The organism is Candidatus Ulvibacter alkanivorans, assembly GCF_003333325.1.
Classification (GTDB): Bacteria; Bacteroidota; Bacteroidia; order Flavobacteriales; family Flavobacteriaceae; genus Ulvibacter_A; species Ulvibacter_A alkanivorans.
In genome coordinates this window covers 1-41,133 of the sequence record NZ_QOLC01000087.1, presented here as the reverse complement: position 1 = coordinate 41,133, position 41,133 = coordinate 1, and the positions used below count along the sequence as shown (strand labels likewise).

Annotated in this window: 33 protein-coding genes; 10 read left to right on the top strand and 23 right to left on the bottom strand. The window is 41.1% G+C overall.

All coding sequences use genetic code 11. From position 1 onward, the window contains the following. Positions 1 to 81 precede the first annotated feature (81 nt). The 10 genes from DWA30_RS08760 to DWA30_RS08715 all read right to left on the bottom strand — a co-directional run bounded on the left by DWA30_RS08760 (position 82) and on the right by DWA30_RS08715 (position 17,674). Positions 82 to 951, bottom strand: a complete 870-nt coding sequence (locus DWA30_RS08760; protein WP_136073180.1) for a TolB family protein — start codon at positions 949 to 951, stop codon at positions 82 to 84. 129 nt (positions 952 to 1,080) lie between these two features. Further along, complete coding sequence (locus DWA30_RS08755) at positions 1,081 to 2,892, bottom strand: acyl-CoA dehydrogenase FadE (protein ID WP_114492163.1); 1,812 nt, start codon at positions 2,890 to 2,892, stop codon at positions 1,081 to 1,083. Between the two features lie 73 nt (positions 2,893 to 2,965). Then, the gene (locus tag DWA30_RS08750) at positions 2,966 to 4,156 is read right to left on the bottom strand and encodes an acetyl-CoA C-acyltransferase (protein WP_114492162.1); all 1,191 of its coding nucleotides are present in this window, start codon (positions 4,154 to 4,156) and stop codon (positions 2,966 to 2,968) included. A 39-nt stretch (positions 4,157 to 4,195) separates the two neighbouring features. Then, positions 4,196 to 6,604, bottom strand: a complete 2,409-nt coding sequence (locus tag DWA30_RS08745) for a 3-hydroxyacyl-CoA dehydrogenase/enoyl-CoA hydratase family protein (RefSeq protein ID WP_114492161.1) — start codon at positions 6,602 to 6,604, stop codon at positions 4,196 to 4,198. A gap of 1 nt (position 6,605) precedes the next feature. Continuing rightward, positions 6,606 to 7,058, bottom strand: coding sequence for a MarR family winged helix-turn-helix transcriptional regulator (locus DWA30_RS08740; protein ID WP_114492160.1), 453 nt, complete (start codon positions 7,056 to 7,058; stop codon positions 6,606 to 6,608). 188 nt (positions 7,059 to 7,246) lie between these two features. Next, the gene (locus DWA30_RS08735) at positions 7,247 to 9,028 is read right to left on the bottom strand and encodes an AMP-dependent synthetase/ligase (protein WP_114492159.1); all 1,782 of its coding nucleotides are present in this window, start codon (positions 9,026 to 9,028) and stop codon (positions 7,247 to 7,249) included. A 117-nt stretch (positions 9,029 to 9,145) separates the two neighbouring features. Further along, complete coding sequence (locus tag DWA30_RS08730) at positions 9,146 to 11,542, bottom strand: M14 family metallopeptidase (protein WP_114492158.1); 2,397 nt, start codon at positions 11,540 to 11,542, stop codon at positions 9,146 to 9,148. A gap of 67 nt (positions 11,543 to 11,609) precedes the next feature. Further along, entirely contained in the window at positions 11,610 to 15,302 is a 3,693-nt protein-coding gene (gene purL / locus DWA30_RS08725) for a phosphoribosylformylglycinamidine synthase (protein WP_114492157.1), read from the bottom strand. 108 nt (positions 15,303 to 15,410) lie between these two features. Next, entirely contained in the window at positions 15,411 to 16,457 is a 1,047-nt protein-coding gene (locus tag DWA30_RS08720; RefSeq protein WP_114492156.1) for an endonuclease, read from the bottom strand. A gap of 2 nt (positions 16,458 to 16,459) precedes the next feature. Next, positions 16,460 to 17,674: an RsmB/NOP family class I SAM-dependent RNA methyltransferase gene (locus DWA30_RS08715; protein WP_114492155.1), complete on the bottom strand. Its 1,215-nt coding sequence runs from the start codon at positions 17,672 to 17,674 to the stop codon at positions 16,460 to 16,462. A 105-nt stretch (positions 17,675 to 17,779) separates the two neighbouring features. Between DWA30_RS08715 and DWA30_RS08710 the strand changes: the two genes are divergently transcribed. Further along, the gene (locus DWA30_RS08710) at positions 17,780 to 18,823 is read left to right on the top strand and encodes a WD40/YVTN/BNR-like repeat-containing protein (RefSeq protein WP_114492154.1); all 1,044 of its coding nucleotides are present in this window, start codon (positions 17,780 to 17,782) and stop codon (positions 18,821 to 18,823) included. Positions 18,824 to 18,895: 72 nt separating this feature from the next. On the opposite strand, the gene DWA30_RS08705 is transcribed toward DWA30_RS08710, so the two are convergent. The 7 genes from DWA30_RS08705 to DWA30_RS08675 form a co-directional block, all read right to left on the bottom strand. Then, positions 18,896 to 19,339 (bottom strand): sensor of ECF-type sigma factor, encoded by a 444-nt coding sequence (locus DWA30_RS08705; RefSeq protein ID WP_114492153.1) that lies wholly within the window; start codon positions 19,337 to 19,339, stop codon positions 18,896 to 18,898. A 1-nt stretch (position 19,340) separates the two neighbouring features. Next, positions 19,341 to 19,841: a hypothetical protein gene (locus tag DWA30_RS08700; protein ID WP_114492152.1), complete on the bottom strand. Its 501-nt coding sequence runs from the start codon at positions 19,839 to 19,841 to the stop codon at positions 19,341 to 19,343. Positions 19,842 to 19,864: 23 nt separating this feature from the next. After that, positions 19,865 to 20,416, bottom strand: coding sequence for an RNA polymerase sigma factor (locus DWA30_RS08695; protein ID WP_114492151.1), 552 nt, complete (start codon positions 20,414 to 20,416; stop codon positions 19,865 to 19,867). Between the two features lie 478 nt (positions 20,417 to 20,894). Continuing rightward, entirely contained in the window at positions 20,895 to 22,721 is a 1,827-nt protein-coding gene (locus DWA30_RS08690; RefSeq protein WP_114492150.1) for an ABC transporter ATP-binding protein, read from the bottom strand. Next, complete coding sequence (locus DWA30_RS08685) at positions 22,721 to 24,433, bottom strand: phospho-sugar mutase (RefSeq protein ID WP_210725398.1); 1,713 nt, start codon at positions 24,431 to 24,433, stop codon at positions 22,721 to 22,723. Before DWA30_RS08685 ends, DWA30_RS08690 begins: the two co-directional genes overlap by 1 nt. A gap of 59 nt (positions 24,434 to 24,492) precedes the next feature. Beyond that, positions 24,493 to 25,446, bottom strand: a complete 954-nt coding sequence (locus DWA30_RS08680) for a glycosyltransferase family 2 protein (RefSeq protein ID WP_114492149.1) — start codon at positions 25,444 to 25,446, stop codon at positions 24,493 to 24,495. Between the two features lie 6 nt (positions 25,447 to 25,452). Next, on the bottom strand, positions 25,453 to 25,986 hold the full coding sequence (locus DWA30_RS08675; RefSeq protein ID WP_114492148.1) for a DUF4199 domain-containing protein: 534 nt from the start codon (positions 25,984 to 25,986) through the stop codon (positions 25,453 to 25,455). 179 nt (positions 25,987 to 26,165) lie between these two features. Between DWA30_RS08675 and DWA30_RS08670 the strand changes: the two genes are divergently transcribed. The 3 genes from DWA30_RS08670 (at position 26,166) to DWA30_RS08660 (ending at position 29,039) form a co-directional block, all read left to right on the top strand. Further along, complete coding sequence (locus DWA30_RS08670; protein WP_114492147.1) at positions 26,166 to 26,444, top strand: type B 50S ribosomal protein L31; 279 nt, start codon at positions 26,166 to 26,168, stop codon at positions 26,442 to 26,444. A 112-nt stretch (positions 26,445 to 26,556) separates the two neighbouring features. Further along, a complete protein-coding gene (locus DWA30_RS08665) occupies positions 26,557 to 27,732 on the top strand; it encodes a GlmU family protein (protein WP_114492146.1) in 1,176 nt (391 codons plus the stop codon). A gap of 353 nt (positions 27,733 to 28,085) precedes the next feature. Next, positions 28,086 to 29,039, top strand: a complete 954-nt coding sequence (locus DWA30_RS08660; protein ID WP_114492145.1) for a hypothetical protein — start codon at positions 28,086 to 28,088, stop codon at positions 29,037 to 29,039. Positions 29,040 to 29,042: 3 nt separating this feature from the next. Here DWA30_RS08660 and DWA30_RS08655 read toward each other — a convergent pair whose 3' ends face one another. Further along, positions 29,043 to 30,689: an ABC transporter substrate-binding protein gene (locus tag DWA30_RS08655; RefSeq protein WP_438829899.1), complete on the bottom strand. Its 1,647-nt coding sequence runs from the start codon at positions 30,687 to 30,689 to the stop codon at positions 29,043 to 29,045. A 152-nt stretch (positions 30,690 to 30,841) separates the two neighbouring features. Here DWA30_RS08655 and mtaB point away from each other — a divergent pair, with 152 nt between their 5' ends. After that, a complete protein-coding gene (mtaB, locus tag DWA30_RS08650; RefSeq protein WP_114492144.1) occupies positions 30,842 to 32,191 on the top strand; it encodes a tRNA (N(6)-L-threonylcarbamoyladenosine(37)-C(2))-methylthiotransferase MtaB in 1,350 nt (449 codons plus the stop codon). A gap of 111 nt (positions 32,192 to 32,302) precedes the next feature. Here mtaB and DWA30_RS08645 read toward each other — a convergent pair whose 3' ends face one another. Next, a complete protein-coding gene (locus DWA30_RS08645) occupies positions 32,303 to 32,602 on the bottom strand; it encodes a GNAT family N-acetyltransferase (protein ID WP_114492143.1) in 300 nt (99 codons plus the stop codon). Positions 32,603 to 32,608: 6 nt separating this feature from the next. Next, a complete protein-coding gene (locus DWA30_RS08640; RefSeq protein ID WP_114492142.1) occupies positions 32,609 to 33,331 on the bottom strand; it encodes a pirin family protein in 723 nt (240 codons plus the stop codon). 96 nt (positions 33,332 to 33,427) lie between these two features. Here DWA30_RS08640 and DWA30_RS08635 point away from each other — a divergent pair, with 96 nt between their 5' ends. From DWA30_RS08635 to DWA30_RS08625, 3 genes are read left to right on the top strand one after another with little or no spacing between them, the layout of a single operon-like run. Continuing rightward, entirely contained in the window at positions 33,428 to 34,096 is a 669-nt protein-coding gene (locus DWA30_RS08635) for an alpha/beta fold hydrolase (RefSeq protein WP_114492141.1), read from the top strand. 60 nt (positions 34,097 to 34,156) lie between these two features. Then, on the top strand, positions 34,157 to 35,092 hold the full coding sequence (locus DWA30_RS08630) for a lytic transglycosylase domain-containing protein (protein ID WP_114492140.1): 936 nt from the start codon (positions 34,157 to 34,159) through the stop codon (positions 35,090 to 35,092). A gap of 7 nt (positions 35,093 to 35,099) precedes the next feature. Then, positions 35,100 to 35,471 carry a sulfite exporter TauE/SafE family protein gene (locus DWA30_RS08625; RefSeq protein WP_114492139.1) on the top strand — a complete coding sequence of 124 codons (372 nt, stop codon included), beginning with the start codon at positions 35,100 to 35,102 and terminating at the stop codon, positions 35,469 to 35,471. Positions 35,472 to 35,475: 4 nt separating this feature from the next. On the opposite strand, the gene DWA30_RS08620 is transcribed toward DWA30_RS08625, so the two are convergent. From DWA30_RS08620 to DWA30_RS08610, 3 genes are all read right to left on the bottom strand, one after another. After that, complete coding sequence (locus tag DWA30_RS08620) at positions 35,476 to 36,183, bottom strand: TlpA family protein disulfide reductase (protein WP_114492138.1); 708 nt, start codon at positions 36,181 to 36,183, stop codon at positions 35,476 to 35,478. A gap of 148 nt (positions 36,184 to 36,331) precedes the next feature. After that, complete coding sequence (locus DWA30_RS08615) at positions 36,332 to 36,898, bottom strand: DUF2892 domain-containing protein (protein ID WP_114492137.1); 567 nt, start codon at positions 36,896 to 36,898, stop codon at positions 36,332 to 36,334. 3 nt (positions 36,899 to 36,901) lie between these two features. Beyond that, positions 36,902 to 37,789, bottom strand: coding sequence for a DUF6263 family protein (locus tag DWA30_RS08610; protein WP_114492136.1), 888 nt, complete (start codon positions 37,787 to 37,789; stop codon positions 36,902 to 36,904). A gap of 205 nt (positions 37,790 to 37,994) precedes the next feature. Between DWA30_RS08610 and rpmH the strand changes: the two genes are divergently transcribed. Both rpmH and carB read left to right on the top strand, forming a co-directional pair. Further along, positions 37,995 to 38,153: a 50S ribosomal protein L34 gene (gene rpmH / locus DWA30_RS08605; protein ID WP_114492135.1), complete on the top strand. Its 159-nt coding sequence runs from the start codon at positions 37,995 to 37,997 to the stop codon at positions 38,151 to 38,153. 101 nt (positions 38,154 to 38,254) lie between these two features. Next, on the top strand, positions 38,255 to 41,107 hold the full coding sequence (carB, locus tag DWA30_RS08600; protein WP_114492134.1) for a carbamoyl-phosphate synthase large subunit: 2,853 nt from the start codon (positions 38,255 to 38,257) through the stop codon (positions 41,105 to 41,107). The last annotated feature ends 26 nt before the right edge of the window (positions 41,108 to 41,133 follow it).

Here is a 41,133-nt window from a genome sequence, read left to right as displayed (position 1 = left end):
AATGTATTCTTGCGTTGTTCTAATGCTATAATTACATACGGATTTTAATTTAGTTAAAGATACTAAATCCAATTTCAACAATCACTCTTTGGCTTCGGCAACCAAAGCGATCTGTTTTCCGTTGGGGCTCACGGTAATTCTCGTAATATTTTCGATCATATATTCTGAAAGATCTGCAACCTTTTCCCACGATTGCTTTCCGAAGGAATCATAAACAAATAAAGAAGCATTACTTCCAATGAGCAAGCGTGACTCGTCGATCCAGGCATAATCCTGAATACCAACCGGCAGTTCGCAAATAAAATAACTTTCCATATCCTTGAGATCGAGCTGAAAAACATCGAATTTATCTTCCTCGTTCTTAACTGTGTAACTCATGGCATTCGTGTTTGGGATCTTGTGGATAGATCGTCCTGCATTTATAAGCAGCGTATCAGTTTGTTGCTGCTTAACATCTATCATGGTTAGGTCAAGACGATCGTCTGAAAGTACTGTTGCTAATAGTTTGTTTTTGTCAACGAAGGCAAAATATGCCACTTGGATATCTGTAATAATTTCTGAAACAGCCCCATTTTCTTCATAGGCGTACAGGCGTTGAAGTCCGCTTGGGTCCAAGCGAACAGCAGCCACTTTTTTTGTGTTTGGTATCGACTGAGGGGAGTATTCTCCGCCTGGTGTGGCGGCGTATTTCCACTGTGATCTTAGGGTCTCTGTGTCTTGCACTACTATATCGGTCGCTCCCTTATTGGTCCTAGCGTACAGAATGGTTGAATTGTCGATAAAATACGGCTGATTGTCATAACCCGGATTTTGAGAAGCGTTACGGAAATTAGAAATAGGAAAGATCGAGTCGGTCGTCGAGACATTCATAATATAGATCTCAGATTCTCCTCCTTGCGCCATGCTAAGTAGGGAACTACAAAGCATAAGTAGTAATAAACTATTTTTCATAGGTGTTTTTCTTCGATTTAAAGGTAACAAACTTCGGTCCAGAATCCATAAAAAAAATCCGTACACACAAGGTGCACGGATTTCAACTAACTAACCAATATTTCAATTATGAAACTAACTGAAATTTTTTTAGAAGGGATAGGTGTTTTCAGCCGTTACCTTCTCTGCGATCGTATTTCGCAATTGTACGATGTTCGGGTAGTTCTGATATTTGGTAAATCGTTTCAGTCCCATTAGCATCATACGCTGTTCGTCTCCTTCGGCAAAAGAAATAATCCCTTCTTTTGCTTTCTGATTTATTTTGTCTACGGCATTGTATAAGTTCAATTTTGCCATAGCGACCTGTTCTTTTTGCGCTTCTTCACCAAAACGTTTGGCGTTCTTCTCAGCACGTAGAATAGCACTTTCTGCCATATAGATCTCGATAAGGATATCTGCTGAAGCCAATAAAAGCTGTTGGTGTTCTTCCAGATCTGGTCCAAATTTTTGAACCGCACCACCGGCTACCATGAGAAATACTTTTTTCAATTTAGCGATCATTTCTTTTTCTTCGGAAAGCAATTCAGAATAATCTGGTGTGTCGAACGATGGGATTCCGGTTAATTCGGAAGCCACATCTTGCGCTGGACCTAATAGGTCTACATGACCTTTCATCGCTTTCTTAACCAGCATTCCAACTGCCAGCATACGGTTAATTTCGTTGGTTCCTTCATAGATCCTAGAAATTCGCGCATCTCGCCATGCTGCTTCCATTGGAGTGTCGGCACTAAAGCCCATTCCTCCAAAGATCTGTATGCCTTCATCGGAGCAGTTTTGTATGTCTTCAGAAACAGAAACTTTCAGAATAGAACATTCAATAGCGTATTCTTCTACACCTTTTAATTCGGCTTCACTATGCGAACTGCCTTCTTTCATTCTAATAGCGATACGGTCTTCGATATTTTTCGCGGCGCGATAGCTGGCACTTTCACCTACATAAGCAGCCGTTGCCATTTCGGCCAGTTTAGATTTTATCGCCCCAAATTTTGCAATTGGAGTCTTGAACTGTACACGATCGTTGGCATATTTGACGGCTCCGTTTATGACACGACGTTGTGCATCTAAACAAGCTGCGGCCAATTTAATTCGACCTACATTTAATGCATTCATCGCGATCTTGAATCCGTTGCCACGCTCCGAAAGCATATTCTCAACAGGTACCTTGGTTTCATTGAAGAACACTTGACGAGTAGAGGAAGCGTGAATACCTAACTTTTGTTCCTCTTCGCCCATAGTGATCCCGTTGTCCGGATCATTTTCTACTATAAAACCGGTAATGTTCTTATCGTCTTCAATACGGGCAAAAACGATCATAAGGTCGCAAAAGCCGGCGTTGGAGATCCACATTTTCTGTCCGCTGATCTTATAATGTGTTCCGTCTTCCGATAGGACGGCTTTGGTCTTCCCGCTATTGGCATCACTTCCAGCTCCGGGTTCGGTTAAACAATAGGCACCAAACCACTCGCCGGTAGCTAATTTAGGGACATACTTCTTTTTCTGTTCCTCGTTACCATATAAGGTGATAGGCATGGTTCCGATCCCTGTATGAGCTCCAAATGCAGTTGCGATAGAGCCTGTCGCTCCAGATATATAGTCACACACTAACATGGTGGTTACGAACCCCATTCCTAGACCGCCGTATTCTTCAGGTACTGCCACACCCAAGAGTCCCATTTCTCCGGCCTTCCTCATGATTTCCTCGGTTAAGGCATAGTCTTTTTTCTCGAATCGTTCTTTCTTTGGCCAGATCTCGCGATCGACAAAATCTTTAACTGATTCTTTCATCATTTTTTGTTCTTCGGAAAAGTCTTCCGGAGTAAAAATATCTTCACAAGCGGATTCTTTTACTAAGAATTGTCCGCCACGAAGTAGTTCTTTATTGGTATCTTTTAGTGTGTCCATTGATTTTATATTATTTAGTCCTAGTCCTGAGGCAATTCAGCAAGCCTCTTGTACTTATTTTATTGAGTCTTACTTATTTTAGAAATTCGTATATGCCCGCAGCACCTTGTCCGGTTCCCACGCACATAGTAACCATCCCGTATTTGCCTTGCATGTTGCGCTTTCGCATCTCATCGAATAGTTGCACCGATAACTTGGCACCTGTACATCCTAATGGATGACCCAAAGCGATGGCCCCTCCATTAACATTTACGATATCTTTGTTTAAATCTAATTCACGGATCACTGCTAACGATTGGGAGGCAAACGCTTCATTCAATTCGATAAGGTCTATGTCTTCTTGTTTCATCCCAGCCTGTTTCAAGGCTTTCGGTATGGCTTTGATGGGGCCGATACCCATGATCTTTGGTGGTACTCCGGCAACACCAAAATTGACCATACGAGCTATGGGTTCTAAGTTTAATTCCTTGACCATTTCTTCGCTCATTACCATGACAAATGCCGCTCCATCACTCATTTGAGAGGAATTACCTGCGGTTACGCTACCGCCTTCAGCAAAGACAGGTCTAAGTTTGGCAAGTGCTTCTAAATTAGTTCCTTTTCTAGGCCCTTCATCTTTGGTTACTGTATAGGTTTTAGATTCTTTTTTACCATCCTCATTTACAAAAGTGTGCTCCACTTCAATAGGTACGATCTGATCTTGAAAGCGATCCTCTTCCTGTGCTTTTAACGCTTTCATATGCGAATTATACGCAAACTCATCTTGGTCTTCGCGTGAAACCTTGTATTGGTTTGCAACTGCCTCTGCGGTTAGTCCCATCCCCCAATAATAATCCTCATGACCATTTTGAGCCAATTCGTAATCGGGAGTAGGCTTATAACCACCCATAGGGATATAGCTCATGCTTTCGGAGCCACCTGCTATAATACAGTCGGCCATTCCACTTTGAATCTTAGCGGTTGCCATCGCAATGGTTTCAACCCCGGAGGCACAATATCTATTTACAGTGACTCCCGGAACATCTTCGATCTTTAGTCCCATAAGAGAAATCAATCGTGCCATATTTAACCCTTGTTCTGCTTCTGGCATGGCATTACCCACGATCACATCGTCGATTCGTTTTTTATCTAAGTTAGGTAACTCATTCATCATGTGCTGAATGGTTTCCGCAGCCAATTCGTCGGGTCTTTTAAAACGAAAAACCCCTCTAGGTGCTTTACCTACGGCTGTTCGATATGCTTTAACTATATATGCTGTTTTCATGTTTTGTGCTTTATTTTAATAGTAATGTGTTGGTACTATTTAATTTCTTAAAGGTTTTCCTTTTTGGATCATGTGTTGTAGGCGCTCCAAGGTCTTACGTTCACCTGTTAGGCTTAAGAATGCTTCACGTTCCAGATCTAATAAGTACTGTTCACTTACAAGGCTTGCTTCCGATAAATCGCCGCCCGCCATTACGTAAGCGAGCTTATTCGCAATTTTCTTGTCGTGCTCACTAATGTAGTTTCCGGCTTCCATTTGATCGGTCCCTACCAAGAACATACCTAATGCTTGTTTACCGAGCACTTTCACATCCTGTCTTGGAATTGGTTTGGTATACCCTTGATCGGCCATCATTCTGGCTACTTCCTTAGCTGCTGCGAGTTGTCTTTTTTCGTTGACAATTACAATATCCTTTCCTTTTTGAAGTATTCCGGTATCATAGGCTTCATAGGCCGAAGTGGAAACTTTTGCCATTCCAATGGCTAAGAAATATTCTCGCAATCTGTTTAGCTCTACATCATTTTCTCTAAAAGTGTCGCTTGCTCGCAAGGCCATTTCTTTCGAACCGCCTCCGCCGGGAATGACTCCTACACCAAATTCAACCAAACCTATGTAACTTTCGGCTGCTGCAACAACCCGATCTGCATGCAACGTTAATTCGCAACCACCGCCTAAGGTCATTGCGTGTGGTGCAACCACCGTGGGAATAGAAGAGTAGCGTAAACGCATACAAGTGTCTTGAAAATACTTTACTGCTGCGTTTAGTTCGTCGTATTCTTGTTCTACGGCCATCATAAAGATCATGCCCACATTAGCTCCTACACTAAAGTTCTTACCTTGATTGGCAATTACCAATCCGTCGTATTGGGCTTCTGCAATATCGATAGCTTTGTTAATTCCGGCTAAAACGTCGCCTCCAATGCTATTCATTTTACTTCTAAACTCAACATTTAGAATTCCATCTCCAAGATCTTCTACAACGACACCACTGTTTTTAAATACTTCGGAAGACTCACGAATATTGTCTAGGATAATAAATGCATCTTGACCGGGCACCTTGACATGTGTTTTTTCAGGGATACCGTAATAATAGGTATTTCCTTCTCGTACATCGTAAAAAGAATCGACTCCTGTTTCGAGCATCTCATTAACCCATTTAGCAGGTTTTTTGTCTACTGCTTTAATAAGCTCTATTCCTTTTTGAACACCAATGGCATCCCATATTTCGAAAGGACCGTGTTCCCAGCCAAATCCGGCTTTCATCGCCTCGTCTATCTTATAGAGTTCATCGGTAATCTCAGGAATGCGTTTAGACACATAAGCGAACATGGCTCCGAAATTCTTTCGATAGAATTCACCCGCTTTATCCTTACCGTTTATTAATACCTCAAAACGATCGGCTACGTTGGCTACCGATTTCGTTTGCTCCAGTGTTGCGAACGATGCCTTCTTCTTTTCTCGGTATTCCATAGAATCCAAGTCGAGTGAAAGAATGTTGCTATTGCCTTTTTCGTCTTTAACTTTTTTATAAAATCCTTGACCTGTTTTACTTCCAAGCCATTTGTTTTCCATCATGGTATCGATAAACTGTGGAAGTTTAAAGATGTCGTGCTCCTCGTCTTCAGGAACATTCTCGTAAATACCATTAGCTACGTGGACCAATGTGTCTAGACCTACAACGTCTACTGTACGAAAGGTTGCCGATTTTGGTCTACCGATGACCGGACCTGTTAGCTTATCGACCTCTTCTACCGTTAGTCCCATGTCTTTGACTAAATGGAACAGACTTTGAATTCCGAAGATACCAATACGATTTCCAATAAAAGCCGGAGTGTCCTTCGCCACTACAGCGCTTTTTCCTAAGAACTTTTCACCATACATGGTGAGAAAATCCAAGACATCTTGATCGGTGTCCGGGCCAGGAATGATCTCGAACAATTTTAAATAGCGTGGTGGATTAAAGAAGTGTGTTCCACAAAAATGCTTACGGAAATCTTCACTTCTGCCTTCATTCATAAATTTGATCGGAATCCCGGAAGTGTTGGAAGTTATTAAAGTACCGGGTTTTCTGTGTTTTTCCAGATTTTCAAATACCTGTTTTTTTATGTCTAAACGCTCAACGACCACCTCAATGATCCAGTCTGCATCTTTTACTTTAGCAATGTCGTCCTCGAGATTACCTGTGGTAATTCGATTGGCGAAATCCTTGTGATACAAAGGAGCCGGCTTTGATTTTATAGCAGATTGCAACGCTTCATTTACCAAGCGGTTACGTACTTGCTTATCTTCTAGCGTAAGTCCTTTCGATTTCTCTTTGTCGGTTAATTCTCGCGGAATAATATCGAGGAGTAATACTTCTACACCAATATTAGCGAAATGACAAGCGATACCACTTCCCATGATACCCGAGCCAATTACCGCGACCTTATTTATTCTTCTTTTTGACATATTATGCTGTGTTTTTTTCGGTGGTATATATTTTCTTTGAATTAATGAGTTCCAAAATCGTGTTGGCCACTCTTTTAAATGTCTGTAATTCTTCTTCGGAAACTGCTTCTTGTACAGCTTCATCAAATCGTAATACAACGCCTTTAGAAAACTCACGCATCTCTTTTCCGAAGGGGGTAAGGTGAATCAAGACACCACGTCCATCTAACGGATTCGGTTTGCGTTCTATCAAGCCTTTTTCTTCCATAGATTTTAATGTTCTAGAAAGACTGGTCGCTTCCATACCCATTTTAGGTCCTAACGCAGTAGAAGGCGTTCCCTCTTCCGGATCTATGCTAATAAGGGCAAATCCGGTGGCCATGGTGCTGCCTTTTTTTCCTGCCTCTTCATTGTACATTTTCATTACGCCCATCCAAGTAGAGCGCAGTATATAATCGATGGTTTTTTCTTTCAAAAGGTGTGCTTTTCAAATTTGGAATACCAAAGATAGAAAAATTTATTATGCACGCATAGTAAATAGTTGAATTTTTTCGACCATCCTATCAACTTATTGCATAATGCATATCGAAGCGGCTAGGGAACTTGTCAAATGTTAGCCTCATAAAACAACAAAGAGCCTTGAAAGGCTCTTTGTAACATTAACTATTGTCGGTCGTAGATCTTTTCGTAGAGGTCTTTATACATTTCCTTTATTACCTTCCGTTTTGCTTTCATTGTTGGAGTTAATTGACCACCTTCAATGCTCCACACATCTGGAGTTAGTTCGAAGCGTTTTACTTTCTCCCACTTTCCGAAGCGCTCATTATATTTATTTACTTCTTTCTGTATGCGTTCAACTAGCACCTCGCTTTTTACAGCTTCTTTAGGATCTTTAGGAATATCGATCCCTTTTTTCTTAGACCATGCTTCTATGAACTCCCATGAAGGTTGAATAAGGGCACCCGGCATTTTTTCTCCTTCACCAACCACTAGTATTTGTTCAATAAAACCAGACTGCTTCATGGCGTTCTCTATAAGTTGTGGAGCTACATATTTTCCACCACTTGTTTTAAACATCGATTTTTTACGATCGGTGATCTTTAAGAATCCTTCGTCGTCTATCTCTCCAATATCGCCTGTATGGAAATAGCCGCCTTTTAATACTTCATCGGTTTGTTCTGAATCTTTATAATAGCCTATCATTACTTGAGGACCTTTGATCAATATCTCACCATCGTCGGCTATTTTGACCTCTGTTTCCGGAAGCGGTTTACCAACGGTTCCAATTTTAAATCCGTGGTTTCTCATATCATTCACGGAGACCACCGGCGATGTTTCGGTGAGGCCATATCCTTCCATTACAGGACATCCCGCTGCATTAAAAACGCGTGCCAATCGAGGCTGTAAGGCAGCACTTCCTGAAGCGATCGCTTTTAAATTTCCGCCCAATGCTTCTTGCCATTTGCTAAAAATAAGCTTACGAGCCACTTTTAACTTGGTTTCGTACCACCATCCATTTTGACCATATGGCTCCCATTCCAGCCCTAACTCAACAGCCCAAAAGAAAAGCTTCTTCTTGGCGCCCGTTAGATCGTTTCCTTTCGCTATGATCTTATCGTATACTTTTTCGAGCAAACGAGGCACGGCTGTCATTACTTCGGGCTGCACTTCTTTTAGATTTTCACTTATGGTTTCGAGGCTTTCAGCAAAGTGAATGCTAACACCGCAATATTGGTACATATACAGTAGCATACGTTCATAGATATGACAAACAGGTAAAAAGCTCAAGGCTTTCGATTTTCCCATTTCGATTGGTAATCGCCCTTCACTGTGTTTTGCATTACTGGCAATGTTCTTATGGGTTAACATAACGCCTTTAGGTCTTCCGGTTGTTCCGGAAGTATAGATCAAAGTTGCTAGATCATCCTCTTTTACAGCTTCCATTCGTTTGTCTAATTCCGACTGCAAATCGTCATGCTTCATTCCCAGTTCAAGGACTTCACTATAATTTGGACAGCCGTCAATAGTATCGAAGCAATAGACCTCTTTTAAGGAAGGAACATTCTTTCTAATCTTATTGATCTTTTCTAATACCTCTTTACATGACACAAAGCAGTAGATAGATTCACTGTGATTTAATACATATTCGTAGTCGTCTTCGGAAACAGTTGGGTAAATAGGCACATCTTGTGCTCCCGTTTGTAAGATCCCAATATCACAAATATTCCATTCGGTACGATTGGTCATAGAAATTATCGCAATCTTATCGTTTGGCTGAACACCCATTTTAATAAGTCCGCGACTTAAAGCACTTGCTTTGTCTATATATTCTTGTGTTGAAATTCCTACCCATTTACCATCGTATTTGGTAACCAAGGAATGTTCTTGGGGATATTTATGAAGTTGATAATATGGAAAATCGAAGAGTCTTTTAGGATCGGTCATAATCTAATTGTTGAGAGGATGCAAAATAGTAAAATTTTTCAGAAGTATACTGAAATAAAAAAAGGAGTATCGTTGCTGCGATACTCCTCTTAAGATACTAATTTTTAGCCGAGCTCCTTATTGTTTTAGAATTTTAAACGTTTTTGAGGCTGTTTCCGAAGTAAGCTTCAGTAAATACATTCCCGCAGCGTACGCACTATAGTCGATCTCTTGTGAACCACTATTGTCTTTTGCGCTGTAAATTAACCGTCCTTGCAAGTTGTAAATATCCAGATCGTAGCTTTCTAAATTGGTAGTAACTTGTAAGATATCACGTACAGGGTTGGGATAAAGTATAACGCTGTTTTCTGAAATATCGTTGGTCGTTAGTACGGTATCTTCTACCACGTTTATTTTAAGGTCGTCAAAGTAAAAGCCATCGCCACGAACTCCACCATCTGAGCTCAAGCGAAAACGTACCAAAATATTCGATCCCAAATAATCACTAAGGTCTATCTCTTCCAATACCCAGTCGTTCTGTGTTCCGTCGTACAACGGCTCACCGGTTGGTTGTGCGTTGTTGGAACTTCCGGCATTTGTAAATTTTCCACACTGTGGAATCCAACTGCTTCCTCCATTGGTAGAAACTTCGAACTGAACGTAGTCAAAATTATTCTCGATCTCCCATTTTGCATAGAAGGAGGCTGTGGCACCGGTGGCTCCCGATAGATCGATCGCATTGCTCAAGGTAATTGTTTCGCTGCTGTTATTCGGGTAATTGCCTGAAGGCGAATCGGTAATTGATGAAGAAGGAGATACGAAAGTGCTTGAAGTGACGCCCCAACCATTATTGTTAAAGTTGGTGGTTACACTATTCCCCGGATCGGTAAATACGGCCGAAAGGCTTCCAAATTTTTTAGTAATTCGAGTGGCACTGTCATAACTTCCGTTGTTTACTACGATGTCGTAAATAATGTCATCACCCGCAGTCGTGCCACCAGCTAACGAATATGAAATAGACTCGCTAGTTGATTGCAACACCGAAAGATTAGTGATCTCTACAGGAGTTCCAACCGATGTGATGTTAGAAGAAACGGCTTCGATGCGTACGGTAAAATCGCCACTGCCCGAAACGCCCAATCGACGAACATCGAAGGTCGAGTTCACAGTTCCCTGATCTCCTACGTAAGTGGCAGAGGTTTCAGTTACGGAAGCATAATTATTAACCATCTTGGCGGCTGTAATGTTTAGATACATCATACTTTTACAAATTCCCTCGATCTGGTTCGACGGGGGCCAAAACGAAGGTCCTATTTCTGGGGTAAAGGCATAGATCTTATCATGGGTGTTTATGGTACCGTACATAAAATCATCGCTATCTCCAGCCGCCGGATACAGATCGGACGAAATGATATTATCGAAACCATTTCGTGAGACCAATTCGGCCGAAACTCCTTGAAAAAGATCATCTTCGGGTGTTGGTGCGTTGTCGGTGTAGCCGTAGGGGTAAAGCAACAGATCACCGGAGGTATGATTGTTGAATGCCATCACAAAATCGTGATTTTCAACAAACCATTTTATGGCTTGGGTCTCTACTTCGGAAAAAGGCGCGGGTCCATGATATACCTCGCTACCGGTATTGCTTGAGGTGCCTTCGCCACCCCATACATTGTTGTTTGGGTCCCCATTGATGTAGTAGTCATAGTTTCTATTGAGATCGGTCCCATAACCGTTCTTCCTGTTCTTTCGCCAAAATCCGCCACCATTAGGATCGGTCTTTTCATTGTAGAGATACCCATCCGGGTTAATTACGGGAACGAAATAAAGTTCTGTGTTGTCAACGATGCTTCGTATTTCAGGATCACTGTCGTAATTCTCTAATAGATACCACATGTAAAAGATGAGCTGTGACAAGCTCGCCGGCTCTCTCGCATGATGAATGGCAGTATATAGAATTTGAGGCTCTCCTTCGGAAGACGTATCGGGATTATCACTAATCTTAACCCACTTTATACCGTTTCCGCCAATAGATGGCGTAGTTGAATTATCGGGTTGTCCTTCCGTGAGAAAAGTTCCAATATTCGATTTAGCGGTGATAAGATCAGGATATAGCGCTTTCATCTGATCTAATTCGTCCAGCATTTCTTGGTAGGTAAGGTAACCGCCCATAGCGCCAAGTTCAAAATTTGCCGGAGTCTGGTAATTCGTGGTTTGTGAATCACAGGTCGGATTTTTATAAGGTGCCGTGTTAGCTCTGTTTTGCTGAAGAAAATATGCTTTAGAGTCATCGATCAGTATTTCAACCGAATATCCCGCATTGCGAGCCGTTTGTATTTCTGAAACCGAAAAATCTGAAATGATAAAATGTCCTTTCTTATGTGTGCCGTGTGTTACGGGAATACCCATATTTGCCAAACGAGCGAGGTCGTTAGAAGCGCTGAGCATTATTTTCGCACGCTGGTGTTTTTCTTGATATTCCTGTGAAAAGCCTGTAATCGTTACGCACAGTAATAAATAAAGGACAATCTTTTTCATAATACAGTTTTCTATTGAATGATTTCTATTAGCAGTCGGTAAATAACGCAACAACTAACAGCTAAATTTAGTTGTTTTCCAGCCATTTACGGGCGTTTACGAATGCCTCTAACCAAGGTGACACTTCGTCCTTACGATCACTAGGGTAGTGGCCCCAGTTCCATGGGAAAGTAGAGCGTTCTAGGTGTGGCATCATCACCAAGTGTCTTCCGGTTGGATCGGTCATCATTGCGGTATTGAAATCACTACCATTGGGGTTGGCCGGTAGTGTTTCATAGCCGTATTTCCCTACGATCTCGTATTGGTCTTCCGACTTCGGAAAACTGAATTTTCCTTCACCGTGTGCTGCCCAAATTCCCAAGGTACTTCCCTCAAAAGATGATAACATCACAGATTTGTTCTTCTGAATGGTCACCGAAGTAAAATTACATTCAAATTTACCTGTATCGTTATGTAGCATTTTCGGTTTTTCGTCGTGGTGGGGGGTAAGCAGCCCCAATTCTACAAACAATTGGCATCCGTTACATACGCCTAACGACAAGGTATCTTCTTTTGCAAAAAAGTTCTTTAAAGCTTTATTGGCTTTTTCGTTATATAATACGGCGCCGGCCCAGCCTTTTGCACTTCCTAATACATCACTATTCGAAAAACCACCAACAGCTGCAATAAACCGAATGTCTTCCAATGTTTCTCGACCTTCGATGAGGTCGGTCATATGAACGTCTTTCACATCAAATCCAGCCAAATGCATGGCATTGGCCATTTCACGCTCACTATTACTTCCTTTTTCCCGTATCACTGCTGCTTTTATACGGTTATTCCCAGGAGTAGCAGTTATGGGTAATTTTCCTGTAAATTGCTTCGGAAAGTTAAAACGCAATGGTTGATCCTTATAATTTTGGAATCTTTCTTTTGCCAAGGCTTCGCCACTTTGTCTTTGGTCTAACAAATAGGATGTCTTATACCAAAGGTCGCGCATTTCAGGAATGCTGAAACTAAAGTTAGTCGTGTTATGCTTCAGTTTAAGTTCTTCGGAATTGGTAGCTTGTCCCAGTTTTACAAAGTCAATGTTATTTTCCGAAAGTACATTCTCTACTGCGATATCTTCCGAAGCCTGTATTACAACACCACAATTTTCAGAAAATAATACTTTTATGCTGTCACTTTCGGGCATGGCCGAAAGATCGATGTTTGCGCCTAGTGAAACATCGGCAAAGCAGAGTTCGAGTAGGGTAGTGATTAAGCCTCCGGAAGCAACATCATGACCTGCAGCGATCTTCCCGTCTTTAATAAGCTGTTGCAAGGTATTAAAAACACGCACTACATAGTCTGCGTTTTGAACGGTTGGGGCTTCGTTACCTACTGCATTTAACAGTTGGCCAAATGAAGAACCTCCAAGTTTAAAATCGTCTTGTGAGATATTGATATAATAGATACTCTGCGCATTTTTTTGCAGCACAGGTTCTACCACATTTTTAATGTTATCGCAATGGGCGGCAGCAGAGATGATCACGGTACCGGGAGAGATAACTTCCTCGTCTTTGTACTTTTGCTTCATCGATAAGCTATCCTTTCCTGTAGGAACATTGATGCCTAGTGCAATTGCGAATTCACTTACGCCTTCTACAGCTTTATACAATCGGGCATCTTCCCCGGGATTGTTACAAGGCCACATCCAGTTTGCCGACAGTGAAATACTCTTTATCCCTTTTTCTAGAGGAGCCCAAACGATATTGGTCAAGGCTTCGGTTATTGCAGTTCTAGATCCGGCAACAGGATCGATCAAGGCTGCGATGGGTGCGTGACCAATACTGGTTGCGACGCCTTCTTTTCCGTGGTAATCCAGAGCCATTACGCCACAGTTGTTAAGTGGTAATTGTAGGGGTCCGGCACATTGTTGTTTAGCAACACGACCAGTAACACAGCGATCGGCCTTATTTGTAAGCCAATCTTTACAAGCAACTGCTTCGAGTTGCAGTACATCTTTTACATACGATTCAAGTTTATTTGTATCGTAAGATGGTTCTGAATAGTGTCTGTGAACGGTACGATCTTTCATTATGGTTTGCGGTGAACTGCCAAACATATCGGCAAGTTCAAAGTCCATTGGTTTAGCACCTGTCTTATTACTTTCGAAGGTAAAACGGTAGTCTCCCGTCACATCACCCACTTCGTACATGGGGGCGCGTTCTCTGGCGGCCACACGTTGTAATTTATCGATGTCGGAATCTCCAATTACGAGCCCCATGCGTTCTTGAGATTCGTTTCCAATAATTTCTTTCGCCGAGAGTGTAGGATCGCCTACCGGAAGTTTGTCCAAATCTATTTTTCCTCCTGTTTCCTCTACCAATTCACTTAAACAATTGAGGTGACCACCTGCTCCGTGATCGTGGATTGAAACGATGGGATTGTGTTCACTTTCAACCATGCCACGAATGGCATTCGCTGCACGTTTTTGCATTTCAGGATTCGAGCGTTGAATGGCGTTCAATTCGATACCACTAGAAAATTCACCGGTATCGGCCGATGAAACTGCTGCTCCACCCATTCCGATGCGATAGTTTTCTCCACCAAGGATCACCACTTTATCACCTTTTTCCGGACGATCTTTTATGGCTTGGTCTGCTTTTGCATATCCAATTCCGCCGGCAAGCATGATCACCTTATCAAACCCTAATTTTCGATCATCGATATTTGGTGTTTCAGCTTTATTTTCTTCATGTTCGAAGGTTAACACCGAACCGGCGATTAGCGGTTGACCAAATTTGTTTCCGAAGTCGGAAGCGCCATTACTTGCTTTAATAAGGATATCCAGTGGTGTTTGGTATAACCAATCACGTGCTTTCATCTTCTTTTCCCACGGGCGGTCTTCTAACAATCGAGAATAGGAAGTCATGTAGACTGCAGTTCCAGCAAGGGGTAATGATCCTTTTCCACCCGCCAATCGGTCGCGAATTTCACCACCGCTTCCTGTTGCTGCCCCGTTGAACGGTTCTACCGTAGTGGGAAAGTTATGGGTTTCTGCTTTTAGCGAGATAACACTGTTAAAAGGGATTTCTTGATAAAAATCAGGAGTATCGGCGTTTTTTGGAGCAAATTGAACAGCCTTGGGTCCTTTTATGAATGCTACATTATCCTTATAAGCCGATACGATCTCATTGGGGTGTGCTTCCGAAGTCTTCTTTATCATTTTAAACAAAGAAGAAGGCATTTCTTTTCCATCGATCTCAAAAACCCCGTTAAATATCTTGTGTCGACAGTGTTCACTGTTCACTTGACTAAATCCGAACACCTCACTATCGGTTAATTTTCGTCCAAGCTTTAAGGCTAGATTCTCGAGATACACAATCTCTTCTTTATTTAAAGCGAGGCCTTCTTGCTCGTTATAAGCAGCAATATCATCGATCTCTTTGATGGCTTCCGGTTCCATGTTAACGGTGAAGATATCTTGGTCTAACCCTTGTAGTTTTTGCGAAAGCATAGGATCGTAACTAGAAAAACCTTCAGCGACCTGTTTAAATTCTTCAATACGTGTAATCCCGGTGATGCCCATGTTTTGGGTGATCTCAACAGCATTGGTGCTCCAAGGCGTGATCATGGCTGTACGTGGTCCTACAAAAAAATCCGCAATTGCGGATTTATCTATTCTAGGTTGGTTGCCAAATAACCATTCTAATTTCTGGATGGATGCTTTTGAAAGTTCCTCGTGGGTTTGGACAGCAAAAACAGTGCTTTTTACGTCTCCAAAAAAATGAATCATTCTAGTTCGAATTTGAGTGAATTTTTAAAGTGCAAAGGTAACAATTTTTGTGGTACAATCTTTCTGAAAAATTCGTAACGAGGGGCAACTCATTCTCTCATTAAAAACTTATCGATCAATACTCACTTTTTTTAAAATTCGTGTTCCGGCTATTTCGAGTTCAAGTACATACAATCCATTGCTCAAATTTGAAACTTGAATTGGCTTTCGCAGTGATAAGCGATCACTTTTAATGATTCGGCCGTGAAGATCGTAGATCACGTAGCGCGCTGCTTGCTGTGCTGTTGTACTTTGTACCCAGATCGTTTCCGACGCCGGATTTGGAAAGACTACCAACGCTTCCGAAGCAATCGTAGGTGTATTTAACAAATCCCAACGATCTTCAGCTTGAGGTCCGCCCCAAATGATCGTGGCCAATGCCGGGTTGTCGATAAAAGGGTTGCGATTGCCGTACTCTGTTTCCAGATACGGATTGCGTTGGTCTTCAAATTCACTTACGGGATCTTCTGCGTTCCACTGTAAATAGATTTGCAGCATGTCTGTTGTTCCTTGCAAAGCACCGGAGCCATTAAGACTAGGCAAACAACGATCGCCATAGCGGGTGTACATGTACATCATCATTCGAGCGACATCGCCTTTCCATTCGTCACCAGGATACCAGTTGCCACTTCCCACATTGCCTGCATTTCCTGTGCCGGCTGCAAATTTTTTACTCCCACGGTTATTGTTCATTTGCTGGTCGGAAGGGCGCAAATTGTGTGGGTCGGCGCCAATACCTGTGGTATTATTGTTTACACTGCCCATACTGGGATTGGCATTAGATCGTGAGAACACATGTTCGCGATTGTATTCGCAGGTTCCGCCTCCAAAATCGTCCTTATCTCTACTGCGGTCTGTGGTGCAACTTCCATTGTCATCGTAGCCGTAAATAAGCAAAAGATTATTCGCGTTAGACGGATCTTCGTCGGTGATCTTAACGACATCTCTTACATCACCATAGGTAAAAGTATTGTTTGAAATATCGATCTTGGCTTGGAGCTCGTCGTATAAGTCTTGTCCCGTTAAGCTTAGGTCGACATCATCGTAATAAGGTTGCTGTGCTACGGCAAGTTGCAACATGAAGGCAATACAGATTAGGGCAATACAATTTTTCATTCTTATTTTTCTTTTTTCTGAAGCAATGCCATGTAAAATCCATCAAATCCGGAAGAGCTTGGCATTATTTTATCGTCTTTTATAAAATTGAATTCACTACCTGCTTCGGAAGCAATAAAGGTTTTTACTTGTTGTTCATTTTCCGAAGGAAGAATAGAACAAGTAGCATAGACCAAACTACCGCCAGGTCGTACCATTCGCGCGTACGAACTCAAGATCTCCTGTTGGGTTCTTTTAATATTCTCTAAGAACTCCGGTTGTAATTTCCATTTGGCATCCGGATTTCTTTTTAGCACACCTAAGCCGGAACAAGGAGCATCTATGAGCACTCTGTCAGCCTTTTCGATCAATTTTTTGATCGCTTTGGTCGAGTCGATCACTCGTGTCTCGATATTATGCGCACCATTTCTTTTCGCACGACGTTTAAGTTCTTTTAATTTGTTTTCGTAAAGGTCCATTGCAATGATCTGTCCTTTATTTTCCATTAGAGCAGCCAAGTGAAGACTTTTACCTCCGGCACCTGCACATGCATCAATTACACGCTCGCCGGGTTGTGGATCTAAGAATCTTGCTACTCTCTGTGACGAGGCATCCTGCACTTCGAACCAACCATTCTTGAATGCATCTGAAACAAACACGTTTGCGCGTTCTTTCAGCTTTAAGGCATCAGGATATTTTGATAGGGTTTCGGTTTCTATGTCAAGATCAGACAAGGCGTTCTGCACCTGTTTTTTGTCGGCCTTTAAGGTGTTTACACGAAGTACCACATCGGCTAACTGGTTTAAAGCTGCGATTTCGGCATCCCATTTCTTGCCTAATTCGTGTTGCCCTAAGGTGTCAAGCCAATCCGGAATAGATTCTCTATACTTCCTAATTTTAGAGAGCTCATCGAACTTTCCTTTAATTCGGCGTGTTGGTGTTTCTTCAAATTGCTTCCAATCAGGGATCTTGATACCATTTAGGGTTGCCCAAACTGCGAACATTCTAAATAGATTAGACCGATCAAAAGGTTCTTTTACTTCGGCTATTTCGGCATACAAACGCTTCCATCGCACGATGTCGTAGGTCGTTTCAGCGATAAAACTGCGGTCACGTGAACCCCAACGCTTATCTCTTTTTAAGGTGTTCTTCAACACTTTGTCGGCTTGCTTTTCCTCATTGAATATCAAGTGAAGCGAGTCGATGGTGGCGAACACTAAATTACGGTGTAATCTCATGAATTTTATAATTGAATAACATCTCAACCATTGTTTCGATGTTTGCAGCTGCAAAGGTATAATAGCTAAAAATACTTTTGATTACATTTGGCAAAAAATTCAACTATGCGATATTTTTTAGTCTGTGTACTAGTAATAGTACTTTCTTCTTGTTCCTCATTTCTTGGAAAGGAATTTACGAGTGTTTCTATCACTCCTATATTTGAAGATAGCTTGAGCATACGCGCTATTGCTCCTGTGAATGAAGATCGCCTTTGGTTTGCCGCCAACGCCGGAATCGTTGGATTGATAGATCATGGCACTCCGAAACTTGCTAGTATCAAGTATGGAGATTCGTTGCTACATTTTAGATCGGTCGCCGTGACCAATGAAGCCGCATTTGTATTGAGTATCGGCAACCCGGGTGTGTTGTATAAAATTTTATTCGATAATCGCGAGGCTACAAATATTACAACAGTGTATACCGAAGAAGGCGAAAAGGTCTTCTACGATGCCATGGCTTTTTGGAACGACAAAGAAGGCATTGCGATGGGTGATCCTACTTCTAACTGTCTATCTATCATAATTACGCGTGATGGTGGTACTACTTGGAAAAAGCTCCCGTGCGATATCTTACCGCCCACCGAACCGGGAGAAGCGGCTTTTGCGGCAAGTAACAGTAATATAGCATTATATGGCGATAAGGTGTGGATCGTGACCGGCGGTAAACGCGCTCGAGTTTTCCACTCTGCCGACAAAGGCAGGAGTTGGGAAGTTTATAGTACGCCCATCCTACAAGGTAAAGCAATGACGGGAATCTATACCGTCGATTTCTACGATGAGAACACCGGGGTGATTTTTGGAGGAGATTGGGAGCGAAAAGAATTTAATGAAGGCAACAAAGCTATCACCCGAGATGGAGGTAAAACATGGTCCTTGCTTAGTAATGGCAGTGGTCCGGGGTATCGCTCCTCGGTTCGATTTGTACCGGGAACCGAAGGCACTGCGATGGTCGCCGTGGGATCCCCGGGAATTTCTTACAGTAGAGATCAAGGTGAAAGTTGGATCGAACTTTCGAATCAAGGCTTTTATGCGATAGAGTTTGTTAACGATTCTACGGCTTTTGCGAGTGGCAGGAATAAGATCGCTAAACTTATATTTTCAGAATAAAAAAAGAGTCTAATACAGACTCTTTTTCTATGCTACCTATAGATAGCAGATAGCTAACCAAAAATCAAACAACTATTTTTTATCCTTTTTCCGTTTGCGATATTGCTTTAACAATTCGCGTTTAAAATCTTCTTCCGCTTTTCTAAGCTTAATGATCTTCTTAGAAGAGATCACTTTTCGCAAATTGGCAATAAGCTCTTCTCTATATTCTAATTCTTTTCTTTCGATTGCATGGGCCTTATCGATCAGCGCATTTGCTTCTGCTTCACTCATAGCGTCTACACCTTCTTCTTTTAGAACACTATAGATTTCTGAGCGTTCTTTTTTTCGCAAGGCATGCATTTTTTCGTCATACTCATTGTAGATTGGCCAAAATTTTTCAGCTTCCGAAGTAGTTAGCGCTAGTGCATCGGTAATATGTGCAGTTTTCAACGCTTTGATCTTTTCGTGTCTATCGCTTTGAGCAAAAAGACTCAAAGAGAGGAAGAACAGGCTTAGGGTGAGGATATTTTTCATGTTATTCTATTAAATAGGTTGGATCGTCGACGTTTTCAAATATATATTCTTCTATGGCTGCTTCGGAAAGGTAATTAGTCTCAAAGATCAAGCTGTCTACCTCTTCATCATTGAATAATGAAATTAATTCGTACGAATCGAAATTGAGGTTACCTTCATCTACATAGGCTTCTATAGAAGCACTTTCTACCGAGTTGAAATCAGTGTCACTCGACCCGGTAAATTGCCAAACTGAAAATATCGCAATAAAAATGGCCGCTACAGCCGCAATATATTTATAAGAACTTCTAGTAACAAGCGAAACCACTTTGGGCGCTTTTTCTTGCTGTTGTACACTAGTTAGTACCGATGTTTCTACCGAATCGAAATACCCCTTAGGAACTTTGAATCCTGTTTCCTTAGGTAGTTTTTCAACTTCGATCTGCTCATAAATACGAGCCTCTAACGTATCGAAATACCCCTTAGGAACTTTAAAGCCGTGTGTATGTTTTTTAGGATTCATGTGTTCTTTTGACTATTATAAAGTTAAAAGGTTTCATCTGACTTTAAAAATGCTGTTACTTTTTTAACGGCTATGTGATAGCTGCTTTTAAGTCCGCCGACCGAGGTATCTAAAATTTCAGAGAGCTCCTCGTAGGTATGATCTTCAAAATATTTCATATTAAAGATGAGTTGTTGCTTTTCCGGCAATTCTGCAATCGCTTTTTGCAATTGCAATTGTATTTGATCTCCTTCAAAGTATACATCAGCTTCCAGGTTAGCGAGCGCATTTTCTTTCACTTCTTCTAGGGTAGTATTGGCTCTACGTGCTTTTCGCTTTAAAAAGGTTAAGGATTCGTTAGTGGCAATACGATACATCCAAGTGTACAATTTGCTCTGACCTTTAAATGAGTCGATGTTCTTATAGACCTTTATAAAGGTATTTTGCAGCACATCATCTGCATCATCGTGGTCCAATACGATTTTTCGGATATGCCAATACAGGCGTTGCTTGTACTGAGATACCAGCGAACGGAAAGCAGCTTCTCTGTCGTCTTCCGATTGTAAGGCGTTTACTAAGACCTGTTCTTCGATCACGAATTGTTATTTATACGATTTGGACTCATATTTCTTCTGATGGTTTCAACAAGATACAGCGAATTTTTATTAAAGTACAAATATCATAATTCGATGAAACACTAAAAAATTCGATAAAAAGCATAAAAATTTTGTTTGTAGGAAAAATATTACTACTTTTATGGCATACTTCTTATGTATATGTTCTGCATTATTAGCCCCAACTGTAATGAGAACGCACTAAAACGGACCTAAGCGGGGGCTGGTCCGTTTTTTTTATGCCTTATAATGAGCTGTAATAAGTAAGAAAAACCTTAACATTCACATTTAAAAAATCCGATAAAATGCATAAAAACAAGATAAAGTGTAGATTTTATTTGGTGGATTCAAAAATATTCTTCATATTTGATCCATACTTATGTTAAAAGTGTTGCCGCGTGCCCCAAATGCGGTGACAAAAAGTTAAAAGAGCGATGCCCCAAATCGCTCTTTTTCTTTTTTAGGTAAGAGATTGCATTTCTACAAGGCTATAATAAACACCACGTTGGTCTAATAATTCTTGATGCTTACCTTGTTCGACTATCTTCCCTTTAGAAAGCACGACTATAGTGTTTGCATTTTGAATCGTCGATAAACGGTGGGCGATGACTACAGAAGTTCTATTCTTCATCATATTCTCCAAGGCATCTTGAACCAATCGTTCGCTTTCAGTATCGAGCGCAGATGTAGCTTCATCTAAGATCATGATAGGTGGGTTCTTAAGCACTGCACGAGCAATACTAAGACGTTGTTTTTGTCCGCCACTCAATTTATTACCACTATCGCCAATGTTCGTATGTATGCCTTCCGGCAGGCTCTTAACAAATTCCCATGCATTCGCGATCTTTAAGGCTTCTATGATCTCTTCTTCGGAAGCCTCTTCTGCAGCGACACGTAAATTGCCTGCAACCGTGTCGTTAAACAAAATTGAGTCTTGAGTAACGAGCCCTAATAGTTTCCGAAGTGAAGCTTGGGTCATATCCTTAATATCTACCCCATCGATAGCGATCTTCCCTTTATTAACATCGTAAAAACGAGTGATAAGATTTGCAATGGTGCTTTTTCCGCTTCCGCTTTGTCCTACCAGTGCCACTGTATGCCCTTTAGGAACCGTTAACGAAAAGTCTTGCAGTACATATTCATCTTCGTATTTAAACGAAATATTTTCTAGCCTAACTTCCTCGTTAAAGCCTTCTTTAACTACCGCATCAGGTTTATCCTGTATGGTTGATTCGGTCTCAAGAATTTCTAATACACGTTCGGCAGCAGCATTTCCCTTCTTTACGCCGTAACTGGCTTTACTAATTGCTTTGGCCGGCGTTAGGATATTATATGCCAATCCCATATACGCAATAAAAGCAGCAGGTTCTAACGTACCTTCTACCAAAACCATGCGTCCACCAAACCACAATAAAATTGCGATAACGACTATCCCTAAGAATTCACTAATTGGTGACGCTAGATTTTGTCTGTTTAACAAACTGTTCGAGTACTTGTAAAATCGAGAAGTAGAATTTTTGAATTTGTTATTGAAGAGATGCTCTGCGTTAAACCCTTTAATGATCTTAAGTCCGCCAAGTGTTTCCTCGAGAATGGACAGGAAAAAACCTTGTTCTTTTTGAACGCGATCCGACTTCTTTTTTAAATTTTTTCCAATTCGAGAAATGATAAATCCGGATACGGGAATAAAAATAAATACAAATAAGGTGAGCTTTACACTAATTGCCAACATAAAAATGATGGTGAAAAGGATCATTAAAGGCTCCCGTACGATCAATTCGAGTATCGATAAAAAGGAATGCTGAATCTCGAGCACATCGCTTGTAATACGTGCGATAGTATCACCTTTGCGTTTTTCAGAATAAAAAGAAACCGGCAGGGCTACCGTTTTCTTGTATAAGGCGTTGCGTAGATCTTTTAATACACCATTGCGTAAATAGGTAATAAAATACATCGCCAAGTAACCAAAAAAGTTCTTTAGAAGGAACGTACTTATTACTAATCCGATCATTAACATTAGGGTGTTCATCTCGCCATCGGTTGCGATCTTCTCGTTAATAAAGAGATTGAGTTGCCCTTCTAGATATTCGCCAATATTTACGATCCCCGTATAAGCAGGGGCTTCTACAATTTCCTTCTTGTCGTCGAACAGTACCTTTAGCATAGGTATAAGTGATACAAATGCTAAGCTTCCGAAGAGCGCATAAAAAATATTGGAAAATATATTTCCTACGGCATGTCGACGGTAGGGTTTGGCAAAAACAAGGATTTTTTTAAAGTAATTCACTACCTAATGTTTAAGTGACTAATGATGTTGTCTATTTTTTTCTGAAGTGTTTCCGAAGCCTGATCGTCCTTGGTGTTCACACTCATATAAAACTTTATCTTAGGCTCTGTACCACTGGGGCGAGCGGCGATCTTACTTCCGTCTTCGGTATAGTATATAAGCACATTCGATTTAGGGACATTTAATGTCTCTGAAGTTCCAGTATCCACATTCATTGCGGTTCCTATAAGATAGTCTTCGATACGAACTACCTTACTTCCTGCGATCGTATCAAACGGATTGTCACGCAACTCAACCATCATTTGCTTAATGGCTTGAGCGCCTTGCTTGCCTTTTTTCACCAATGAAACCAGATGTTCTTTGTAATGTCCGGTTTCAGCGTAAATTTCTTGTAAATAAGTATACATGCTGCTATTCGCTTCTTTTTTAAGCGCAGCGATCTCACAGGCGAGTAGGGTAGCGGTCACAGCATCTTTATCACGAACAAAATCACCCACCAGATATCCAAAACTTTCTTCACCACCACCAATGAATTCTTGCTCGGGATAATCGTTGATCATCTTTGCGATCCACTTAAAACCGGTAAGTCCTTCTTTGTAATCCACGTTGTATTTTTCTGCGATCTTTCGAACCATAGGCGTACTTACAATAGTAGATGCAACAAACTGCTTTCCGTTGAGCTTTCCTTGTTTTTTCCAGTGTTCGAGCAAGAAGTGGGTTTTAATGACCATGGCCTGGTTGCCGTTTAAGATCACCATTTTTCCATGATCATCTCGTACTGCGATCCCTAATCGGTCACAATCGGGATCTGTACCAATAACAATATCGGCATGTTTTTTTTCGGCCATTTCCAATGCCATTTTTAATGCTTCGGGTTCCTCGGGATTTGGGGAAGCTACCGTAGGAAAATCGCCATCGGGTGTCGCTTGTTCTTCCACAATAGTTACATTATTATACCCCGCCCGTTTTAGTACTTCCGGGATCATGGTTATAGATGTTCCGTGTAGCGAAGTAAACACGATCTTTAGATCATCTTTTGCCGATTGGGCAGTATTGAAACTTCCATGTTTAATGGCAGCTTCAGCAAAAGCGTTATCTATTTCGGTATCGATCGTGATAATATTTTCTGAAGGCGTATCGAATTTTATGTCTTCGTACGCTAATGAATTAATTTCAGCAATAATTTCAGCATCTTGAGGCGGTACCAATTGTCCGCCGTCTTGCCAATATACCTTATACCCATTATATTCTGGAGGGTTGTGCGAAGCAGTTAAAACAATACCGCTATGGCAATTTAAGTGTCGTACTGCAAAGGATAGCTCGGGAGTAGGTCTAAGGTCTGAGAACAAATAGACTTTGATCCCATTGGCGCCAAATACATTGGCAACTACTTGAGCCAGCTCTTCACTGTTATGGCGACAATCGAATGCAATGGCAACCTTTATGGTTTCATTGGGGAACTGTCGTTTTAAATAATTAGAAAGTCCTTGGGTGTTCTTTCCGAGGGTGTATTTATTAATGCGATTATCGCCAACTCCCATGATACCGCGCATACCGCCGGTACCAAATTCTAAACTCTTATAAAAGCTATCTTCCAATCCTTCCGGATCGTGGGCGATCATTTCTTTAATTGTATGCTGGGTGTTTTCATCAAAAAACGGAGTGAGCCATTTGTTAACTCGCTCTAGAATTTTTGGGTCTACGTAGATCATTCGTTGTAATTAATGTGTCTATTAAGAAGAATACGTGCAAAAATAACGAAAGTTAGCCGTTATTCTTTTAAGTTAAGCACTTCTTTAACGATGTAGTTGGGGCCTCCTTTTCTACTGCGCAGAAATAACTCGCCTAGGAAGCCGGCTAAGAATAGTTGAGTACCCAGAATCATGGCAGTAAGCGCTAGATAAAACTGTGGTCTTTCGGTAATTAGACGACCGGTTGGATCGATAAAAAGCTTATCGATACCTAAGTATAGCGCAAAGCAGAAGCCAATAAAGAGCATAATTGCTCCCCAAGCGCCAAATAGGTGCATGGGTCTTTTTCCGAAGCGAGAAAGAAATGAAATCGTGATCAAGTCTAAAAAGCCACGAACAAAACGTTCCATGCCAAATTTGGTGGTCCCATATTTTCGGGCTTGGTGTTTCACTACCTTTTCACCAATTTTATTGAAGCCGGCATTTTTTGCCAGGACCGGTATATACCGATGCATTTCTCCTGTAACTTCTATGGTCTTGATGACCTCTTTTTTATAGGCTTTTAATCCACAATTGAAGTCATGTAGCTTTACGCCTGAAGTCTTTCTTGCAGCAAAATTAAATAGCTTAGAAGGCATATTCTTGCTCACTACAGAGTCGTATCGTTTCTTTTTCCAGCCGGAGACAAGGTCGTATCCTTGATTGGTGATCATGGTGACCAATTCGGGGATCTCTTCCGGATTGTCCTGTAAATCGGCATCCATTGTAATAACCACATCGCCTTCAGCCATTCCAAATCCGGCGTGCAGTGCTTGGGACTTTCCAAAGTTCTTTAAAAACCGAATGCCTTTTACTTCGGAATGTTCTTGTGCTAAGGCTTCAATGTGCTTCCAAGAATCGTCGGTGCTGCCGTCATCGATAAGAATTAATTCGTATAAAAAACCATTGGACTGCATCACAGATGCAATCCAATGGTATAATTCGTTCAATGATTCTTCTTCGTTAAGAAGTGGAATAACGACAGATAATTTCATTTAATTCTATTGTAAATGTTCCGGCTTGTTGTTCTTCATGATCAAACCTGCGATCAACGAAATAATAAAACCGAAGAACAAGCTACCAATGATGGTAAATATAGACATCATCCACGGACTAGTAAACTTTTCGGTCATCGAAAGTCCCATTTCTGCTTGTTCCGAAGTAATATTCGGATTTTGTTCATACATCTGCCGTTCGGTTTCTTCGAGTATTTGCCCAACGAAGTCCGGTTCGATCACGGTAACAAAAACATAGGTGTATAGCGCACTAATTATTCCGGCGATAAGCGCAATGGTCAATCCGGTTTTAATGGCTTGTCCCAGTGACATAAAACCACTGTTACCACTTTTAAATGCTTTAAGCCCGTAGATAATAACGAGTAGCATGATTACAAAGCTAAGTACCGATGTCCACCATGGGCGTTCGATAGCGTAGCCTAATACCCAAATGATTACCGAAAAGGCAACCGAAATAAGTCCTAATATAAGTCCATAATTAAGACCTATCTTTTTGGTTGATGCAGTTTGTGTTTCCATTTTTTGTTTTTTTGGTTCGCGTAGTTAGTTGTCAAATATAACAAAACGTTACGGCATGTTTTCGCTTTTTATACGCCATAGAAAAAATAAGGAAATTTTATTGTGCATTTAACAATATTGATTAAATTTGCAAACTGAAATCCGAAGGGTCGGAATTAGTATATTAAAAGAATAAGGAAATGAAAAAAGGAATCCATCCTGAAAATTATAGATTAGTTGCTTTTAAGGATATGTCTAACGATGAGGTATTCATTACAAAGTCAACAGCACACACGAAAGAAACACTAGAAGTAGATGGTGTCGAGTATCCTTTGGTTAAGCTGGAGATCTCCAGAACTTCGCACCCTTTTTATACTGGTAAATCTAAGCTTATCGATACCGCTGGTCGTATCGACAAGTTCAAGAACAAGTATTCTAAATTTAAGAAACCTGCAAAAGCAGTTAAAGAAGAAGAATAGTATTGCTTCTTTTTACGATATAAGCCTTCGGTGTTCCGAAGGCTTTTTTTATGCCATAGTCTCAGCCAACAAAAGTTCTTAGTATCTTTACTCTTTTTTGACCAAACAAATTATGAATTATATTCTTTTCGACGGAAACGTTCGCGATCAACTACTACCATTCACATTTACAAGACCCGTAGCCGATATTAGAGTAGGAATACTTACCATTCGGGAAAAATGGGAGCTATTGCTCGGATTTACAACTACTACAGTGACGGAAGCCTATCTCACCGATAAATTTCCCATGGTGGAGTTAGAAAAGAATGTATTGATAAATGCCTCCTTTATTCCTTCGGAAAACTTAGCGAAAATTGTTAAAGGGCTGTCCGAAAATCAAGCTGTCTTTCTAGAGGATGAACCAATCGCTTTTTTTACTTCGGAAGGACAAGAAGTTGATTTCGATGCGTATGAGATCATCCAATATACCTATGATGATATCTTGCGCATAGAACACAGTTGGGATATTTTTTCAAAGAATCACGAGGCGATAGAACGAGATTTTGAGTTGCTTACCAAAGGAAGAAAATCACAACCATTAGCAGCTTCGGTCTTTGCTATTAATCCCGACCGGATCTTTGTCGAAGAAGGTGCTACCTTGCCCTTATGTTCGCTAAATGCTACCGATGGCCCCATTTACATAGGTAAAAATGCAGAGATCATGGAAGGATGTACCGTACGTGGTCCGTTTGCTTTGTGTGAGAACGCCACCTTAAAAATGGGAGCAAAGATTTATAGCGGTACCACGATCGGACCTCATTGTAAAGTAGGAGGGGAGGTCAACAATTCGGTGCTGTTTGGATACTCCAATAAAGGGCATGACGGGTTCTTGGGCAATTCGGTGCTGGGCGAATGGTGCAATATTGGGGCCGACAGCAATAATTCTAATTTGAAGAACAATTACGCCGAAGTGCGGCTGTGGGACTACGACACCGAAGGCTTTGCACGCACGGGCTTGCAGTTTTGTGGTCTAATGATGGGCGATCATAGTAAATGTGGGATCAATACCATGTTCAATACAGGAACCGTGGTGGGTGTAAGCGCTAATATCTTCGGAAGCGGTTTCCCGAGAAATTTTGTACCAAGCTTTAGCTGGGGAGGAAGCAAAGGAATGACGACCTACAAAACAAACAAGGCCTTTGAAGTGGCGAAAGTAGTGATGGCACGTAGAAATGTAGCGTTTTCAGAAATAGACGCTAAACTGCTGGAACACGTCTTTGAAATTACTGCCAAGTGGCGAAAAGGATAATGCTTTTTTATAGGCTTACCATTTTAGTCAACTGTCTACAGTTAAATAATAACTTATCCTTGCCTTACAGAATGGTATAGCGAATTTTCTCGGCTTGTGTTTACACTGCATGCTCAGATAGATATCATACCAATACTCTTTCTTTTGGTCAATAAGATCGAAGATCTATACTTGCCTTTTAAAATTGACTATAGAGGTCGAAGTAGAAATGCGTAACGAATACTACTATAGCCGGGACCTGAGATTAACCTTGAAAAGGGGATATACTTTTACTGCTTTATTCTATTTTTTTGAAAAAATTAAAAAAAATACTATACTGTCTCGTAATTTATTTTGAAACCTAAAATGTACACATGAACAACCTAGTTTCCTTTACTATCCCCATTCTTTTTCTCCTCATCAGCTTCGCTACGCTGGGACAACATAAACAAAACTATGATTTAAGGGTGGAACACTGGAATAAGTTCTCGGATGCGAACTATCAAGAAAAGTTTTTATGGGGCAACGAAGAAGAAGGTATTATTTTGCGTGAATATAGTCTCATGGACGAACAATCCTTGGTCTTTATTGAGGGCTTGTATGAAGGTAAACCCAAGGGAGTAACCCTTATGATGGAAAGAGATGGTGGCTCATGGAATCTGAAAATAATGGATATCAAGGCTCTACAAAAGGACAGTGTAAATTATGTGACTCGTGGCCATCACAATTTGATGATTATAGGTAGTAAAGCTATTGGCAAAAAGGAACATTCCCATATGAAATATTTAGAAGACAGCCCTTACAACCCCTTTAAATTAGGAAATGCCATCTATATAAACAATCAAAAAAAGAAGTTCTACCTTAAAAGTTGCTATGAGAGTCCGGAATCGAAAAAAGAATACTGCCACCCTAGAGCAGAATATATTGAGAAGGGTTCCTTTTCTGGAATAGTATGGGATGAAGAAGGCAACGGCGCTTATAGACCATTGATGGGGAGAAGCGTGAATGCAAAGGGAGAAGTTTTATACGGACTCTCCCATAATGATAACTCAGACTATCGAAAAAAACTAAATGTAACAAAGCAAAACGATGGCACCATTACTATTGGTATGACCGACGCGGACGGTTTGCCCTTTGACTCATACGTAGTTGTTAAAAATTCTGATAAAATTTTCTTTGCGCATGAATCTTATATAATGTTCCTTACAGATTACAATGAAGTGGAGATCAGTAAGTATATTAAGAAAACCTTCATCTGCGACATTTACTATTTAATACGATTGTTATGCGTGTTAAACTCAAATTCCTACGATGAATTTAGAAATTAATTGCTATTCGTCCTTATACACATTCTTTAACACAAGAAAATTCTGTGGGTTTACTCCGAGTCCGTGTACTTTCTTGTTCACGAATCGGATGGCCTTATCATAATACAATGGTACTACAGGGGCCTCTGCAACAATGATCGAATCCATTTTAGTATATAATTCCTTACGCTGTTCGATATCCGATATTTCTAATGATCGAGCGTAGAGACTGTCAAATACTTCGCTTTTGAAATGGGTGTAGTTTGGGCCATCGGGTGTAAAGTTCGGACTGTAAAAAAGGGATAGATAATTTTCTGCATCGGGATAATCGGCAATCCAACTAGCCCTAAAAATATCCAATTCGCCACTGCTCTTCATTTGTCGAAGGGTAGAGGGAGGAACCACATCGATGGTTACATCGATCCCCAATTTCTCCAATTCGCGCTGTATGTACTCACAAATATCCAAGTACTGACTATTAGTGCCAATCACGATCTGTGGCTCGTTATCTCCCGTTTCAGTTGTATACTGCTCGATCAATTGTTTCGCTTTTTCAGGATCGTATTCATAGCCTTCAATATTGTCAAAGCCGGGCAATCCTTTAGGGATTACTCCGTGAACAGCAGGAATCCCCATCCCATTGCGCAGATAGGTGACCATTTTCACTCGATCGAAACCATAGTTCACAGCTTGTCGCAAGGCTTTCGATTGGATTTCGGGTGTATTGGCTTCTAGAAAGAAACCGAGGTATTCGGTGTTTAAATAAGGAGCTGTGATCAATTTTACACGATCGCTATACGCTGCTTGTAGCTTGCCAGTAGTGGTTATGATCTCATCCTTATACGAATTGTCCAAACCGGAGACGAAATCTAGCTTTCCTTGTGCGAATTGTAAGAACTCACTTTGTTTGTCGGGCAGAAAAGTGATGGCAACTGCTTCCAGATACGGTAGCTGTTCGCCTTTTTGGTCGGTTTCAAAATACAGCGGATTTCGTCTTAGCACTAGTTTTACATTTTCTTCCCACATTTTGAATTGAAACGGACCTGTTCCTACAGGATTTCTTCGGAATTCAGTTCCGTATTTTTCAACCGCTTCTTTGGGTACTACGGAAAAATAACGCATGCCTAACATTCCCAAGAAAGGCGGAAAGGGTTTGTTTAGTACGATCTTAAATATAGAATCGTTCTCTGCTTGGAACATTTCTACGTTGTTCATTACCCAGCTTCCTGAAGATGCCACTTTTGGATCGATAAGGCGTGCGAAACTATATTCAAAATCGTGAGCGGTTACGGTACGGGTAGAGTCTTTTCCGAAGACTGCATTTTTATGAAAATACACATCGTCTCTTAAGGTAAAATAGAACGTACATGTACTATCGACCATGCGCCATGATTTCGCAATATCGGGTCGAATGGCGAGCGAATCATCCAATTGAACTAGCCCGTTGTACAGTTGATTGGTAGGCCAAATAATTTGCGGATTGCGAGCAAAAGCAGGATCCAGTGTGGGAATGTTGCTGTGTTCATTATAGCGAAATACAAGATGTTCTCGAGCTGTTTCGGTAGTTTCACCACACCCGTACAGCAGTGAAATTGCAAAGCAGCACAGCGCAAGACGAAGCGTTCTAAAACAGTGTTGCGTTCTTAATTGGAGACCAGATCTTGAGTTCAATTGCTATTTTTTGAGTTCATTATTAAAAAAGTGAGGTATTCGTTGTTTTTTTAAAATGATGAAAACTAAAGAAGTAACTTTCAATTGTTCAGCATTTATAGAACCAACAATACTTTGTACCTTTGCACCCTCATTTTGCCAAAAGTACGAGAATGAACGCTACAAAAAAAGTTGCTTTTTATACATTAGGCTGTAAATTGAATTTCAGTGAAACCGCAACCATCGCCAGAGACTTTACTGACGAAGGATTTGCGCGTGTTGATTTTTCTGAAAAAGCAGACATTTATGTAATAAATACGTGTAGCGTTACTGAAAATGCCGATAAGCGATTTAAATCGATCGTAAAACAGGCTCAAAAGGTAAATCCGGAGGCATTCGTCGCCGCGATTGGTTGTTATGCACAATTAAAACCACAGGAACTGGCCGATGTAGATGGCGTGGATCTTGTCTTGGGTGCTACAGAAAAATTCAAGATCAACGAGTATATTCATGAATTACTCGACAATCCGGAGCGCACGGGCAGTAGTGCCGAAGTGTATGCGAGTGAGATCGAGGATGCTAATTTTTACGTGAGTAGTTATTCTATAGGAGACCGAACAAGAGCGTTCCTAAAAGTACAAGACGGATGCGATTACAAATGTACCTATTGTACCATACCCTTGGCTCGCGGTATCTCTAGAAGTGACACCTTAGAGAATGTATTAGAAAACGCTGCGGCTATTAGTGCCAAAGGGATCAAAGAGATCGTTTTGACCGGTGTAAACATAGGTGATTACGGCAAGGGTGAATTTGGTAACAAGAAGCACGAACACACGTTCTTAGACCTTGTAAAAGCGCTGGATGCCGTGGCGGGAATAGAACGCTTGCGTATCTCCTCTATCGAGCCAAACTTACTTAAGAACGAAACCATTGAATTTGTTGCACAATCGGATACGTTCGTGCCTCACTTTCATATCCCACTGCAAAGTGGAAGCAATGATATACTTAAGTTGATGCGCCGAAGGTATCTGCGCGAATTGTATGTAGACCGAATTGCTAAAGTTCGTGAGGTCATGCCACATGCTTGTATAGGCGTTGATGTGATCGTTGGATTTCCGGGTGAGACAGACGAACACTTCTTAGAAACCTACGAATTTTTGAACGCATTAGACATCTCGTATTTACACGTATTTACGTATTCGGAACGTGATAATACCCCTGCAGCCAGTATGGAGGGTGTTGTGCCAATGAACGTACGAAAGAAACGAAGTAAAATGTTGCGCGGACTCTCGGCCAAGAAACGACGTGCTTTTTACGAGCAGCAATTAGGAACAACTCGTACTGTCTTATTTGAAGGGGAGAATAAAAAAGGCTACATACACGGATTTACAGAGAATTACGTAAAAGTGAAGGCGCCTTGGAATCCGGAGTTAGTAAATACCTTACACCAAGTAACACTGGAAAGGATAGACACAGACGGATTGGTACGCTTTGTTTTTGCGTCATCGCCTGTGTTGCGCTAGGGATAGAGCCGGCATCCTTTTTTGGATGCGTTGAACAGCAGTTTCTTCTGACAAAGCACAAGCCAAAAAAGATATAGGCGAAAGCACGACCTACTGAAGGTGGGGAGCGCCCTAAATACTAATACCTACAGGCAATAGATCGCGGTATTTTCTTCTGTTCTTACGCATAAATCCGGCGATCTCGGGACTGGTAGGAACCAAGCTAATGCCACGTTCGCGTACTTCCTCGAACACCGCTTTGATAAAGATCTCACGGAAACCTTGATCTTCCAGGTCTTCCGGCATTTCGTACTTGGTCAAGAAAATCTTTCGATCTTGAAGCGCATATTCGATACGGGCCATATTATCGCCTATTTCAAGTTCGAACTGTCTTAAAAATTCATTGTCGGTAATTTCTACATCGTCTATCATAGGGAGTTAATTTAAGTTCATGGGTACTTCGATAAGCAGTATTGTACTGTCTTTTTGGGCGGTTATCGCTATGGTATCGGTTTCCCAGACTCCAATGGCGTCTTTTTTATTAAGTGTCTCATTATCAACAACAACAGTGCCATTAATTACAAAGATATAGGCACCGTGCTCTTTTTGATTTAGGCTGTATTCAAGGGTAGTTTCTTTGGTGAACTCACCCATATTAAAATAGGCTTGTTGATGGATCCAAAGTTCTCCGTCCTTCGCCTCATTACGTGGTTTTACAACGGTACTTAAGGCGTTTTGTTTTAGTAATGGTTTTATTTTTTTTTGATCGTAACGCGGCGCAACCTCTTCTTTTTCTGGGATGATCCAAATTTGAAATAGTGTTACCGGCTCGGTGGTGCTGGCGTTCACTTCGCTGTGTTCGACTCCACTACCGGCGCTCATTACTTGTATTTCGCCGCTGTGTATCACTTCGGAATGGCCCATAGAGTCTTTGTGCTTTAAAGCTCCGGTTTGGGGAATGGTAACTATTTCCATATTGCGATGTGGGTGCTTTCCGAAGCCCATTGCAGGAGCTACATAATCATCGTTGAATACCCGAAGTACGCCAAAATTTGTGCGATTCGGGTCAAAGTAATTAGCAAAGCTAAAGGAGTAGTTGGCTTTGAGCCATCCGTAATTGGCACTGCCTCGCGTTGCTGCCGGATGTAAAATCTTATTCATTTGGTACGCCCCGTTGCCGTAGGATAATTATATCTTTGCACTGTAAATTTACGAATAATCTTTGTGCTTTACCATTTTTTTAAATTCTAATACGGGATGTCTTCTTCGAAAAAACATATTTATTTTGTGCCGGGCTTAGCTGCCGGCCAAGAAATATTTCGCAATATTTCCTTTCCCGGCGAACGGTATGAGATGCATATACTTGAGTGGTTAGTACCCGAGAAGAAAGAGTCTATACAATCGTATGCCCAGCGTATGGCAGCAAAGATCACTCATGATAATGTAGTGTTGATTGGAGTTTCTTTTGGAGGTGTGATGGTACAAGAGATGAGCCAATTTCTCGACCTAAAGCAACTAATCATCATAAGCAGCGTGAAATCAAGACAAGAATTTCCTCGACGTCTAAAGATCGCGAGAAAGACCTATGCGTATAAATTAGTGCCTACCAGTTTAGTGTTGAGCGCCGATGATCTTACCAAATTTGCTATTGGACCTAAAACGGAGAAACGTCTTAAGATCTATCAGGAATACTTGCATGTGCGCGACAAACAGTACCTCGATTGGGCCATTGAGCAAATGGTATGCTGGAAGCGTAAGGAGCCGTTAAAAGAAGTAATTCATATTCACGGTGATAAGGACGTGGTTTTTCCTATTAAGAATATCGATGATTGTATACGTTTAAAAGGCGGTACCCACATTATGATCATTAATAAAGGGGCGTGGCTTTCAAAGAAGATTTCCGAACTTATTGAAGGCAAAGATTAACGCTCTGTGCTGTGGCATCAATAGGATAATTCTATATCTTTAAAGAAAAATTTTAAAGTTATGAGTATCCTTTCAAAAATTGGTTTGGTAACTGTTTTATTTGGGGTGAGCAGTTTATGTGTTAATGCCGTACAAGAAACCCCGACAACCAATGAAAATTTGGAAAAGAAATTAGTGAACGACTATAATGTCTATGCACTTCCAATTCCCGAAACAATGGATTTTGCCGGGGAACCGGTGCCGCTAAACGAACCCGATATTCGTGAACGTATGGACCGCGAGTTATTGGTAAACACCTATTGGCAATCTAATGGGTTGTTGATCTTTAAACGAGCCAACAAATACTTTCCCATAATTGAGCCGTTGTTAGAAAAATACGGTTTGCCCGATGACTTTAAATACTTGGCGGTGGCAGAAAGCGGATTGGAGAACAACAGTTCACCGGCCGGTGCTGCAGGCTTTTGGCATTTCTTAAAGAGTACGGGAAGAGAATACGGACTAGAGATCAACGATTATGTAGACGAACGTTACAATCTCGAAAAAGCGACAGAGGTCGCTGCCGAATATTTGAAAAAATCGAAAGAGCGCTTTGGAAGTTGGACCTTAGCAGCCGCAGCCTATAATGCTGGAAATTATGGAGTAAGCAAACAAATCGATAGGCAAAAAGCTTCCAATAACTACTACGATATACTGTTGAATGATGAAACCAGCCGATACGTGTTTCGCATTCTAGCATTTAAAGAGATCTTGTCGAACCCTGAGAAGTACGGCTTTAACTTTAGAGAAAAGGACCTGTATCAACCTATTCCTACCTATACTGTAAAAGTAACTACTCCGGTAGATGACTTTGCCGATTTTGCCAAACAGCACGGCATTAATTATAAGATCTTGAAAATTCACAATCCGTGGTTGCGCGATACCTATCTTAAGAATGCCTCCGGAAAAGAATATTATATAGAAATTCCAGAGAAAGGATATTACTCAGCCGGGCAATAATTTTTTTATGAATATTACAGTTCTGCTTTCATTAGTGCTCATTGGCTTGCTAGCCGGTATTTTAAGCGGATTCATGGGTGTAGGAGGAGGCGTGGTGATGATCCCTTTAATGATCTTGATGTTGGGTTTTAACCAACATGAGGCGCAGGGCATGAGTTTAGCGGTCTTGGCCGTTCCTGTTACTTTTTTGGCCGCCTACACCTATCATACGTCCGGTCATCCCATTAAATGGAGCTATGCCATAGTTATAGCTATATGCTTTGTTATAGGTGGTTTGTTAGGGTCTAAATTTGCCGTGCGATTGGATCAACAGGTGTTAAAGAAGATATTTGCGATCATCTTATTGATCGCAGCAATTAAGTTGTTCTTCGGAAAGTAAGGTGTTATGGAAGCGGCTTGTCTTTGGTTACCAATCCGTCTGAAGCTTCCGGAAGATGCTTCAAGAGTGAAATTCCATTTAAGAAAGAGTTGTAGTTGAGTTCGAAAGAAATCTCGTAAGCTTCTTCATACGGATGTAACACACCACGGCGTACATCTACGATCTTCTTTTGTGCATCGATAAAGAAGGAGGTAGGAAAGCCCAGACTATGTTTCATGCTTTGTACCACATAGTTGTTTTTATTATCTCGCTCGTCAACATAGACTACATCTATATGCCGGCTGTATTCGCGAGCGACTTTTTTCACCTTGTCACGAGAATCCCAGAACAACACGATAAAATCGATGTCCTTATGGTATTTTTCAGCAATCTCATTTAGCGCAGGAATTTCGCCAACGCCGGGCGTACACCAAGATGCATAGGTCATTAAAAAGATCGGTTTTTCGTAATCGTAGAGTTCTACGGTACGACCCGATCGTTTCTTGAACTTAAAGTTGTCGATAAAACTTTCGTTTACCACATGATTTATCAAAGAATCGAATAAGAATTCTGCTCGTTCAAAATTGTTAGTTGCATAGGCTTTCTGTGATTCTAAGGTGTATTTCTTGATATTTTTTCCAATCATTTGAGAGAATAAGGATTCCTGCTCAATTTGTTGTGATTGTGCTATAAGAGAAACCGATAAGAATAGAAGAAGTAGAATTCTACTCATAGGCATGTGAGGTTGATTACAATGCAAAGGTAGAAAGCTAAGATTGGTTAGCATTGTTTTTTCGTTCTTCGGAATAAAATATTCGTTAAACGACCACTAAAAGTACGTAAATTCCTATAAACCAGGAGTTTTTGGAAGAAAAATCGTATTAACGTCTTCCGCCACGACCACCGCGTCCACCAAATTGTTGTCGGGGTTGGCCGGCGCGTTTCATTTGCTTTTTCATCATCTTGATCTGCTCGTCCAGCATATTGTGTTTATCGAGCTTTTTCGCTTCTGTAAGCAATAATTCTGCTTCTCTTTTTCGGTTTTTTGTCATCGCAATACCCGCGAGGTTCAATTTTGTCATCGCCATATCGGCATCCATATTTAGCCCTAAACTCACTGCTTTTTTAAAGTATTTTTCAGCTTCGTTCATATTGGTCTGTGAGATCATCAAACCGTTAAGGTAGTTGTAATATCCTTGTTGTTTGCGCACCAATGCTGTTTCCGGGTTTTTAATTCTGTCGAGCCACTTTTTGGCTCCCGGGAAGTCTTGCTTCCGAAGCCTTAAAAATGCCAGAAGAATGAGTTCATTCTTATAATAGAGGAAGATAAAAACGACCGACAATAGAACGAACATGATTCCATTTCCAATATTACCTTCTATGAACTGCCATACGGCGGCGGCAATACTTAGAACGGCAAGAATGAGTTTTATATTTTTATTGAACATAGCTTAAATTCTTTTAAAAGTTGAGGTTCCGACGAGACTGGTTGGTATCTCGGCGTTGTTTTGAGCGGGAATTATCGTGTTACCAGAGGCGTTTTGTGTTACTTCGATCGATTTCATAAATCCGGTGGAAGTTTCAATAATAGCAACGGTTTCTTGTGTTCCCGACAGTTTCATGATTAATCCTTCGGTAGTGGTGTCGAGGACCAAGGTAGAGGTACCCTGGAGCGTAAATGTTGAAGCTGAATACGCATCTAATTTCCAATTGTTTGTCAAGGTCACTTCACCTTCGTACCTATTTTGCCATTCGCCTCCTATTTTTACTTTTTTCTTCGGAAACATATACGTAATGGGTTGTAAGCTCTCTCGTAAACTTGTGTCGTTAAATTCGTCTTTCATCGCTTCCCGTATAAATGTCTTGGCGGCTTCATCTTCTATTCCTGCGTGAGCAAGCATTCCATCTACGAGCTTTTCACTTCCATTAAGTGAATCGATCTTACCGGTGGCTGATACATAAAGTTGAAATTTGACGTTTAAGAGTCCTTGAAAAATATTGGCTTCCATAGTGTCGGCTTCGGCTACGGCTTCGGTGTTAATGTCGCTTAACACCCCGTAAATCTCAGATTCGATCTTAAACCGGAAGCTATCAAATGAAACATCGAAAGCATAGGTATCGTTTATCACGTCGGCGACTTCAAACGTATAAACACCTCCAATGGTATTCTTCATCTTGTGTTCTACACCGTCCATGTCTTGTAAGATGTCTTGTTCAGAATGCTGTTCTATAGTAAAAACAGTGCCTTTTTCTAGATCGATCTCTAAACTGTGTTGCGCTTTAGAATTTGTCGCCAAAAGGACAAAACAACCAATTAGGGTAAGGAGGGATTTATTCATTTATTTTTTTAGCTTTTGTAGCGGACGGCAAAGGTATAAAAAACAAATAAAAATTTTTGCATTTTACATTTGGGAAAGAAAAAAATGATTGTATATTTGCACCCGCCTATGCAAAGCATAATAAATGAGTGTTTTGATACGCGAACCCGAATACATAAGTAGGGATTAAAAAAATAGTTTTTCAGAAGTTTTAACCCAATTTGCAATGAAAAGAACATTTCAGCCATCAAAGAGAAAGAGAAGAAACAAACACGGTTTTAGAGAGCGTATGGCGTCTGTAAACGGAAGAAAGGTATTAGCTGCCCGTCGTGCGAAAGGCAGAAAGAAACTTTCTGTGTCTTCTGAAACTCGTCACAAAAAATAATGTTGATAAGTTATAAATAAAAAGGTGTTGTTTAAAAGCAACACCTTTTTTTTATACCCTATCGAGTCGTAATTTTACCGCATCTTAAAAGTAGTTCAAAAATGCCAAAGAATCCCAAACTAAAATCCATCTTAATTATAGGTTCAGGTCCTATTATCATTGGTCAAGCGTGTGAATTCGATTATTCCGGATCGCAAGCACTTCGTTCACTTCGCGAAGACGGTATTGAAACCATCCTTATCAATTCGAATCCGGCCACCATCATGACCGACCCATCCATGGCCGATCATGTGTATCTTTTGCCGCTAACGACCAAATCGATCATCAAGATTTTAAAAGAACATCCGCAGATCGATGCTGTGTTGCCAACTATGGGAGGACAAACAGCACTTAACTTATGTATCGAAGCCGATGAGAAGGGGATTTGGAGCGATTTCGACGTAAAAATTATTGGTGTAGATATTAATGCCATAAACATAACCGAAGACCGCGAGCAATTTAGAACACTAATGGAAAAAATTGGTGTAAAAATGGCACCGCAGGCCACGGCAACTTCATACCTGAAAGGAAAGGAGATTGCCCAAGAATTTGGTTTTCCGCTGGTTATTCGTGCTTCCTACACCTTGGGGGGTGCAGGTGCTTCTATCGTGCACAAAGCCGAAGATTTCGACGAACTACTTACAAGAGGTTTGGAGATCTCTCCAATTCATGAGGTGATGATCGATAAGGCCATGATGGGATGGAAAGAATACGAACTCGAATTGCTACGTGATAGTAACGACAATGTCGTGATCATCTGTACCATCGAAAATATGGATCCTATGGGAATTCACACCGGGGACTCAATTACCGTAGCACCCGCAATGACATTAAGTGACAGAACTTTCCAAAAAATGCGAGATATGGCGATCCATATGATGCGCAGTATTGGTGATTTTGCCGGAGGATGTAACGTACAATTCGCAGTTAGTCCTGATGAGGAAGAAGAGATCATCGCTATTGAGATCAATCCGCGTGTATCGCGTTCATCGGCCTTAGCATCAAAAGCGACAGGTTATCCTATCGCAAAGATCGCAGCCAAATTAGCAATAGGGTATCACCTGAACGAATTACAAAATCAAATTACACAGTCGACCTCGGCCTTGTTCGAGCCAACGCTAGATTATGTAATCGTAAAAATACCACGTTGGAACTTCGACAAATTTGAAGGATCGGATCGTACACTCGGACTACAGATGAAGGCCGTTGGAGAAGTGATGGGAATTGGGCGATCGTTCCAAGAGGCGTTACACAAAGCAACACAATCGCTTGAGATAAAGCGCAACGGACTTGGTGCCGACGGGAAGAGCTATACCAATTACGAACAGATATTAGACAAACTCAAGAACGCTAGTTGGGACCGCGTATTTGTGATCTACGACGCAATTCAAATGGGAATACCGCTTAGTCGTATCCACGAGATCACCAAGATCGATATGTGGTTCTTAAAGCAATACGAGGAGCTGTATTTACTCGAGAAAGAAATTTCAGAATATACCTTAGATAATCTTCCTCGTGAACTCTTACTGGAAGCAAAGCAAAAGGGATATGGTGATCGACAGATCGCTCATATGCTAAAATGCCTAGAGAGCGAAGTGTATAAGAAACGTGAGGCGATGAACATTCAACGGGTGTATAAGTTGGTAGATACTTGTGCCGCCGAATTTAAAGCGGCAACCCCATATTATTACTCGACCTTCGAAAATGAAATGGAAACCGCAGCTGGTGATTCGTATGCCGAGAACGACAGTGAGGTGACCGATAAGAAGAAGATCATCGTATTAGGTTCAGGACCTAACCGAATTGGTCAAGGGATCGAATTCGATTATTGTTGTGTCCACGGGGTATTAGCGGCAGCCGAAGTAGGGTATGAGACCATCATGATAAATTGTAACCCTGAGACCGTTTCGACCGATTTCGATGTGGCCGATAAACTTTACTTCGAACCGGTGTTCTGGGAACACATCTACGACATCATACGTCACGAAAAACCGGAAGGCGTGATCGTGCAGTTGGGTGGTCAAACTGCCTTAAAACTGGCAGAGAAGCTAGATCGTTACGGAATTAAAGTGCTGGGAACTAGTTACCAATCCTTAGACCTTGCCGAAGATAGAGGTAGCTTTTCAAAATTGTTGAAAGAAAACGATATTCCTTATCCTGAGTTTGGTACTGCTGAAACCACAGAAGAAGCCTTAGTATTGGCAGATCAATTGGATTTTCCGTTGTTGATCAGACCTTCATACGTTCTAGGAGGACAGGGAATGAAGATCGTGATTAATAAGCAAGAGTTGGAGGACCATGTAGTAGATTTACTTCGGAAGATCCCGAACAACAAATTGCTGTTAGACCATTACTTAGACGGTGCGATTGAAGCCGAAGCCGATGCGATCTGCGATGGTGAGAACGTATACATTATAGGTATCATGGAACATATTGAACCTTGTGGTATTCACTCGGGAGACTCTAACGCCTTGTTACCACCTTTCAATTTAGGAGATCTGGTACTTCAGCAAATAAAAGACCATACGGTAAAGATCGCAAAAGCATTGAACACAGTTGGATTAATAAACATACAATTTGCGATCAAAGACGATAAGGTCTTTATTATTGAAGCCAATCCAAGAGCGTCAAGAACGGTTCCTTTTATCGCTAAAGCCTATGGCGAACCTTATGTTAACTATGCCACTAAGATCATGCTAGGACATAACAAGGTGACCGATTTCAAGTTCAATCCAAAACTAGAAGGATATGCCATCAAACAACCGGTGTTTAGTTTTAATAAATTCCCGAACGTGAACAAGCAGTTAGGTCCTGAAATGAAAAGTACAGGAGAAAGTATCTTGTTTATCGATAGTTTGAAAGATGATGCTTTCTACGATCTATATGCGCGTAGAAAAATGTACTTGAGTAAGTAAAGTCTTAAAATTACTCTAATTGCTAA

Excerpts from the sequence above, each read along its gene's own strand:
- DWA30_RS08760 (WP_136073180.1), bottom strand. The coding sequence starts at position 951 with ATGAAAAATAGTTTATTACTACTTATGCTTTGTAGTTCCCTACTTAGC.
- DWA30_RS08755 (WP_114492163.1), bottom strand. The coding sequence starts at position 2,892 with ATGGACACACTAAAAGATACCAATAAAGAACTACTTCGTGGCGGACAA.
- DWA30_RS08750 (WP_114492162.1), bottom strand. The coding sequence starts at position 4,156 with ATGAAAACAGCATATATAGTTAAAGCATATCGAACAGCCGTAGGTAAA.
- DWA30_RS08745 (WP_114492161.1), bottom strand. The coding sequence starts at position 6,604 with ATGTCAAAAAGAAGAATAAATAAGGTCGCGGTAATTGGCTCGGGTATC.
- DWA30_RS08735 (WP_114492159.1), bottom strand. The coding sequence starts at position 9,028 with ATGACCGATCCTAAAAGACTCTTCGATTTTCCATATTATCAACTTCAT.
- DWA30_RS08730 (WP_114492158.1), bottom strand. The coding sequence starts at position 11,542 with ATGAAAAAGATTGTCCTTTATTTATTACTGTGCGTAACGATTACAGGC.
- purL (WP_114492157.1), bottom strand. The coding sequence starts at position 15,302 with ATGATTCATTTTTTTGGAGACGTAAAAAGCACTGTTTTTGCTGTCCAA.
- DWA30_RS08720 (WP_114492156.1), bottom strand. The coding sequence starts at position 16,457 with ATGAAAAATTGTATTGCCCTAATCTGTATTGCCTTCATGTTGCAACTT.
- DWA30_RS08715 (WP_114492155.1), bottom strand. The coding sequence starts at position 17,674 with ATGAGATTACACCGTAATTTAGTGTTCGCCACCATCGACTCGCTTCAC.
- DWA30_RS08710 (WP_114492154.1), top strand. The coding sequence starts at position 17,780 with ATGCGATATTTTTTAGTCTGTGTACTAGTAATAGTACTTTCTTCTTGT.
- DWA30_RS08705 (WP_114492153.1), bottom strand. The coding sequence starts at position 19,339 with ATGAAAAATATCCTCACCCTAAGCCTGTTCTTCCTCTCTTTGAGTCTT.
- DWA30_RS08700 (WP_114492152.1), bottom strand. The coding sequence starts at position 19,841 with ATGAATCCTAAAAAACATACACACGGCTTTAAAGTTCCTAAGGGGTAT.
- DWA30_RS08685 (WP_210725398.1), bottom strand. The coding sequence starts at position 24,433 with ATGATCTACGTAGACCCAAAAATTCTAGAGCGAGTTAACAAATGGCTC.
- DWA30_RS08680 (WP_114492149.1), bottom strand. The coding sequence starts at position 25,446 with ATGAAATTATCTGTCGTTATTCCACTTCTTAACGAAGAAGAATCATTG.
- DWA30_RS08675 (WP_114492148.1), bottom strand. The coding sequence starts at position 25,986 with ATGGAAACACAAACTGCATCAACCAAAAAGATAGGTCTTAATTATGGA.
- DWA30_RS08670 (WP_114492147.1), top strand. The coding sequence starts at position 26,166 with ATGAAAAAAGGAATCCATCCTGAAAATTATAGATTAGTTGCTTTTAAG.
- DWA30_RS08665 (WP_114492146.1), top strand. The coding sequence starts at position 26,557 with ATGAATTATATTCTTTTCGACGGAAACGTTCGCGATCAACTACTACCA.
- DWA30_RS08660 (WP_114492145.1), top strand. The coding sequence starts at position 28,086 with ATGAACAACCTAGTTTCCTTTACTATCCCCATTCTTTTTCTCCTCATC.
- mtaB (WP_114492144.1), top strand. The coding sequence starts at position 30,842 with ATGAACGCTACAAAAAAAGTTGCTTTTTATACATTAGGCTGTAAATTG.
- DWA30_RS08645 (WP_114492143.1), bottom strand. The coding sequence starts at position 32,602 with ATGATAGACGATGTAGAAATTACCGACAATGAATTTTTAAGACAGTTC.
- DWA30_RS08640 (WP_114492142.1), bottom strand. The coding sequence starts at position 33,331 with ATGAATAAGATTTTACATCCGGCAGCAACGCGAGGCAGTGCCAATTAC.
- DWA30_RS08635 (WP_114492141.1), top strand. The coding sequence starts at position 33,428 with ATGTCTTCTTCGAAAAAACATATTTATTTTGTGCCGGGCTTAGCTGCC.
- DWA30_RS08630 (WP_114492140.1), top strand. The coding sequence starts at position 34,157 with ATGAGTATCCTTTCAAAAATTGGTTTGGTAACTGTTTTATTTGGGGTG.
- DWA30_RS08625 (WP_114492139.1), top strand. The coding sequence starts at position 35,100 with ATGAATATTACAGTTCTGCTTTCATTAGTGCTCATTGGCTTGCTAGCC.
- DWA30_RS08620 (WP_114492138.1), bottom strand. The coding sequence starts at position 36,183 with ATGAGTAGAATTCTACTTCTTCTATTCTTATCGGTTTCTCTTATAGCA.
- DWA30_RS08615 (WP_114492137.1), bottom strand. The coding sequence starts at position 36,898 with ATGTTCAATAAAAATATAAAACTCATTCTTGCCGTTCTAAGTATTGCC.
- DWA30_RS08610 (WP_114492136.1), bottom strand. The coding sequence starts at position 37,789 with ATGAATAAATCCCTCCTTACCCTAATTGGTTGTTTTGTCCTTTTGGCG.
- rpmH (WP_114492135.1), top strand. The coding sequence starts at position 37,995 with ATGAAAAGAACATTTCAGCCATCAAAGAGAAAGAGAAGAAACAAACAC.
- carB (WP_114492134.1), top strand. The coding sequence starts at position 38,255 with ATGCCAAAGAATCCCAAACTAAAATCCATCTTAATTATAGGTTCAGGT.